This is a genomic window from Rhodococcus aetherivorans (genome assembly GCF_025722975.1).
GTDB classification, from domain to species: Bacteria; Actinomycetota; Actinomycetes; order Mycobacteriales; family Mycobacteriaceae; genus Rhodococcus; species Rhodococcus aetherivorans.
In genome coordinates, this window is sequence record NZ_CP106982.1 from 5779283 (window position 1) to 5836256 (window position 56974).

Consider the following 56974-nt stretch of genomic DNA (forward strand, 5'->3'; position numbering starts at 1 on the left):
GCGCCCTACATCGAACAGATGAAGCAGACCGGCGAGCTGCCCGCGGTCATCCGCCGCGAGGTCGGCATGGGCACCCCCGAGGACGTCGCGGGCCTGATCGCCTTCCTCGCCTCCGACGACGCCGCCGCCATCACCGGTCAGGCGTTCTCCGTCGGCGGGGATCGCCTCGCACTGTGGTCGCACCCGCAGCTGACCGCCACCGCCTTCCACGACGGCGGCTTCTCCGCCGACGACGTCGCCGCCCAGTGGCCCATCGTGTTCGCCGACCGCGTCGAGTCCGTCGGCGAGGAATTCCCCGAGGAGGTGCTCGCCAAGTGAGCCGTTACGAGTACGGCATCGACTTCGACAAGATCGACGCCCTCGATATCCACACCCACGTCGAGATCGACGGCTGCGGCCACCGGTCCATGGACGACGAACTGATGGCCGCGTCGGAGAAGTACTTCAAGTCCGGCGAGGAACGCACCCCGACCATCAAGTCCATCGCCGAGCACTACCGCGAGCGGAACATGGCCGCGGTCGTGTTCACCGTCGACGCGCAGTCGGCCACCGGGCACGCCCCGAACTCGGTCGAGGAGATCGCCGAGTTCGCCGCCGAGAACAACGATGTGCTCATCCCCTTCGGCTCCGTCGACCCCCTGCAGGGCAAGGCCGCCGTCCAGCGGTTGCGCCGCCTGGTCGACGAGTACGGCGTCAAGGGCTTCAAGTTCCACCCGAGCATGCAGGGCTTCGAGCCCAACGACCGGCGCTTCTACCCGCTGTACGAGGCCCTCGTCGAGGCACAGGTGCCGGCCCTGTTCCACACCGGGCAGACCGGCATCGGCGCGGGGCTGCCCGGCGGGCACGGCATCAAGCTGCGCTACTCCGACCCGATGCTGCTCGACGACGTCGCCGCCGACTTCCCCGATCTGACCATCGTCATGGCCCACCCCGCTGTACCGTGGGTCGACGCGCAGATCTCCATCGCCACCCACAAGGCGAACGTCTACCTCGACCTGTCCGGCTGGTCGCCGAAGTACTTTCCGCCGCAACTGGTCAAGGCCGCGAACACGATGCTGCGCCGCAAGGTGCTGTTCGGATCCGACTTCCCGGTCATCCAAGTGGATCGATGGCGCAACGATTTCGCCACTCTCGACATCAAACCCGACGTAGCCCCGATGATCTTCAAGCAGAACGCGCTGCGCGTTCTCGGCATCGAGCGCTGACGTCGGTACCTGCGAACCGAGGAGTTCCCATGACCATTCCCGCCACCGCCACCACCCACGTCGCCACCCTGGACGATCTCGAGGCACTCGTCGGGCAACCGCTCGGTGTCAGCTCGTGGCTGCCCGTCGAGCAGGACCGCATCCAGACCTTCGCCGACGCCACCGACGACCACCAGTGGATCCACCTCGACGTCGAACGGGCGAAGAAGGAAAGCCCCTTCGGCGGCCCCATCGCCCACGGCTACCTCACGCTCTCGCTGATCATCCCGATGTGGAGCGAGGTGCTGAAGGTCGACAGCGTGACCATGGCCGTCAACTACGGCCTGAACAAGGTCCGCTTCACCAACCCCGTTCCGGCCGGCGGCAAGGTCCGCCTCAACGCCACGCTGAAGTCGCTCGAGAAGCTGCCGAAGGGCGGCGTGCAGATCACGATCGACGGCATGATCGAGCTCGAGGGCAGCGAGCGGCCCGCCGTCGTCGTCGAGGCGGTCTACCGCATGTTCGATTAGCGGCCGCCGCCTGCAGCCGAGCGAATGTACCCTTCCGTCGATCTACAAGGGGGAAGGGTACATTCGCTCGTTCCAGGACGGCTCACGGTTGCACGAACGCGGGCAGCAGCGTCTGCGCGACCCGTTCGTTCCAGTTGGCGTCGATGTCACCGCTCCGGGCCCGTTCCGCGAAGTAGGCACCGACGATGCAGTCCAGAAATGTTTCGACGTCGAGGTCGGCTCGCACCAGTCCCCGCGAGATGTGGTGTCGCACGACCTCGGTCAAGGTGCTGCGGTGGCGCACGAGCACCGAGCGGATGAGACCGGTGAACGCGGGATCCGCATCGGTCACCAGCGCAGCAAGGCCGCCGAATCCGACGCCCCCGTCGACCGAACGGAGGGACTGCTCGGCCAGCCACGTCAGCACCTGGTGCGCGGTGGCATCCGGCGCGGGAGGCGCGGGCTGCGCGATCGGCTCCATCACCGCGGTGAGCATCTCGTCCCGGTCGCGGTAGCGGCGGTAGATGGTGGTGCGGGCCATGCCCGTGTGTGCGGCCACGGCCTCGATCGTCACCGCCTTGGGCCCCTTGCGACGCAGCAGCTCGAGCACGGCGTCGGCGATGCGTTCCTCCGGCGTGGCAGTCCCCTCACCTTGCCGCATGCGCCCCCTCCTGTCCGCTGTCTCGACTTACGACAATCCTACAATAGCGCTACACTATATGTAGCTACGCAACATGTAGCGATTCGAAGAGAGGGACGCACATGAAGATCTCGAACTCGTCGGCCGGAGCGATCGCCCTGATCCTGGGCATCGTCACCATGACCGCATCGGTATGGTTCGACACCACCCCCGTCGGCTCCGGGGTCACTCTCGGACTGGGCGCCATCGCCGCGATCTACGCCCTGTGGTCGCTGATCGCCCGGGATCCGACCAAGGACCACTGGTCCCTGTCCGTCGTCGGCCTGATCTTGTTCATCTCGCCGTGGATCGGGCAGTTCGCCGGCGACGGCGCGGCCTGGACCGCGTGGATCGCGGGCGCGCTCATCATGCTCGTCGGCAGCAGCGCCTACCTCGCCGACGAGTTCGCCGACGTCACGGCGTCGACCCAGGGACGGTCCCCGATCACGAAAACTGTGGTCCTCGAACAGAAGTAATGGCCAAGCACGCGGATGTGTCGACTCGACCGGTGACCGCCCCGATCAGCGCGGACACATCCTCGGGAATGCTGTTTCCGCGCCACGCCACGTGACCGTCCGGCCGCACGAGTACGAGATCGGCCTCGTAGACGGCGCGCACCGTGGCGTCGTCCACCGCGAGCACTCGAATGGGCATGTTCGCGGCGGCTGCAGCATCGACCAGTTCCGTCGCGGCGTCCTTGCCGACGAAGCTGACGATCGTGAACGTGTCGCGGTAGGCGTCGAGCATGGACCGGCCGTCCGGCAGCCGCACGTGCGGTGCGCGTGCGCCGGGAAGAGTGGTGGGGATGTAGGTCGAACCGTCGTTGTCGGGGACAGGACTGTCGTCCCGGACGATCACCGGCGAGGCGTACACATACCCCATTTCCACGCCGAAGCTCTCGTGCTCACCGGTGTGGGAAGCGAAGTACTCCTCCAGGGCGTGCCGGTGCTCGTCTGCTTCGGCGGTGTCGGCTTCGACGAGTTCGCGGTCGACGAGCTGCTGGGCTTCGACGTGGACGCCGAGATGGCGGAACGACCAGTCCCGGGCCATGACCGCGACCGGACGACGCTCGGTTTCGTAGCTGTCGAGAAGATCGTTGCCGCCGTATCCCTGGATGACTGCGGCGAGCTTCCATCCGAGGTTGACGGCATCGGCGATGCCGGTGTTCAGTCCGTATCCGCCGGTCGGGATGACCTCGTGGGCGGCGTCGCCTGCGACGAACAGCCGACCGAGGCGGTACCGGTCGGCGACGAGTACGTTCGCGTGCCACACACTGCTCTGCAGGACCTCGTCGACGTCGAGGTGCCGGCCGCAGACCGCGTCCAGCAGTTCCTGCTTGTCGATGTCTTCGGTCCGCACACCGTCGGTGATGGCGCTGGTCTGCAGCGTCCACGTGTCGCGTTCGTCCTGGGCGATGATCGCGCCGACGCCGCCGCCGACGAAGAAGGTGTGCCAGAACTGGCCGTGCGCGTGCAGGGTCTCGAGATCCCGGGACTTGAAATGCACCTGGCAGAACGTGATGACGCCACGCTCGCCCTCCATGGTCAGCCCCATGGCGCGGCGCACGACCGAGGCGGCGCCGTCACATCCGACGACGTAGTCCGCCGCGAGTGTGTGGACGGTGCCGTCGACCGGGGAGGTGATCTCGATCCGGACGCCGCTGTCGTCCTGGGTGACGGCGGTGACGCGCCAGGGCCGGAGAACCTCGATGTTCTCGTCTGCGAGACAGCGGCGCATGAGCAGCTTTTCGACCTCGATCTGGGTGACCCGCTGCCAGGCGTGCGCCGGCGTGGTGCCGTCGTTCCTGGACGCGATCCACTCGGACATCTCGTCGACGCTGGGGTACTTCCAGCGGCCTACCTGCCGGCCTGCCATCGAGGTGCAGAAGACGACATCGTGCGAGTGCTCCGGGGCGACGCCGACCGACCGGATGTCGTCGACGAGACCGAGCCGGTCGAGAAGCTCCATGCTGCGCGCATTCGTCAGATCCATCTTCGGAAAGCGGGTCGTCTGCGGAGCCTGTTCGACGAGGGTGCTGCGGATCCCGTGCAGGCTGAGTTCGAGCGCGAGAATCATCCCTACCGGGCCCGCGCCGGAAATCACCACCGGTCGCCGCGACGACACATCGATCGCCGTGGCGGCGTTCGTCGACGACGGCCCGGGGCCGACCGAGTCCTGTTCCGGCTCCCGACTGGTGGGATGGTTCATGGTGGTTCCTTTCGAGGTGTTCCACCCCGTACGCGATCGTGGAGTGCGACGGGGCGTGGGGGATGCGCAGGTGGGCGGAGGGTGGGCGAGGTGGCGTCACCGAGTCGGGCGGCTGCCACCGGTAGGTCTGCGGCGGCAGCCGCCTCTCGGTGTCAGCGCGCGGCGACGACCGGGCTGGGATCCATGAAGATCAGATACTCGGTCACTTTCCCGTCCTCGATGCGGGTGCGGGTGACCGCGGGAAGGGTGAACGTGGTGCCGTCGTTCATCGTGTACGTGACGTTCACATGCAAGGCGGTGACGTTCCCGTCGGACCATTCTTCGAGGATGACGTGCCGCATTCCGGCGACCGATCCCAGGTAGGACGCCACCCACTCCTGGATCGCCTCGCTTCCTTCGACCGTGTCGTTGTTCCCCATGCGGAAGATGCAGTCCGGAGAGAAATACCCGAAGAATCGGGCGATATCGGTGTCCGCGGCATAAAGAAGGCTACGAGTGATCTCGAGGGCGGTGACATCGGGTGAGGTCGGGTTAGAGGTCATGGCGTTCACTTCCGTTGCGGTGAAGGTGCTCGTACGTCGCGCACCTGGAGGGCGTGTCAGTGGACCGATTCGGGGTGTGTCAGAGCAGCGGGTCGGCGACGGGGAGGTCGAGGGTGAAGCGACCCATCGTTTCCGATGCGGTGTCGATGTCGAGGAAGGCGTGTACCGCCAGGACATTGAGGTCGCGATGGAAGCGCTGGATCGGCGAGGCGGTGCGGAATCCGTCGCCGCCGATGCCGCGCACCATGTCGTTGAGTGCATTGCGGCACAGGTCGGTCATGTACGCCGCCTTCAGTTTCATTTCGGCCCGATCCTGCGGATCCGACTGCTCGGGACGCTGTGCGGTGAGGCGTTCGAAGAAGGCGTGCAGGAGAGTCTCTGCGGCGTCCGCCGCGGCAAGGGCACGGCCGAGCCGCATCTGGGCGGCCTGCTTGCCGGCGGCCTTCTCCTGGCTCAAGGTTCCCTGCCGTTGACGGGTGCGGTCGACGAAGGCGTTCGTCGCCCCCCGCATGGCGCCGACGACGACGGGGGTCACCTCCGCCATCGCGAAGGGCAGGAACGGCAGGTGGTACATCGGGTTCTCGTGGATCAGCATGCCGGGGGCCGTGCCGGCGAGGGCGAGGTCGAACGGGCCGGTCCGGTAGTCGGGGACGAACACGTCCTCGACGGAGACGTCGTTGCTGGCGGTCCCGGCCATGCCGGAGATGTACCAGGTGTCGTGGATCTTGACCTCACTGCGAGGAACGAGGAACCACAAAGGCGCCGGCGGGCGCCCCTCCTCGATGGAAACTCCTGCGAAGGTGAACCATTCGGCGTGGGCGGAACCGGAGTTCCAGGCGGTCTGGCCGGTGATCCGGTAGCCGCCCTCGACCTTCTGCACTCCGCGCAGCGGGGCGGCAGTGCCGGCGGTGAGGGTGTAGGGCTTGTCCGCGAACATCTCCCGCTGTGCCTGCTCGGGGAAGATGTTCACGCGCCATGCCGCGCCGATGTAGAAGGAGGTGACCCACCCCGTCGACGGGCACACCGCGCTGATGGCGCGAACGATGTCGGCTGCGACGTCGAGACCGAGTTCGAGCCCGCCGTACGCTTTCGGTGTCAGCGTCGCCAGGATCCCCGAGTCGATCAGGTCGGTGATCGTTTCGTCGAGCGGCGCTCGGTTCTCCTCGGTTTTCTGGGCGCGTTCGGCCAAGGCCGGCACCAGGTCGTTGACGCGGCTCATCAGTTGATCGGCGGTGATGTCCATGGTTTCCTCGCTTCGGGATGGGGGGGTCGAACTGATCGCAGAGAGCTGACCCACGCCGGCACCGCACACCTCGGGTGCGCGACATCGGCTGGATCGGAAGAGATTCGGAAAAGGGTGGCGGTCAGCGGGAGCGTTCGTGATGCTCGTCGGGTGCTACGAGGGTGAGGTCGTAGCTGTCGGCCAGTGCCTCGGCGTCGTGGGGGCCGGCGGTGTTCACCGGGTCGCTGATGCCGTCGAGTTCGGCGAAGACCGCACCGGAGTATTCCGGCCGTGCCAGATCGGTCAGCGCGAGCGCGCAGGCGGCGACTGTCTGTCGTTCGCACAGGACTCGCGGATCGACCCGCACGGGGACGAGGTGCCCGGGCCTGCTGAGGTCGTCGACGCTCGAGCGGGGATCCGCGAGCACCCGGGCGGTGAGAGCCCGATCTGCCCCGGAGATACCGGTGGTGACTCCGGCCGAAGCGTCGACGGCAACACATTGGCCGTATGCGCATACCGACGGTGCACGCGAACTCGGAGTGGCTTCGGGCAGACCGAGCCGGTCGCAGTCCCGCTCGTGGAGGGCCACTTGGACGAATCCCGTGCTGTGTCGAATGACGAAGGCCATCTGCTCGGTGGTCACGGTGCCTGCACATCCGACGAGCACGAGACGAGCACCGTGCCGCAGGATGATCAGTTCGCCTCGTGCCAGGGCGCGCATGCCCTCGGCTGCAGTCGACCACGGTGTCCGCGGGAGAGCGGCATATGCAACGGAGGTGGTCATGACTTTCCTCTCTTCGAGGGTGTTCGGCGCTGGGGAACAGGGGCAGAAGCGACAGACGCTGCCGACCGGCACTGTCCGGTTACACCATTTCCAGCGCGCAGTGGGTGCCGAAGGTGCGGCGGTGATAGGTGAGGGGGTCACTGTCGCGCTGCTCGGCGGCGACGACAGTGCCCAGCACGATCATGTGGTCGCCGCCTTCGAGGATCCGTTCGACGGTGCACGCTACCCATCCGGCCGCACCGGTGATCCGGGGCAGGTCGTGGTCGATGTCCCAGCGGACCCCGTGGAACTTGCCGAGGCCGTTCTTGGTGGCGAATTTCAGGGCGGCGCTGTGTTGGTCACTGGACAGGATGTTCAGGCCGAACTTGCGCGACTCGGTGACGAGTTCGAGGGTTTCGGACCCCCTGTCGAGGGAGACGAGGACCATCGGAGGGTTCATCGACAGCGAGAGGAAGGCGCTGACGGTGGTGCCGACAGGCAGCCCGCCGTCCATGGAGGTTGCGACGGCGACGGGGGTGGCTACGTGCGCCATCACGTTCTTGAATGTTTCCTGGAGCGAGGTCAACGGACGTGTCCTTCGATCGACCGCGGGACATGCCGCGGGTCTGGAGGATGGGGCGCCGGGACCCGCTTCGACTGCTCTCACCGCGGTGGCCGGCTGTGTTCTAGGACACAAGTAGACCGCACGGGTTGCGCCTTGCGCATTGGTGCGCAGCCTAAGGTTGCGCACCAACCTTGGTTTCCAGACCAACCTGCGGACGCAGGATGCCGGTACCGCCGAGCGCTATTCTCGGGCGAGCGGATCTCCGCGAAGCCACTCGTGAATGCGGAGCGCGGCACGCAGGTCGGTGGTCGTCTCCCCCGAATGACCACACAGATTCAACGCCTTGTGCACGCGATAGGTCACCGTGTTCTTCGAGATATGCTCTGCCGCAGCCACCTTGGACAGACTGTGATCCATGTCGAGATAGCGGCGCAGCGTCGACCGAAGCTCTGCCATGCGAGGTTCGCGCTGCGCGAGTGGGCCCAGCAGCCGCGATGCGAACTGTTCTGCCGCGTCCGGATCCGACAGGAGCAACACCTCGAGTGCGACGTGTTCGTGGGCCACGGTGCAGGGACCCTGACCCGGGCGAAGGCGGATCAGCCGTTCGACCGCCTTGGCTTCGGCATGGCTTCGACGGAAGCCCTCCACCCCGACGCCCGTCTCCCCTACCACGACGAACGCGTCGTCGAACGTGGGTAGCGCATACCGGTGCGGCGAACTCCCGGAGGTCATGGTTCCCCATGCCCATACCGTCTGGAGCCCGACCGGTAGTACCAACGAGGCCGACGGGACGCCTCGCTGCCGCAGGACGGTGTCGACGACGGCACGCAGATCCCGGGTGGAGTGCGGTCCGCTCCACGCGACGAGTGCAATGTGGGGGCCGGCGAGCGCATAGCCGAGAACCTTCTCGGCGTGGACCCGATCGACGTCCTCGGCGCCCAGGATCTGGTTCACCAGATCGAATCGGGCTGCAGACACCCCCGCGGCCCAGACACTCTGCTCCTCGATGAAAGCCGAGGCAGCCACGGCCGTGAAGTCGTCGTGCACTTCGAAGAGCAACACCGAGATCCGCCGAAGTTCGGCACTGCTCTCCGTGGGCGGGAGCACAAGGCGCGCCGCGTCGAGCAGGGCCGCGGCCAGCACGGCGTACCCCACGCGAATGGCACGCAGCAGATCGTCGAGGGCCATACCTCGACGAGCGAAGTCCCGGGCGATCTCGCCCACCTCGGCACTGGCCAGCGTGGTGTCGGGCTCGCCGAGACCGGCCACCAACATCAGTGCGCGCAGCGTGGTGGAGGTGGTGGCACGACGCACCGCCTCCCTGGCAGCCGCCTCGTCCGCCAGGGCCGGTATCTTCTGGGCAATCCTGGCGGCGATGTCCTGACCGACCTCGACCGCCCAGGTCACCGCCCCGCCCCCGAGAGCCTCCCTGACGCGCTCGGCATCCGGGCTCAGCCACTCGTCCTCGGCCTGGGGTGCACGTGCTCCCGAGAGCTCATATGTCCAATGCGGCACTGCGGTGTCCTTCCGATTCGCCCCCGGGCACGGTGAGTAGACGACTCTATTGGGCTCCAGACCAACTCTGTCCGGATTTCTTGGCTTCCAGCCCGTAGCCGCACAAGGCGACATCGGATGGAATTGTGCAACAGATCACGTGACAGAGACCACATCAAGAATCCGTCCCGGCAGCGCCGTCGCTTCCACAGACAGCAGCGTTCCCGTCCTGAGCACGCTGTTGCCCGAGCGGCCCACGTGGAGGTCCGCCCGGATTCGCTCGAGGTCTCGCACCGACGACCACGTTCAGCTCCGAAGGAGACACCGATGACCTCCACCCCCAAGTTCGCTCACGTTGTGCTGCAGACCAGTCGTTTCGACGAGATGCGGGACTGGTACTGCACCGTCCTCGACGCTCACGTGGTCTACGAGGGCCACGGCCTGTGCTTCATCACCTTCGACGAGGAGCATCACCGCGTTGCTCTGCTCGGCGCCCCCGTCGAACTGGCGCCGCGCAACCCCGGAGCCGCCGGCATGCACCACACCGCCTACACCTTCGACACCCTGCAGGATCTGCTCGACCGGTACGACAGGCTCAAGGACAAGGGCATCGAACCGAAGGTGCCGATCCAGCACGGGGTGACCACGTCGCTGTACTACCAGGACCCGGACGGGAATTTCGTCGAACTGCAGATCGACAACTTCGCCACACCGGAGGAGGCGACCGAGTACATGCACGGGCCGGAATACGGCAACAACCCCGTCGGTGTGTCGTTCGTCCCCGAGTTGATGCGCGAGGCGCTCGCGATGGGCACCCCGGTCTCGGAGATCACCACCCATGCCTGGGCTCTCGAGACCAGCCCCCATCTGCCCGATCCGATGGTCGCGCTCACCAGCTGACCCGACGGCCTCTACCGATACCGACACTCGATCGTCTCTCGAAGGACTCGTTCTCATGCGTGTGGCAAATCAATCCGGCCGGCTCGTCCTCGTCGCGGACGGACGCGGCGTCGACGTCGAAACCGTCAGCGCCGGGCGCTTCCCTGCGGATCCCCAGCAGATTTTCGAGCGCTGGGACGAGTTCGTCTCGTGGGCCCGGACAGTGGACTTCTCCAATGCTGCTTCGGTGATCGAATCGGAGCTGCACGCTCCGGTTCCCCGGCCGGGCCAGATCTTCGCCGTCGGCGTGAACTACGCCGATCACGTCGAAGAATCCGGTCTCGAATTGCCCGATGCGCCCTTCGTGTTCACGAAGTTCCCCGCCGCGATTGCCGGACCGTACGACACCATCGAACACCCCGGCGGCTCGGTGGACTTCGAGGTCGAACTCGTCGCGGTCATCGGCAAACACGCCCGCCACGTCCCCGTCTCGCAAGGCTGGGACCACGTCGCCGGCCTCACCCTCGGTCAGGACCTCTCCGAACGCGAGCTGCAGCTGTCCGGACCACCGCCGCAGCAGTTCGCCCTCGGCAAGTCCTTCACCGGCTTCGCGCCGATCGGACCCGTGCTGGTCACCCCCGACGAGTTCGCCGATCGTGACGACGTCGAGGTGAGCACTGTGCTCTCGGGTGAACTCATGCAGAAATCCCGCACCCGGCATCTGATCTTCCCGATCCCCGTGCTGGTGTCCTACCTGTCGTCGATCGTGCCGCTGCGTCCCGGCGATCTGATCTTCACCGGCACCCCCGCGGGCATCGGCTTCACCCGCGAGCCCAAACGCCTCATCGGCACCGACGACGAACTCGTGAGCCGGGCCGAGGGCATCGGCGAGATGCGCCACCGCTTCGTCGCCACCGGCCGCCCCCACCCCCTCACCACCGTTTCCAGGAGCACGCACCATGTCTGACATCACCGTTCCCGTACTCGTCGTCGGCGGCGGCGGCTGCGGCCTGACCACCTCGATCCTGCTCTCCGAGCACGGCATCGACCACCATCTCGTCGAGCGGCACACCGGCACCTCGCCGCTGCCGAAGGCCCACTACCTCAACCAGCGCACCATGGAGGTGCTCCGGCAGTACGGTGTCGCGGACTCGATCTACGAGGTCGGCACGCCGCCGAAGAACATGGGCAAGACCCGCTGGGTGACCTCCCTGGGCGGCGACGGCGAACTCGACGGCCGCACCCTGTTCACCCTCGACTCCTTCGGAGGCGGCGGCCTCGAGAACAAGTACGCCGACGACAGCCCGTGTCTGTCGAGCAACTACCCGCAGGTGCGGCTCGAGCCGCTGCTGCGCGCGCACGCCGAGCAGCGCGCACCGGGCTCGATCCACTTCCACCGGGAACTGGTCTCGTTCACCCAGGACGACGACGGCGTCGATGCGGTCATCCTCGACCGGGACACGCAGCAGACCTACACCGTCCACGCCCAGTACCTGGTCGCCGCCGACGGCGGCAAGACCGTGGGCCCCGAACTGGGGGTGACGCTGGAGGGCCCGACCGGGATCCTGGACATGGTCAGCACCCATTTCACCGCGGATCTGTCGCAGTACTGGGAAGACGACGTGCTGATCACCTGGCTGGTCAACCCGGAAGGGGCCGGCTCGTGGCACAGCGGCGCCATGGCCGCGATGGGACCGACCTGGGGCAAGCATTCGGAAGAGTTCGTCATCCACTTCACCTTCCGCCCGGACGACCCCAACCGCTTCGACGAAGAGGCCATCGTTCCCCGGCTGCGGGAACTGCTCAAGCTGCCCGACCTCGAACCGAAGGTGCACAAGGTCAGCCACTGGATCCTCGAAGGGGTGCTCGCCGACAAGTACCAGGTCGGGCGGATCTTCCTCGCCGGGGACGCCGCCCACCGGCACCCCCCGACCACCGGTCTCGGGCTCAACACCGCGATCCAGGACGCCCACAACCTGGTGTGGAAACTCGCCGCGGTCCTGCGGGGGGACGCCTCGCCCGCCCTCCTCGACAGCTACGAGCCGGAACGGCGCCTGGTGGGCATGCGCAACGTCGACTGGGCCATGTTCACCTTCCTCAACCACATGGTCATCGACGCCGGCCTCGGGCTGAGCCCCGATCAGCCTCTCGAGCTTCGCACCCAGGTGTTCCGCGACTTCTTCTCCGACACCCCGATGGGCGAAACCCGCCGGGCGCGGGCGTTCGAGGTCGCCAACACCCAGCGCACCGAGTTCCAGGCGCACGACCTCGAGATCGGCTTCGCCTACCAGGACGGCGCCCTGGTGCCCGACGGCAGCGACGCTCCGCCGCGGGACCCGATGGGCAGCGTGTACTTCCCCACCACCCGTCCCGGACACCGCCTTCCCCACGCCTGGATCGAGCACCACGGCCGCCGGGTCTCCACCCACGATCTCACCGGCACCGATACCGCCTTCGTGCTCGTCACCGGCGCCGAGAGCGAGGCCTGGGTGAGCGCGGCCGACACGGTCGAGAAGAAGTTCGGGATCCGCATCAAGGTCGTCACGATCGCCGACGGCGCCGACTACACCGATCCCACCGGCCGCTGGAACGAACTGCGCGAGATCGCAGAAGACGGGGCGATCCTGGTCCGCCCCGACAACCACGTCGCCTGGCGCAGCGCCGAACGCGCCACCGCTCCGGCCGACGAGCTCGCACGCACCGTCGGCACCCTCCTGTCCCGCTGAGCCGACGCCGCACTCGCCGTCCCGGCGACCGACTCCCCGCGCACGCACCAGCGCATACCTCGGTCGGTCGCCGGGGTGGCATACCAGTCGAAAGGAAACCCCCCACCGATGTCCGGTCCCGAGCCCGAACTGTTGTGGTCTCCCGCTGCCGAGCGGGTCGCCTCCTGCCGGATGTCGCAGTACCAGCGCTGGCTCGCCACCGAAAAGAACGTGAGCACCACCGATTACCGGTCGCTGTGGCAATGGTCGGTGACCGATCCGGAGGGATTCTGGTCCTCGATCTGGGAGTACTTCGACGTCCTCGCCTCGGTTCCCGCTTCCACCGCGCTGGCCGCAGACAAGATGCCCGGGGCGCAGTGGTTCCCCGGGGCGCGGCTGAACTGGGCGGAGAACCTGCTACGGCACATCGACGCCGACGGCCCGGCAATCATTTCGCTCGACGAGGACGGCCACCGATCCGAGATCGGGCGGGCGCAGCTGGTGTCCCAGGTCGCCACTCTCGCCGCACAGTTCCGCGCCATGGGGGTGCGCCCCGGCGACCGGATCGCGGCGGTGCTGCCGAACATCGCGCCGACGGTGGTCGCGGTGCTCGCCGCGGCCAGCGTCGGCGCGGTGTGGTCCTGCTGCGCACCGGACTTCGGTCTCAAGGGACTGCTGGACCGGTTCACCCAGATCGAACCGACCGTGCTCATCGGCGTCGACGGCTACCGGTTCAACCACAAGACCGTCGACCGCCGCGCCCTGCTCGCCGAGCTGCAGGCCCACCTGCCCACCGTCGAAAACACCATCATGGTCCGCCACCTCGACAGCACGGCACCGCTTCCCGACGGTGTCCTCGATTTCGCCGAGCTGATCACCGGTGACGCCGAACCTCGGTACGAGCAGGTGCCGTTCGAGCATCCCCTGTGGATCCTCTACAGCTCCGGCACCACCGGGCTGCCCAAGGGCATCGTGCACTCGCACGGCGGCATCCTGCTCGAATCCCTCAAGGCCAACGCCCTGCACTACGACCTCGGCCCCACCGATCGGGTGTTCATCGCCGCCAGCACCGCGTGGGTGGTGTGGAACATGCTCGTCGACGCCATGGTCACCGGCGCGACCATCGTCACCTACGACGGCAGCCCCACCGCCGACGGCCCCGACACCCTGTTCCGTATCTGCGGTAAGGAACGCGTCACCCGTTTCGGCACCGGAGCCGCCTACCTGACCCTGTGCGAAAAGGCCGGCGCCACACCGGGTGAGCACTTCGACCTCGGCTCCCTGCGGTCGATCATGAGCACCGGCTCGCCGCTGCCCGACTCCACCTGGGCCTGGGTCTATCAGGCAGTCAAGACCGATGTGCACCTCGGTTCCGACAGCGGAGGGACGGATGTGGCCACCGCGTTCGTCGGGGCCAATCCCCTCCAGCCGGTGTACACGGGCGAGCTGCAGGGACCGTGCCTCGGCGTCGCCGTCGAGGCCTGGGATACCGAGGGACACCCGCTGATCGACGAGGTCGGGGAGATGGTGATCACCGCGCCGATGCCGTCGATGCCGATCTACTTCTGGAACGACCCCGACGGTCACCGCTACCACGACGCGTACTTCGACACCTTTCCCGGAGTGTGGCGGCACGGCGACTGGATCACCGTCACCGGCCGCGGCAGCTGCCTGATCCACGGCCGCTCCGATTCGACCATCAACCGCGGCGGTGTGCGGATGGGCTCGGCCGACATCTACCAGGCCGTCGAAGCCCTCCCCGAGATCGCCGACGCCCTGGTCATCGGCGCCGAACTCCCCGACGGCGGCTACCACATGCCCCTGTTCGTGGTACTCCACCCCGGATACGACCTCGACGACGCTCTCGTCGACAAGATCCGCACCACCATCCGCACCGAGGTCTCCCCCCGCCACGTGCCCGACGAGATCGTCGACGTCCCGGCCGTACCCACCACCCGCACCGGCAAGCGCCTCGAGGTGCCGATCAAGAAGCTCATCCAAGGGGCCCCGCCGGAGACTGCACTGAACCGGTCCACCGTCGCCGATACCGACGCTCTGGACTGGTACATCGACTATGCCAACGCCTTTCACCGCTCTCGCCAGACACAGGATCAGTGAGGACTGCCGTGACCGACACCGTCGAGAACCCTGCACCCCACCGGCTCGAGCCTGTCGAAGACCGGGCGCTCGAGGCGTTGTTCACCGCGGCGCGGACCGCGAACACCTTCGCACCCATCCCGGTGTCCGACGAACACCTCACCGAGATCTGGGAGCTGGCACGCTGGGCACCGACCGGGGCCAATACTCAGCCGCTGCGAGTGGTGTTCGTACGCACCGAGTCCGGGCGTCATCGTCTGGTCGCCCACATGAACGACGGCAACAAGGCCAAGACCGCTTCGGCTCCGGCCGCGGCGATCCTGGCCGTCGACACCCGGTTCCACGACCATATGGGCACGCTGCTGCCGTTCAAGCCCGAACTCGGGCCGCTCTACGAATCGAACGAGGCAGTCCGGTCGGCCACCGCCCAGCTGAACGCGGCGCTGCAGGCCGGCTACTTCATCCTCGCCGTCCGGGCCCGCGGTCTGGCGGCCGGGCCGATGAGCGGCTTCGACGCCGCCGCACTCGATGCCGACTTCTTCCCCGACGGGCAGTGGCGGTCGCTGCTGGTCGTCAACATCGGCTACCCGGGGCAGAATCCGTGGTTCGAGCGGCTTCCGCGCCTCGAGCACACCGAGTGCCTCCGCTGGGAGTGATCGTGGGTTACTTACTCCGCGAGCGTGTCGAGCAGTGGTCGGACCCGGTAGTCCACCATTTCGCGCATCACCAAGGCCGTCGTGGTGCGTTTGACGCCCTTGATGTTCAGGATGTCCCCGGCGACGCGATACAGATCGTCCGCGTCCCGGGCTGCGACGTGGACGAGCAGATCGGCGACGCCGCTGAGGCCGTGCACTTCCAGAACTTCGGGTATCGCGTCGAGTGCGGCCCCGACCCGGTCGAGTTTGCGCTGGGTGACGTTGGTGAGCACATACGCCTGCAGCGGATACCCGAGGATTGCCGGGTCGATGCGGCGTTCGAACGAGCGCAGCGCCCCCGCCTCGTCGAGCTTGCTCAAACGTGCTTGAACGGTGTTGCGGGACAGACCTGTTCGCTCGGCCACCGCCAGGACGGTGGCGCGGGGGTCGTCGGACAGGGCGGTCAGGATTCGCGCGTCGATCCGGTCGGCTCGGTGTGTGCTTGGCACAGTGCCCACCTCCCTTTCGTCCACACCCGCCAGCGGGGTGCATAATGCTCAATTTTCGGTTCCAGTATTGCGCAAACAGACACCCGCTGGTGGACTGTTGTAACACCCCGCAGGTCGGGCAGCCTCCCAGACACAATCCGGTTGGCATCCCCATTCCTTCGCCGCTCGGCCGCGTCTCATCCGTCGCCGGCCGAGCCGGCTCCCCTCGGCACCTGATGCAGTAGTCCTGCCCGGTTCCGCGTTGTTGTCTTCAAGGAGAATTCCGATGTCCCTGCCCGTGTCCCTCGACTCCGTGACCCCGCACCCCACCGACCACACCGGTGCGTCCGAGGACCTTGCCGCCCTCGAGGCGATCCGGCAGCGGGTGTTGTGGCTGTCGACCTCGATGATCCACCACGCGAACCGGGTCCGCCCCAACCCCACCGGCCTGAAAGTCGGTGGCCATCAGGCGTCCTGCGCGTCGATGGTCTCGATCATGACCACCCTGTGGTTCGAGCACCTGCAGCCCGGGGACCGGGTCTCGGTCAAACCCCACGCCTCCCCGGTGCTGCACAGCATCAACTATCTGCTCGGCGAACTGGACGAGAAGTACCTGACCACCCTGCGCGAGTTCGGGGGCCTGCAGTCGTATCCGAGCCGGTCGAAGGACCCGGACACGGTCGACTACTCCACCGGGTCGGTCGGGATCGGCGCCACCGCCCCGATCTGGGGTGCGATGTCCCGCCGCTACGTCGACACCCACCTCGGCGACACCGGCCGGGGCCGGCAGTACTCACTGGTCGGCGACGCCGAACTCGACGAGGGCGCGGTCTGGGAGGCCATCCTCGATCCCGGTATCACCGACCTCGGTGAGGTGGTGTGGATCGTCGATCTGAACCGCCAGTCCCTGGACCGGGTGGTGCCCCACATCGCCGCCCGCCGCCTGGAGAAGATGTTCGACGCCGCCGGCTGGCAGGTCGTCACCGTCAAATTCGGCACGCTGCTCGAAGAACTGTTCGCCCGACCCGGCGGGGATGCGCTGCGCACCCGCATCCTGGACATGCCGAATCCGGAATACCAGCGGCTGCTGCGCTGCACCCCGGCCGAGGTCCGCGACCGGCTGCCCGGCGACGGCCCCGGCAGCACGCAGATCGCCGAGCTGATCGCCACCCTCGACGATGCGACACTCACCGCCGCGGTCCGCAACCTCGGCGGACACGATCTTCGAGCCCTCTCGGAGGCGTACCGGCAGATCGACGACACCCGCCCCACGGTGATCATCGCCTACACCATCAAGGGCTACGGCCTGCCCACCGAAGGCCACCCGCAGAACCACTCCGCGCTGCTGACCGTCGACGAATACACGCAACTGGCCTCGGCCTTGGGAATGGACCCGCAGCACCCGTGGGGCCGGTTCGCGGCCGACACCTCAGCGGGACAGCTGTGCCAGAGCACCGCCGATCGGCTGCGGCGCGACGCGACCCCGGCGCTGCCGAACCTGACGATTCCCACCGATATCGGCCGCACCCCCAAGGGCACCGCCACCACCCAAGCCGCCCTCGGCCGGGTACTGCTGGACCTGACCCGCGAAGCCCCCGAGGCCGCCGGGCGGGTGGTCACCGTCAGCCCCGACGTCAGCTCCACCACCAACCTCGGCGGCTGGGTGAACAAGGTCGGCGTGTGGTCGGCGGCCGAGCGGCACAACTGGTTCGCCGACGACGCCGAAACGATCATGCACTGGAACGAACGCCCCACCGGCCAGCACATGGAACTCGGCATCGCCGAAACCAACCTGGTCGGACTGATCGGCGAACTCGGCGCCACCTGGAGCCGCTGGGGCCAGCCGCTGCTGCCCATCGGGGTGCTCTACGACCCGTTCGTCGAACGCGCCCTCGAGCCCTGGTCGTACGGCATCTACGCCGGCGGACAGTCCATCCTCGTCGGCACCCCCTCCGGGGTCACCCTCGCCGCCGAAGGCGGTGCGCACCAGTCGATCAAGACCCCCTCGATCGGTCTCGAACAACCCGGCTGCATCAGCTACGAACCGGCCTTCGCGATCGACGTCGAATGGACCCTGCTCGCCTCCCTCGCCCGGCTCGGCCGCCCCGACGGCACCTCCGCGTACCTGCGGCTGTCCACCCGCCCGGTCGATCAGACCCTTGCCGCCGTGCCCACCGACCCGGCCGCGCGCGAACGCCGCCGCCGCCAGGTCGTCGCCGGTGGCTACCCGATCCGGCGCCGCGACGACGCGCAGGTCACGATCGTGGCGATGGGCGCGATGATCACCGAGGCGCTCGCCGCCGCCGACCGGCTCGAGGCCTCCGGTGCGCCGGCCGACGTGCTGTGCATCACCAGCCCCGGACTGCTGTTCGAGGCCTGGCAGGCCCGCCAGGGCCGAGCCTCGGGTCAGAGCTGGATCCTCGATCAGCTCTTCCCCGCCGACCGCGCCACCCCGATGGTCACCGTCCTCGACGGCCACCCCCACACCCTCGCCTTCCTCGCCGGCATCAACCGGGTGCGCAGCACCTGCCTCGGCGTCAGCAAGTTCGGGCAGGTCGGCGGGCTCGACGACGTCTACCGCTACCACGGCATCGACACCGACAGCATCGTCGCCGCCGCCCTCGACCTCCTCCCCTGACCTGGCACCGTTCACGCATCACCGGAAACAGAAGAGACCCCATGACCACCGGACAACTCACCGGCACCACCGTGCGCATGCCGGCCCTCGGCGAGAGCGTCGACGAGGGCACCGTCACCCGCTGGCTCAAACGACCCGGCGACCACGTCACCGCCGAAGAACCGTTGCTCGAGGTCGCCACCGACAAGGTCGACACCGAGATCCCCTCCCCCGTCACCGGTGTCCTGCAACGCATCCTCGCCGAGGAGAACGACGTCGTCGCCGTCGGCGCCGACCTGGCCGTCATCGCCGAACCGGACACCGGATCGGTGGATACACCCTCTGAGCCACCCATCCCGGCGCCTGCTGCGAATCCGGCACCCCCGGCCGCGGCGGCGCCGGTGGCGCCGGTGGCTGCGGCTCCTCCCCTGCGGCCGTCGCCCCCGGCACCGCCCCCCACACCGAAAGACGCTGCCCCACAACCGAAGGACCCCGGGACCGGCGACACCACGGTGGAAAAGCTGCCCCGCATCCGCCGCACCATCGCCCGGCGAATGGTCGAGTCGCTGCAAACCGCCGCCCAGCTGACTACGGTGTTCGAGGTGGACGTCACCGCCATCGCCCGGTTGCGCACCACCCACAAGGACGAGTTCTACGACCGCACCGGGATCAAGCTCTCGTTCCTGCCGTTCTTCGCCAAGGCCGCCGTCGACGCGCTCGCGCAGCACCGGATTCTGAACGCTTCGCTGAACAGCGAGGTCACCCAGGTGACCTATTTCGACCATTGCCACCTGGGCATCGCCGTCGACAGCGACAAAGGGCTGATGGTGCCGGTCATCCGCGATGCCCAGAATCTCGGGATCGAAGGGCTCGCCCGGGCCATCGCCGGCAAGGCCGAACGCGTCCGCACCGGCACCATCTCCCCGGACGAACTGACCGGCGGCACCTTCACCCTCACCAACACAGGAAGCCGCGGCGCCCTGTTCGACACCCCGATCCTCAACCAGCCCCAGACCGGCATCCTCGGCGTCGGTGCCGTGGTCGAACGACTGATCCCCATCCGAGCCGACGGTGAACTCCGCATCGACGTGCGCTCGATGGCCTACCTGTCGATCACCTACGACCACCGCATCGTCGACGGCGCCGACGCCGCCCGCTTCCTCACCACAGTCAAGAACACCCTCGAATGCGGCTTCACCACAACCGACCTGACCTGACCGCCCACCACACCCGGAAGGAGCAAGCGTGAGCCCGGACGATCGCACCCTGCTGGCATTGGCCGTCAAATGGTCCCCCTTCGGCGGAGGAGACGAGTACATCCTTCCCGAATTCGGCCTCACCCCCGCGGTGTTCTACCAACGCCTTCTGGCGATGGTGACCACCACTCCGATCGATGAAGTGGATTTCGCGACCCGTACGTTCCTACGACAGTTCTGCGTCTCGAAGCTGTCCCGAACGTCCTGCTCACCGACCCGGCCGAGATCCCCCGAGCCCTCGCCGACGCCTTCCACATCGCCTCCAGCGGCCGACCCGGCGTGGTGCTCGTCGACATTCCCAAGGACGTCCTGCAAGCCCGCACCACCTGCACCTGGCCCCCGGAACGACAGCTACCGGGGTACCACGTCATCACGCAACCCCACGACAAGCACCTCCGGGCCGCAGCCGACCTGATCGCCACAGCGGAACGCCCGGTGCTCTACGTCCGCGGCGGAGTGATCAAAGCCGACGCCTCGAACGAACTGCGTGAACTCGCCGAGCTGACCGGCATCCCCGTCGTGACCACCCACATGGCCCGCGGCGCGATCCCCGACAGTCACCGACTGCACTACGGCATGCCCTGCATGCACGGCACCGTCGCCGCCCTGCAACGCAGGAACCGGCTGATCGCACTCGGCGCACGGTTCGACGACCGGGTCACCGGCGACCCCGCCTCGTTCGCCCCGCACGCCCGGGTCATCCACGTCGATATCGACCCGGCCGAGATCGGCAAGAACCGCTTCGCCGACGTACCGATCGTCGGCGACTGCAAGACAACGATCAGCTCCCTGATACGCCACATCCGCGCCCGCCCAGCCTGCCCTCCCGCACCCGATCCGACCGGCTGGTACGCCGATCTGGACCGATTACGCGACACCTTCCCCCTCGGCTACACCCGCCCGCCCACCGGCGCTCTGGCGCCCGAACGCGTCATCGATGCGATCGGACGCGCGGCGGGCCCGGACGCGATCTACGTCTCCGGAGTCGGACAGCACCAGATGTGGGCCGCACACTTCATCACCTACGACAAGCCCCGCACCTGGCTCAACTCCGGCGGCTTCGGCACCATGGGCTACGCCGTTCCCGCCGCACTCGGCGCCAGACTCGGCACCCCGGATCGCAAGGTCTGGGCGATCGACGGTGACGGATGTCTCCAGATGACCAACCAGGAACTGGCCACCGACGCCGTCGAAGGCATCCCCGTCAAGGTCGCGATCATCAACAACGGCAACCTCGGCATGGTCCGGCAACTCCAGCAAATCCACTACCAGGGCCGCTATTCGAGCGTCGACCTCGCCACCCATTCGCGGCGCATCCCGGACTGGCCCTCCTCGCCGAAGCGCTCGGCTGCGTTGCGAACACGAGGCGGATCTCGAGGACACCATCGCGCACGCGCCATCGAAGACCGTCCCGTCGTCGTCGACCTCATCGTCGACGACACAGCCCTGGTCTGGCCGATGATCGCAGCGGGCGCCAGCAACGACCACCTCATGCTCGCTCAGGGGAACCGGCCGTCGTTCGACGAATCCGATCATCCGGTCTCGTCAGAGGACACACACGCGTCCTGATCGTCTCTGCCGGCGAAATCGGCACGAGGAACGCCGCGCCCATGCGTCGACGCCCCACCGAGAACGACGAGGGGGAGGTTGCCGGCGACGTGTCGCGGCAACCTCCCCCTCGGGAGCGAAGAACCTACACCAGCAGCTCGGCGATCTGAATGGTGTTGAGGGCGGCGCCCTTCCGGAGGTTGTCCCCCGAGACGAACAGCGCGAGACCGCGGCCCTCCGGCACACCCGGATCCTGACGGACCCGGCCCACCAGCGACGGATCCTGGCCCGCGGCCTGCAGCGGCGTCGGAACGTCCACGAGCCGCACGCCGGGGGCGTTCGCGAGCAGTTCCTTCGCGCGCTCCACCGACAGCGGGCGTTCGAACTCGGCGTTGATCGACAGCGAGTGGCCGGTGATCACCGGCACGCGCACGCAGGTACCCGACACCAGCAGGTCCGGCAGTCCGAGGATCTTGCGGGACTCGTTGCGCAGCTTCTGGTCCTCGTCGGTCTCGCCGCTGCCGTCGTCGACGAGGGAGCCGGCCAGCGGCAGCACGTTGAACGCGATGGGCGCGACGTACTTGTCCGGGGCCGGGAAGTCGACGGCGCTGCCGTCGTGCACCAGCTTCTCGGCGTCGCCGATGACGGCGCGCGCCTGGCCGAGCAGTTCGTCGACGCCGGCGATGCCGCTGCCGGAGACGGCCTGGTAGCTCGAGACGATCAGCCGCTGCAGTCCGGCCTCGTCGTGCAGGACCTTGAGCACCGGCATCGCGGCCATGGTGGTGCAGTTCGGGTTGGCGATGATGCCCTTGGGCGGGTTCTTCGCCTCCTGCGGGTTCACCTCGCTCACGACCAGGGGAACCTCGGGATCCTTGCGCCAGGCCGAGGAGTTGTCGACGACGGTCGCGCCGGCGGCGGCGAACCGCGGCGCCTGCGCGCGCGAGAGGGTCGCTCCGGCCGAGAACAGGGCGATGTCGATGCCCTTCAGATCCTCGTCGGAGGTCGCCGCTGCGTCCTCCACGACGATCTCCTCACCGCGGAACGGCAGCTTCTTGCCGGCCGAGCGGGCCGAGGCGAAGAACCGCACCCGGTCGGCGGGGAAGTTGCGCTCTTCGAGCAGGGTGCGCATGACGATGCCGACCTGTCCGGTGGCACCGACGACAGCGAGAGTGGTCACAGCGATTACCGTCCCGTTCCGGCGTGGACGACGGCTTCTTCCTCGCCGCCGAGTTCGAACGCGGCGTGCAGGGCGCGCACCGCGTCGTCGAGTTCCGTGTCGTCGACGAGGACCGAGATACGGATCTCCGACGTGGAGATGAGGTCGATGTTGATGCCCGCACCCGCGAGGGCCTCGCAGAACTTCGCCGTGACACCCGGGTGGCTCTTCATGCCGGCGCCGACGAGCGAGACCTTGCCGATGTGGTCGTCGAACAGCACCTGGGTGAAGCCGATCTCCTCCTGCTGCTTGCTCAGCAGCTCCACGGCGCGCGGGCCGTCGCCCTTGGGCAGGGTGAAGGTGATGTCGGTCTTGCCCGTCTCCACCTTGGAGATGTTCTGCAACACCATGTCGATGTTGATCTCGGCGTCGGCGACGGCGCGGAACACCTTCGCGGCGTAACCGGGGGTATCGGGCAGGCCGACGACGGTGACCTTGGCCTCGCCGCGATCGTGCGCGACGCCGGTGATCAGAGCCTCTTCCACGGGGATGTCCTCCATCGATCCGGACACGATGGTGCCGGGCTTGGTGGTGTACGACGAACGAACGTGCACGGGCACGTTGTAGCGGCGGGCGTACTCGACGCAGCGCAGCATGAGCACCTTCGCGCCGCACGCCGCGAGCTCGAGCATCTCCTCGAAGGAGACCTTCTCGAGCCGCTGCGCGTCCTTGACGATGCGCGGGTCGGCGGTGAAGACGCCGTCGACGTCGGTGTAGATCTCGCAGACATCGGCGTTCAGCGCCGCGGCCAGGGCGACGGCGGTCGTGTCGGAGCCGCCGCGGCCGAGGGTGGTGATGTCCTTGCTGTCCTGGCTCACGCCCTGGAAGCCGGCGACGAGGACGATGCTGCCCTCGTCCAGCGCGGCCCGGACGCGGCCGGGGGTGACGTCGATGATCTTCGCGTTGCCGTGGCTGCTCGTGGTGATCACGCCGGCCTGCGAGCCGGTGAACGACCGCGCCTCGGCGCCGAGCGAGTGGATCGCCATCGCGACCAGGGCGTTGGAGATCCGCTCACCGGAGGTGAGGAGCATGTCCATCTCCCGCGCCGGCGGCGCCGGGCACACCTGCTGGGCGAGGTCGAGCAGCTCGTCGGTGGTGTCGCCCATCGCCGAGACCACGACGACGACGTCGTTGCCCGCCTTCTTGGTCTCGACGATCCGTTCAGCGACGCGCCGGATCCGCTCGGCCGTCGCGACCGAGGATCCTCCGTACTTCTGGACGACGAGTGCCACGCTGGCGAACCTCCGGGGTCTTGGGTGCAAGTCCAGGGGATCAGCTTACCGATGCGGCCTGGAGGGACGGGGCTCGACCTGCCCCGGCACCCGGCAGCCGTCCGCTCCCGGCCCGCGGCGAGGGCCGGAACCGTCGGGCGTGACAGCGGTCTCGGGTGGTGACAGCATCTCCGGCGTGAGCATCGGCAGACGCCTGCAGGTCCGAGCGTTGGACGAACGTTCCTCCGCCTCCCCCATCGAGTTGTTCTTCGATCTCGTGTTCGTCTTCGCCCTGACCCGGGTCACCGACCTCATGGCGGTGGACACCAGCGGCGTCGACGTGCTGCGCGCCGCCCTCGTCATGGCGGTGCTGTGGTGGGTGTGGGTCGGCTACTCGTGGCTGGGCAATCTCGCCCGCGCCGACGAGGGCCTCATGCGAGTGGTGATGTTCGCCGCGATGGGGGCCGTGTTCGTCGTCGCCCTGACGATTCCCGAGGCGTTCGACGACATGCCGGGTGGCCTCGACGGACCGGTGATCTTCGCGGTCGGCTACTTCACCGTGCGCCTGATCCACCTGTCGACGTTCCTCGTCCTGAGCCGGGACGATCCGCAGCTGCGGCGGCAGGTGCTCCGATTCCTTCCGAGCATGCTGGCGGGAACGGCGTTCCTGCTGATCGCCTCGCAGCTGTCCGGACCCGCGCAGACGGTGCTGTGGATCCTCGCCCTGGCGGGCGACTACCTCGGCACCCTGGCCGGGGGCACCGGGTGGCGGCTCCGCTCGGTGAGCCACTTCGCGGAGCGGCACGGACTCATGGTGATCGTCGCCCTCGGTGAGTCGATCGTCTCGATCGGGATCGGCGTCGCGGCGCTGCCGATCTCCTGGGCGATCATCGTCGCGTCACTGCTGGGTCTGTCCGTCTCGGCGCTGCTGTGGTGGGCGTATTTCGACGTCACGTCCCTGGCCGTCGAGAAGGTCTTCGACGCGGCGACCGGGACCCGGCTGATCCGGATCGCCCAGCGTTGCTACAGCTACGCCCACCTGCCGATGGTGATCGGAATCGTCATGCTCTCGCTGGGCCTGAAGAAGATCCTCGCCTACGTCGGGGACGGGAACCATCATCGGCTCACCGATCCCCTCCAGGGCTGGCCGCTGGCCGGCCTGTACGGCGGGGCCGCGCTCTATCTCCTCGCCCTGGTGTTCTTCCGCGCCTACGCGACCGGTCGCGTCGAGGTTCCCCGGGCGACGACGGCGGTCGTCCTGCTCGCACTCCTTCCCGTGGTGGGGCACGTCCCGGCGCTGGCGACCCTCGGCATCCTGGTGGCGGTGCTGCTCGTCCTCATCGGGTACGAGACCGTCCGTTACGCCGAGCCGCGCGAGACGATCCGTCACGGGGGCTGAGCCCGGACGGGCGGCTCATCCCGCGACGGTCGTGCGCAGCAGCATGACGTTGTAGTCGCTCCAGCGTGACGCGACGAAGTACAGGTCGTCGCCGCTGGACCACGGGTGGATGTACGGCGCGTACAGGCCGCCGATCTGGGCGCTGGTGACGACCGCCCGCGGCGCGCTCCACGGGCCCTCCGGCCGCGCGCTCGTGCGCATCTCGATCTGCCCGCGTTCCTCGTTGCCGTAGAGGAGGACGAAGGTGCTGCCGGTCCAGTGCACCGACATCTCGCCGACCGGGGCGTCGACGACGGGGACCGCCGCATCGATCCCGCCGAGGACCCAGTGGGTGCCGGTCCAGAACTCGTAGGCGGTGAGGTCGCGGATCTGCGCCTCGGGCACGCGCGAGACGTAGGCCGGGCCGAAGCGGCCGTTGGGGGTGCCGAAGTCGTAGACGTAGCCCTCGTGCTTCACGTACGCGTGCTGTTGGAAGTTGCCGTTGCCCGTCGCCAGCTGCTGGACGCCGGGGACCTCGACGGGGGTGTTCACTCGCGCGGTGGCCGGGTCGACGGTCCATGTCTCACCGTTGTCGGTCGAGTACGCGACGGCCGAGGCGTTGGTCCACCACTCGCCCGGATCGCCCCAGGCGCGCACCGACATGAAGTTGATGTACTGCGTGCCGCCGACCGAGATGCCGGCGGTGGGCACGACGGTGGTCTCGACCCCGTCGATGCCGACGCTGCCGAGGACCTCGCGGGCGAAGTTCGGGTCGGAGGAGAGCACCGGCGCCCCGGAGTAGCGATCCCCGGGTCGGGGGTCGGGCACGGCGATGCCGTCCGACAGCTCGGTGTCGCCGCTGCGCATGAGGATGTTGCGGCGCCATTCGTCGCCCTCGACCGAGCAGTCGCCGAAGGTGTCTCCGAAGGCCGCGAGCACCTGCCGGCCGGGGCCGGTCCCGCCGTTGTCCCACATGATTCCCAGGTCGGTGCCCGAGACGGAGAAGCGGGTGTCGGTCCGGTTCGGGCTGCGCGGTCCCGTGACCCAGGCGACGGTGCGGGTGGGCCCGGAGGTGATCGTCGGCAGCGGTCCCTGCGGCGTCCCGGCACCGGGGTTGCTGCTGCCGAAGCCGCTGCTTCCGGACCCGGAGCCCCCGCACGGTTCCGCTTGAGCAGTAGCGGCAAACGGCACCGCGCAGCCGAGCGCGAGCAGCAGCGCCGAGGAGAACGTCGTCGCCGACCGGACCGCCCTCATGAGCCCTCCTCCCGGCCGGGTGACCGAAACGCGTCTTCCCTGATACTCCTGTGACCAATGGTGTCCGTGTGACGAATGAGGTCAACGTATTGGATCGGCGGGGCTCGCGACAGCGCCCTCCGTATCGATCGGGTCACGTTCGTACGGCCTGCTCCGCCCGGCCCCGGCAGCGAAATCCTCGCATCCCGGGTGGGCTCCGGCGGGGGCGAGCGAGTACACTGCCTGGCATGCAGCGCGCGCTTCTCCTCGGCCGCCGCGGCGGGATCTGACCAGACCGGCTTCCCGTCGCGGGGTGTGGTCGCGCCGGTCGTATCCTCATCCGGGCTCACCGGTCCCCTTTTTTTGGAGTTACGTCATGTCACCCGCCGACGCATTCACCTCCGGCTCGCGCACTATCACGCCGCCGAGCAAGCCCGCCCCCGCCGATCAGCCGGCGTGGAACACGCAGAAGAACTCCTCGATGCCGACCTACCGGTACCGGCCGTTCGCCGAGGAGGTCGAGCCGGTCACGCTGCCGGACCGCACCTGGCCGGACAAGGTCATCGACCGGGCCCCCGCCTGGTGCGCCGTGGACCTGCGTGACGGCAACCAGGCGCTCATCGACCCCATGAGCCCCGCCCGCAAGCGGCGCATGTTCGACCTGCTGGTACGCATGGGCTACAAGGAGATCGAGGTCGGCTTCCCGTCGGCGAGCCAGACCGATTTCGACTTCGTCCGAGAGATCATCGAGGACAACGCGATTCCCGACGACGTCACCATCCAGGTGCTGACGCAGGCCCGCCCCGAGCTGATCAAGCGCACCTTCGAGGCGTGCGCCGGGGCCCACACGGCCATCGTCCACTTCTACAACTCGACGTCGATCCTGCAGCGCCGCGTGGTGTTCAAGGCGGACAAGGACACGGTCAAGAAGATCGCCACCGACGCGGCCGAACTGGTACTCGAGGAGGCGAAGAACCACCCCGACACGAACTGGCGGTGGGAGTACTCCCCCGAGTCGTACACCGGCACGGAACTGTCGTACGCCAAGGAGGTGTGCGACGCGGTCGTCGACACCCTGGGCGCGACCCCCGAGAACCCCGTGATCATCAACCTGCCGGCGACGGTCGAGATGGCCACGCCGAACGTGTACGCCGACTCGATCGAGTGGATGCACCGCAACCTGGCCAAGCGCGACTCGATCATCCTGTCGCTGCACCCGCACAACGACCGCGGCACCGGCGTCGCGGCGGCCGAACTGGGCTACCAGGCCGGCGCCGACCGCATCGAGGGCTGCCTGTTCGGCAACGGCGAGCGCACCGGCAACGTGTGCCTGGTCACCCTCGGCCTGAACATGTTCAGCCGCGGCGTGGACCCGCAGATCGACTTCTCCAACATCGACGAGATCCGCCGCACCGTCGAGTACTGCAACCAGCTGCCCGTGCCCGAGCGGCACCCCTACGGCGGCGACCTGGTGTACACGGCCTTCTCGGGCAGCCACCAGGACGCCATCAACAAGGGCATGGACATGATGAAGGCCGACGCCGACGCGGCGGGCACCGACGTCGACGACCTGACCTGGGCGGTTCCGTACCTGCCGATCGACCCGAAGGACGTCGGCCGCAGCTACGAGGCCGTGATCCGGGTGAACTCGCAGTCCGGCAAGGGCGGCGTGGCGTACATCATGAAGCACGACCACGGCCTGAACCTGCCGCGGCGGCTGCAGATCGAGTTCTCGCAGGCGGTGCAGCGCGTCACCGACGGTGAGGGCGGCGAGGTCAGCCCCAAGGAGATGTGGGACATCTTCCACGAGGAGTACCTGACCCCGATCACCCCGCTCGAGCGGATCCGGCAGAAGGTCGCCGCGGCCGAGACCGACGACGGCACCGACACCGTCACCGCGGTCGTGAAGTATCACGGCAAGGAACAGGAGATCACCGGGTCCGGCAACGGCCCGCTCGCCGCCTTCGTCGACGCCCTGGAGACCCTGGGCTACCAGGTGGCGGTCCGCGGCTACGCCGAGCACGCCATGTCGGCCGGTGACGACGCCCTCGCGGCCGCGTACGTCGAGGCGGACGTGACCCGGCCCGACGGGGTCTCGGCCCTGGTCTGGGGTGTCGGAATCGCGCCGTCCATCACGACGGCGTCGCTGCGCGCGGTGGTCTCGGCGGTGAACCGGGCCCACTGAGCCCTCCGGTCCCGCGAACACCGCGGCAAACGGCGCGAATTCGGACGAACGCGGCGGTACTCTTTCGCAGGAGTGCCGCCGCGTGTCCGTTTGTCGGCCGGGCGAATCTCGGTTCGGATCCGTCTCCGCACGTGCCCCACGAAAGGGAGCGTCACATGGATTTCTGGGACATCATCTGGTTCATCATCGTCAGCTTCGCGTTCATCGCGTACCTGATGGTGCTCTTCTCCATCATCGGGGACCTGTTCCGCAACCACCAGCAGTCCGGCTGGATCAAGGCGATCTGGATCGTCTTCCTGATCTTCCTGCCGTTCCTGACCGCCCTGATCTATCTGATCGTCAACGGCAAGGGCATGGCCGAGCGCTCCGCGCGGGAGTACGCCCAGGTCAAGCAGGCCCAGGACAGTTACATCCGCGAGGTCGCCGGCAAGTCCCCCGCCGAGCACATCGCCGACGCCAAGGCCCTGCTCGACGCGGGCACCATCACCGAGGCCGAATACCAGGCCCTCAAGGCCAAGGCGCTGGCCTGACGCCGCCCCCGGGGGGATCACGACGATGACGTCCGATCCGGTTCGGGTCCGCCGCGACGGGCCCGTCACCACCATCGGGATCAACCGTCCCGAGGTCCGCAACGCGGTCGACCGGGAGACGGCGCAGGCGCTCGCCGACGCCTTCCGCGCCTTCGACGCCGACGACGAGGCGGCGGTCGCCGTCCTGCACGGCGAGGGAGGCACCTTCTGCTCCGGCGCCGACCTGAAGGCGATCAGTGAGGGACGCGCGAACCGGGTCGCCCCGGACGGTGACGGGCCGATGGGCGTGTCGCGGATGCGGCTGTCCAAGCCCGTCATCGCCGCGATCTCGGGCCACGCCGTCGCGGGCGGGCTCGAGCTGGCGCTGTGGGCCGATCTGCGCGTCGCCGAGGAGGGGGCGGTGCTGGGCGTGTTCTGCCGCCGCTGGGGCGTGCCGCTGATCGACGGCGGCACGGTGCGGTTGCCGCGGCTCATCGGCGAGAGCCGCGCGATGGATCTCGTCCTGACCGGCCGTCCCGTCGAAGCCGACGAGGCGCTGCGCATCGGGCTGGTCAACCGGCTCGTGCCCGCCGGGCAGGCGCTCGCCGCGGCCCGCACGCTCGCCGCCGAGATCGCCGCCTTCCCCCAGACCTGCCTGCGCCGGGATCGTCTCTCCCTGCTCGAACAGCACGGTCTCGACGAGGACCAGGCGTTGCTCAACGAGTTCCGGCACGGCACGGTCTCCCTCGCCCACGACACGCTCGACGGCGCCTCCCGGTTCGCCGCCGGCGCCGGGCGGCACGGCAGCTTCGGCGAATCCGGCAGCTAGCCGGAGCCGTCCCACACCACATGGCCGTCGGCCCGCACGCGGGCTCCGGGGGCCGCCTCGTGCGCGACGAGGCGGCCGTCGTGCATGAGGTGTTCGACGTCGCGGCCGAAACGCAACACGACGATGTCCGCGACGAGGCGGCGGTGGCAGCGCCACCACACGCTCTCGCTGCACATCATCGCGGTCCGGCGCCGCGCGGACTCCACGAGCAGGCCGTCGAGCGCGTCGGCGAACTCCTCGGTGCGCGTGTGGGCGGCGTAGGCAGCGAACTGCTCGACCCGCCACCACGAATCCTCGGGCGCCGTCCCGGCGGGTAGCCGTCGCCGGCCCCCGAGCCGCCGCTCGAGCCGATAGCCGATGCCGGCATCGGTCAGCCATTCCGTCATCGCGTCGCCGGCGAGGTCCGGGTTGCGCCGGCTGCCCGGGAAGCGCCGGACGTCGACGAGCGACTCCACGCCGGCGGATCGCAGCAGCTCGGTCAGCTGCGCCCGGTCCAGCCGTCCGTGACCCACGGAGAGCAACACCTCGATGATCCTTCCCTCAGATCGGTTCTCTCCGGCATACCACCGACGGCTACCGCAGGCTCGTCCCCACGCCTGCAGCCGACGTGTGCCGGCATCCACCCGGCGACGCGATCGGCAGCTCCTCGAACCGGCCGTCCGGGAAGCGCAGGTGTACGTGCACCGCACCGGCGACCACCCCCAGCGGCTCGCGACCCAGCAGGCGCGCGAGCACGTACGTCGCGCTCAGGCTGGTCACGTCGCGGATCACGCCCAGCGGCAGCAGCGAGCCCGTCTCGGCGAGCACCTCGCGCTCGCCCGCGCGCAACACCAGCCGCAGGCCCGGCGCGACGCCCTGGACGGCGAGCGAGACCGCGACGTTGTCCCGGTCGTCGGAGCCGACCGCGGCGAGCGCCGCCGCGCGATGCACCCCGACGCGTTCGAGCAGCCGCCGGTCGCCGCCGTCGCCGACCACGGCGGGGATGTTCAGGTCGCGCACGAGCCGCAGGTTGCGGGCATTGGTGTCCCGCTCGACGCCCACCACCGGGATGCCGAGGTCCCGCAGCTCCCGGCACAGCCGCAGGCCCACCTGCCCGAGGCCCACCACGATCACGTGCCCGGAGCGGGGCAGCGACCGGGGGCCGAGCAGCGCGGTCAGGCGGGGGCCCAGCAGCCGGTCCACCACCCCGGCGGTGAACATGGCGGTGAACACGATCGTCGCCAGCATCGCGGTCGACGCGATCGCGGCGTACGCCTCGTTGCCGTGCGGATCGGCCGCCGGGCCCACCGTCGTAACCACGCGGACCGCCTCGTGGAACGCGTCGATCGCCCCCTTGCCCTCCCCGAAGGTCAGCCAGGCCCAGTCGCCGAACAGCACCGCCGCCAGGCCGAGCAGCCCGGCCAGCAGGATGCGGGTGCCGGTCTCGTGGGTGCGCAGCACCGCGGTGAGCTGCCCGGCCCACCGCTGCCACACCATCCGTCGCGGTACCGCGACGGGCACCTCGTCGAGCACGTCGCCGGCCACGCGGATGCCGCGCGGTTCGCGGGTGGAGGTCACGGCCAGCAGGCCGGGTGCCACGCACGGCCCGGCCAGGGAGGCCACGGCGAGATCCGCCGGCGACGTCACGTCGCACTGCGGCAGGAACCGTGCGAGCTGATCGCCGATCGTGCGGTCGAAGATCGTCGCGACCATCGGTGCGTCCGGCTGCAGGTGCGCCGCGGCGAGCGCATACCGCAGCGCGACCACGTCGTCCTGCAGGAGCACCGCGATCCCGGCGACCGGCGGCCGGTCCAGGAGGGCCCGCAGCTCCTCGTCGTCGGGCCGGGGCGCGTGCCGCACCGCGCAGCCGAGGTCGACGAGCGAGGCGCAGACCCGGCGCGCGACGGTGGTGTCGCCCACCACGACGTACGTCCCGGTGTTCCCGCCGGTTGTATCCGCCTCCGCCACGGCGACCACCTCCCCGCCTCAGGGGACCACGCAACCTGCGGCGGCGCATCCGGCGGCGCGGTCGCTGTGAGCGATTCCCGCAGCGTAGCGGCGTGTGACCGTGCGGACACGGCCGCGCCGCGGCGGTGGACACGGCCGCGCCGCGGCGGTGGACACGGCCGCGCCGCGGCGGTGGAGGCGCCGCTGTGGAAAACTCGCGACGTGGGTACAAGCACTCGAATCACCGGGCGCGGGCGGCTGGCGCTGCGCGCGGCGAAGGCCGCCTCGTGGGCGTCGCAGAAGGCGGGGCGCGGCAAGGGGTCGATGATCGGCGGCCTCGTCGCGCTGAAGATCGATCCGCGCCTGATGGAACAGCTCGGCCGCGGCCGTCGCACCGTCCTGGTCACCGGCACCAACGGCAAGTCCACCACCACCCGGATGACGGCGGCGGCCCTGGAGACGATGGACGCCGTCGCCACGCAGGCCGACGGGGCGAACATGGACGCCGGCATCGTCGCCGCGCTGGTCGCCCACCAGGAGGCGCCGCTCGCCGCGATCGAGGTCGACGAGCTGCACACCCCGCACGTCGCGGACGCCCTCGACCCCGAAGCGATCGTGCTGCTCAACCTCAGCCGCGATCAGCTCGACCGCGTGGGCGAGATCAACATGATCGAACGCAAGCTGCGTGCGGGCCTCGAACGCCACCCGGACGCGGTGGTCGTCGCCAACTGCGACGACGTGCTCGTCACCTCCGTCGCCTACGACCACCCGAACGTGGTCTGGGTGGCGGCCGGTGCCGGCTGGTCGGGCGACTCGGTCAGCTGCCCCCGCACCGGTGAGCCGATCCTCTGGGAAGACGGGCGCTGGCACAGTACGGGCTCGGATTTCGCACGGCCCGAACCGGATTGGTGGGTCGACGACGAGAATCTCTACGGGCCGGACGGTCTGGTGCTGCCGATGACGCTGACCCTGCCCGGGCGCGCCAACCGCGGTAACGCCGCTCAGGCGGTGGCCGCGGCGGTCGCCCTCGGCGCCGATCCGGCCGCGGCCGTCGCGGCCGCGGGTGTCGTCGAGGAGGTCGCCGGCCGGTACAAGACCGTGCAGGTGGGTCCGCATTCGGTGCACATGCTGCTCGCGAAGAACCCGGCCGGGTGGCAGGAGGCCCTGTCGATGATCGACCCGACGGTCGACGGTCTCGTCATCGCGGTCAACGGGCAGGTGCCGGACGGGGAGGACCTGTCGTGGCTGTGGGACGTGCGGTTCGAGCACTTCGAGGGCGTGCACGTCGTGGCGTCCGGCGAGCGCGGCACCGACCTGGCCGTACGGCTGACCTACGCCGGGGTCGAGCACACGCTGGTGGCGGATCCGATCCGGGCCATCGCGTCGTGCCCGCCGGGACGGGTCGAGGTCCTGGCCAACTACACCGCGTTCCGGGATCTGAACACCGCCCTGGCGAAGGGAGCCGCGCATGTCTGAGTCCACCGTGCGGATCGGGCTCGTGCTGCCCGACGTGATGGGCACCTACGGCGACGGCGGCAACGCGCTGGTCCTGCGGCAGCGCCTGCGGATGCGCGGGCAGGACGCCGAGGTCGTGTCGATCAACCTGACGGACCCGGTGCCCGAGTCCCTGGACCTGTACACCCTCGGCGGGGCCGAGGACTCGGCGCAGCGCCTCGCCACTCGGCACCTGCAGCGCCATCCGGGCCTGCAACGGGCGGTCGAACGCGGGGCGCCGGTGCTGGCGATCTGCGCGGCGATCCAGGTGCTCGGCAACTGGTACCAGACGTCGGCGGGCGAGCGCGTCGACGGCGTCGGCCTGCTCGACGTGACCACCGCTCCGCAGCAGACCCGGGCCATCGGCGAGGTGGTCACCACTCCCCTCGTCGAGGGCCTGCGCCTGCCGCTGACCGGATTCGAGAACCACCGCGGCGGAACGACTCTCGGCCCCGCCGCCCGCGCACTGGGCCGGGTCACCCGGGGCGTCGGCAACGGCGTTGGCGACGGCGTCGAAGGGGTCGTCCAGGGCTCGGTGGTCGGCACGTACATGCACGGCCCGGTGCTGGCCCGCAATCCCGAGCTGGCGGACCTGCTGCTGACCCGCGCGCTCGGTGTGGACTCGCTGCCGCCGCTGGACCTGCCGGAGGTCGAGCAGCTGCGCCGCGAGCGGCTCGCCTGACCCGCCGCTCGGACGAGACCACCCCCGGACAGGGGTTCGGCCCGGGAATCGCTTTCGCAACCTCCGGGCCGGATCTCTGCTTCACGAGCCTCTGTCGTCCTCGGACGTCTGCTCGATTCGCACTACTGATGTTACCTGCATCACACCCCGATGGCAAGGGGTGGGATCCGGGGTTCAGCTACTCCCCTTGATCTCGCGGCGATGCTGGTCGACGACGGTGCGGGCCAGCTCCGCAACCTTGACGTTGACCTGCTGCGACGTCCGGCGGAGGAGATCGAAAGCCTCGTCGTCGGAGATCTTGTTCAGCGCCATGAGGAGCCCGATCGCCTTACCGATCTCCCGATTGCTCTCGATGCCGTTGCGGAGCGAGGCGACGTCCTCGCCGCGGGAGACGGCGGCGACGCAGACGGCCGCGAAGGCGGCCAGGACGGTGCCGTTCGCGGCGGCCGCGAGGTCGAAGGCCCCAGGCGTGTCGGAGAACAGGTTCAGCGACCCGACCTTGCGGTCGTCGACCCGCAACCGGAATCCCATCGCCCCCCGCACGGGCGTCTGCTTCACGACGCCGGGAGCCAGGTGCGGCCACTGCTCGGAGACGCTCAGGTCCGGCTCGATCTGGGCGGCCTCCTCCTCGATCGCATCCAGGCACGGCCCCTCGCCGGTGGCGCGCTCGAGGTCGTCGACGTGCCGCGCGACGGCGTCGGAGGCGCCGACGGTGACGTACGCCCTGCCTTCCCGCAGCATGAGGCTCGCATGGTCGCAGCCGGGAACCAGCATCGTGGCGGCCACGCAGATCGCCGCGTACGCCTCCGAGGGCTCGGCGCCGCCATAGACGATCTCGGCCAGTGCGGCGAACACCGTCGCCGGATCAGCCGCGGACTGTCCGTTCTGCATGAGCGCTCCTCGACCTCTTCGCCGCGCCCTTCCGTGCGGGGCGTCGGATCGCCATTCAACCAGAGACGCCGGAACACCCCCCTATTCGCCCGGACGGCGAATTCGCTTCCTACATGCGAATTCGGGGCGGTCCGGCGGTGCCGCGGCACGAGTTGGACATCCGTTCGAGTGGCGCCGGTCGCTGTGATGCGGTACAACACATCGGCATTGGTTTTGTGAACCAAGTCACGATTTGTTTGCAGGGGGATAAACCGAATATGACAGGCACGGCAACGCGCCGCCACACAGCACACGACGAGGACGCCCGGAGCACCCCGTTGGTGCTCACGTCCACCACCGGCGCATCGACGTCGGGGTGGCGCTCCGCCCTCGGGCACGCACTCGGCACCGCCGTCTCCGTCAGCGCCGCGGCCCTCATGGTCACCGGCCTGACGGCGATCGGCACCACCACCACCGTCACGGGTCTCGTGTCCTTCCTCCGGACGAACTGATCGTCCCGGTCGACCGAGCCCCGTCCATTCCGACACCACAGACAGGAACAACACCACAGATGCACACCTCCGCTGTCGCCGCGGCCCGTCGCTCCATGAGCACCGAGGAGATCAAGGCCCGCATCGAGGCCATGTTCGCGGAACACGACCAGCAGGAGCACCCGACGGCCGACTGACCCTCGGCAACTCGGGCCACACGTCGAGAGGAGAACCGAAATGAACGTGAACGTGGTCCAGCTACTGCTACTGCTCGGTGCCGCACTGGGCGGCACCGCGGCCTTCAAGGCCTACCTGGTGCGATCGGATTCCGAGCATCCGCACCTGTCCGACGACCTGGGCCCCCGGCCCCGGTACTGACGAGACGGCACCCGCCCGGGAGACTCCTCTCCCGGGCGGGACTTCTCAGCCCGGGCCCGGACGGCCCAGCCCTCGGAGCACCGTGCGGGCCAGTCCCGACACGTCGCGCCACGGTCCGTGCAGGACCGGCAGTATCTCCGCCGGCAACCGGGTCAGCTGCCGGCGGGTCGCCGACACCGGGGTGAGCAGCCAATCGGCGGTGTCCACGATCCGTTCGATCTTCCGGAGAGTGAGGTCCACCCGGTCGATCGACGCGCCGAGCCGGTCCACCGCCACGGCGAAGTCCCCGAGCTGCTCGTCGAACCGCCCCAGCACCCGGTCGAAGTTCGCGAGCGAGACGCCGATCCCGTCGGCCACGCCCTCGATCCGGGCGATCGTCACGTCCGCGTTGAGCGCGGCCTGTGTCAGCCTCCTGATCCGTCCCGACGTACCGTCGCCGGGTCCGGTCAGGTCCGCCATGTCACCGCGCCGCGCCATGTCACCGCGCCGCGCCATGTCACCGCCCCGCGGCATGTCACCGCCCCGCGGCATGTCACCGCCCCGCGGCATGTCACCGCCCCGCACGCCGTCATTTCGCATCCGCTCCCTGCAGCAGCCACCGGTCGTCCACCCGAGCGAGGGTGATCAGGAACCGCGTCGCGTCGACCCGCCCGTCCGGCACCGCGACGTTCTTCACGTCCTGGTCGAGGAACACGAGCACCGTCGCGCGATCCGCGTCCAGTGTCTCGACCGCGGCGTGCGACACGGTCGCGACGGACACACCGTGCCCGTTCTCGACGAGCCCGCGCAGGTCCCCCGCCACCGAGCGGTACTTCTCGGCGAACTCCCCGGTGGAGACGTCGGTGACCGCGGCCAGCGCATCGTCGAAATGCTGGTAGTCGTAGGTGCCGAGGGCGATCGCGTACTCCCGCGCCCGGTCCAGCGCGTCGGCGCGCAGGCCCTCGGCCTGCTCGGCCTGCCACCACCGGAATCCACAGAAGCCGGCGGCCGCGGCGAGCAGCACGATCAGTGCGGGCGTCAGCCATCGCCGCACCCGGGAGCGCGGGGCCGGCGGATGCGGCGGCGCGGTCGCGGGGGTGTCGTCGACAGTATGGTCCGTGGTCGGCATCAGTTTCCCAGTCCTTCCAACAGCTTCTGCCAGTACTGCAGCACCTCGACTCCGGTCGGGACGAGCAGCGGGTCCTGCGCCATGTCCGGCCCGGTCACCCTTCCCGGGGTGCTCTGGTGTTGCAGTCCGAGGTCGTCGGGCCGCGGCGCGACGCGGGCGCCGCGCTGGGCGAGGTCTTCGCCCGGCGGGCAGTAGAGCGACAGGTTCGGCGTGCGGGGGCTTTCGTCGCCGACCGTGCGGCGCTGTGTGTCGTAATAGCAGACCGGACCCTGCGTGGCGACGAGCGAGAAGTCGCCGCGGTCGCCCTTGACCACCGAGGTCAGATCGCCGAGTGCCGCAGGGATCGAGTCGAGGCCGGCCGCCAGCGCCGGGGTCCGCGAGGCGAGCACGTCGCCCACGGTCACCAGGTTCGTCAACAGCAGCCCGTAGTCGTCGCGGGTCTCGGCGAACAGCTCCTCCGTCTTCGCCAGCGTGTCCGGCGACCGGTCCAGCAGGTACACGAGCGCGTCCCGGCTGCCCACGAGCTGATCGGAGACGTCCCGGACGGCGCGCATCGCACCCGGGAAGGTGCCGGCGTCCTCGGCGAGCGTGTTCACCAGATCGACACCCTGTTCGAGGAGTGCCGCCAGGGCCGGCGCCCGTTCGGATGCCATCGTGGAGAGGGCGTCGGCGTTCTCGATCATCGACTGCAGGTCCGCTCCGGTCCCGGCGAGGGCGGTGCCCCACGTCTCGCCGAGCGTGGCGACGGACTGCGGATCGATGCTCTCGACCAGTGCGCTCATCCGCACGAGCATCTGATCGAGGCGCAGTCCCTGCTCGTCCGCCGGGACCTCGACGGTGTCGCCGTCCGTCAGGTAGGGGCCGTCGGCGGTCTGCGGTTCGATGTCGAGGGTGAGGATGCCGATCGCGGTCGCGGTGGCGATCCGTCCGGTGCTGCCCACCGGGATGCGGGTGTCCGGATCCAGCACGAGCACCGCCGTCGAGCCGCGACCGCCGTCGTCGATCGTCACCGATTCGATCTCCCCTACCGCGACCCCGCGGTAGGTCACCGTCGTTCCGGGGCCGATACCGCGGGCGTCGACCAGGTGCGCTCGCACCTCGATGCCGCCACCGAAGCTCTGCGGGCCGAGGACGTAACGGACGCCGAAGGCGGTGGCCAGCAGGCCTACCACAACGAACAGTGAAACCTGCACCAGCACCGGGCGTTTCATCGAACACCACCCCGAAGCAGGTCCGGCAGCCCCGCCGGGACGGTGACCGGCGGCGACTCGCCGAGCATCGTCACCGGAACGCCGCCGGTGAGCAGCATGTCGATCGCTCCCGGCACGTCCAGGGCGCCGTCGAACAACAGGTAGTCGCCGTGCACGGACCGCGCGAAGCCGTCCATGAAGGCGTTCATGTTGGTCAGCGCCGACCCCACGGTGTTGTTGAAGTCCCTTATCCCGGACAGTATTTCGTCCAGGTCGTCGACCGCTCCGCCGATCCGGCCGGAGTCCGCCAGCACCGTGTCCAGCGAGGTGAGCACCGACGAGGTGCTCGAGACCAGCGACCGGAGGTCCTGCTCCTGAGCGGCGAGCAGGTCCACGACCTCCGCGCTGCTCGCCAGACCGTCGTCGATCAGCTGTTGCTGCTGCGCCAGCCGCGCGGCCACCGCGTCGGTGGCCCGCAGCGCCCGCGAGATGTCGTCGCCGTTCTCGGCGGCCAGCGCCATCGTCCGGTCCGTCCGCTCGAGCAATTCCCGAACGGTCTGCCCCCGGCCGCCGAAGGCGGCGTTCAGCTCGGTGGTGATCGTGTGCAGCTGGTCCAGACCGCTGCCGTTGATCACCTGTCCGAGCATCGCGAACGTGGCCTCGAGTTCCGGCCCCATCTCCGTCCGGTCGATGACGTCGCCGTCGGCGAGCAACTCCGGCGACGGCTGCTCCGGCAGATCGATCTGGACGAACGGGTTGCCCAGCGCGGACGGGAGCCGCACGGAGACACCGACGTTCGACGGAAGCGCGGCCCATTCACTCAAACTCAGTTCGAGGAAGGCCCGGTGCCCGTCCGTCGAGATCCCGTGGACCCGGCCGACCACAGCCTGACCTGCCCGCACCTCGGTGCCGGGATCGATCCGATCGGCTCCGTCGAACACGGCGATCACGCGGTAGGTCTCGCCGGCGCCGCTGCGTCCCGTCGGCAACTGATGCAGACCCAGTCCGCAGCCGGTCACCGAGACGGCCACCGCGGTCAGCGCAGCGACGAATCCTGTTCTCCGCCAACGGCTCACCGGACGCCTCCCTCGTTCAGCGCCCGGTCGAGCGACTCCGGCACGAGGTCCTGGAACGGATCGGACAGGTCGAAGGGAACGGTGATCGGGTTGGTGAAGCCGGCGCCCGTGCACAGGGGAAGGCGCTCGCGCTCGCAGAGTTCCCTCGCGCGGGGAAACTGGCCGACCTGGGTGGAGATGTTCAGGCGGATACGCGCGGTGGTGTCGGCGCCGATCGTGTTGTCGATGTTCTGCATCGCCAGCGGCAGCACGTCCATGAACTCGGCGAAGTCGACCTCGTGCTGTGCGAGCTGCCCGGTGAGGACCTGGGCGTTCGAGACGACGGCGGCGATGTCCTCGCCGCGGGAGCCGAGCAGGACGTCGAGCCGATCGAGGATGGTCGTCAGCTGACCGATCGGCCCGGCGACGTCGAGGTTCTGTCGTTGCATCTCGGCGCCGAGTTCGGACAGCCCCCCGGCGAGCTCGGACAGGGAGCCCTGCCGGGCGTCGACGGCGGCAACCGCGACGCCGAGGTCGTCGACGAGGGCACCGATGTCCTCGGACCGGGCACCGAGCACCGAGCCGGCCGCCCCGAGCGCGCGCAACGCCCGGTTGATCTCCGGCCCGAGACCTGCGGTGGCGTCGGCGGCGAGGTCGAGGGTGGATCCGAGCGACCCGGATTCCGGTCCCAGCGCCGCGGCGATCGTATCGACGCTCTCGAGCAGTTCGTCCCAGTTGATCGGCGCGTGACTGCGTTCGGGCGGAATGACATCGTCGCCCTCGAACCGCGGTCCGGCGGTGTACACCGGGCTCAGTTCCACGAACCGGTCGCTGATGATCGACGGGTTCATCACGAACGCCGACACGTCGGCCGGCAGCGTGATGTCGTCGGGGATCCGCATCGTCACCTCGACCACCGTTCCGGCCGGTTCCACGGCTTCGACGGTGCCGACGGGCAGGCCGAGGACCGCGACCTTGCTCCCCGGGTAGATGCCTCCGACGGACGCGAACTCGGCGGTCACGGTGCGGGTGCGGTCGGTCCCGACGAACACGTACCAGGCAGCGGCAGCACACAGCGCCGCGACGACGACGATCCCGATACCGCGCAGCAGCCGGGTCTTCCGCGTGGTTCCGACGGTGGTCACCGGCAACCCTCCATCACTCCGAGGGCACACAGCAGGTTGTCCGGGATCGGCCCGGCCGGGGCGTGGACGTCGACCCAGTTGCCGTTGCCCGAGGCGTCGGCCGCGGCGCGCAGGGCGGGCGGAAGCCGGGTCATCAGCACGTCGATCTGCTCGGCGTTGCGGTTCAGCGTGTCGGTCACCGACCGCATGTTCCCCAGCAACGCGTCCATTTCGCCGGAGTTGTCGGTCAGGAACGTCGCGGTGTGCTCGGTGAGCAGCCGCAGATCCTCGACGAGTTGCACGAGGGATTCCTTACGGGCTTCGAGGATCGACACCACGGTCGTGGCGTTCTGCACGAGCAGCTCGACGTCCCGGCTCTGGCCCGCCACGATGGACGTGAGCGACTTCGACGCCTGCAGCAGGGAGTGGATGCGGGCGTCGTTGCGGGACAGCATCTCCGCTGCGGCGGTGGCTCCGGCGAGCGCATCGGCGATCCGGCCCGGGTCGGACGGCACGGCCTCGGCCAGGGTGTGCATCATCGCCTCGAGGGCGGGCACGTCGAGTTCCCGGGCCACGTGCTGCGCCTCGGACGCGAGGTCGTCGAGGCTGTACGGAACGGAGGTCCGCGCCAGGGGGATACGCCCGCCGGGCAGTTCTCCGGCACCGGCGGGCGTCACCGCCAGGTAGATCTTCCCGAGGATGGTCCTGAGCCGCACCTCGGCGGTCGTCCGGTCGCCGAGCGGCTGGCCGCCGTCGACGCGGAACGTCACGATCACCCGGTCCGCCGCGAGCTCGAGGCTCTCCACCCGTCCGGCGGGCACACCCGCCACGTACACCGGATCGTTGGGTTGCAGACCGGCGGCGTTGGCGAATTCCGCGGTGTAGCCGTTCGTCCGGAGCAGGTACGTGGCCCGGGGCGCGGCCAGGGCGACGGTCATCACCAGGGCGACGAGGACGATGCCCACGGCCCCGACGACGAGCGGGTTGCCGGCGCGGCCGCGGCGGCCCGCGAACACGGCCCGCAGCGCGTCGCGAATCTGCTGCGCGCGCCTCATCGGCACACCTCCGAGTACGTCGAACCGAAGATGTTGGTTTCGAAATCGCCTGCCTTGATGGTGAAGTTGCACATGTAGAGGTTCAGCCAGCCGCCGTAGTCGCTGATGCGGTTGAGGCTGTCGGCCAGTTCCGGCAGCCGGCGCACCGCCTGCTCGAAGTTCTCCGTCTGCGGGATCCAGGCGTCGGTCATCACCCGCAGATCGGTGACGGACCGGTCGAGGGGCGCCATCGCGCCGGCCATGAGCACCGCCGTCGAACGCACCGAGGTGCTGCCACGGTCGACGAGCGTGGCGAGTTGCTCACCGTCCCCGGCGAGTGCGTCACCGACGACGGCCAGCCCGGAGAGCAGCCGGCTGATGTCCTCGCTGCGCCGGTCCGCCACGGCGACGAGCGTCTCGAGATTGCCGACCAGACTGTCGAAGACCTGCTCGTGGTCGGCGATGTCGCTGCTGACCGCGGCGATGTGCAGCAGCAGGGAATCGAGGGTGCCGCCCTGCCCCTGGAACGCCTCGATCACCGCGGTGGCGAGCGCATTGATCTGCGCCGGATCGATCGACTCGAACAGCGGCTCGAATCCGTTGACGAGCGCGGTGAGATCCAGGGCGGGTGCGGTCTGCTCGATCGGGATCGTCGCGCCCTCCGGCAGTACCGTGCCGGTGCTGCGCTCCGGCAGTGTCAGCGCGACGTACCGGACGCCGATCATGTCGCCGTAGTTGATGTCGGCGGTGACATCGGTGGTGAGCTCGAATTCCGAGTCGATCTCGAAATCCACCACTGCCCGCGAGGTCCCGTCGTCCCGGGGGGCGAACCTCACGTCCGAGACGCGCCCGACGCGCACGCCGGCGAGCGTGACGTCGCTGCCGGGGCTCAGCCCCTCGACGTCGGTGAACTCGGCGGCGTAGTCGCGGGTGGGCCCGGTGACGGTCCTGTCGAGGGTGTTGCCGACGACGACCGCGGCGAGGACCCCCACCGTGCAGAACGCCGCCAGGCGCAGCGCCGGCCGGAGCAGCGTGTTCACGAGACCGCCACCTCCGTGCCGCGGACCAGGGGTGCCAGCAGAACCGAGGCCGCGGTGGACGGGTCCACCTCCGTCGCCTTCGGGTCGGACGGATCCACACCGCCCGCGATCTGCTCCAGGTAGCCGAGGGTGTCGCGTTCGGTTGCGGCCGAGAGGACCGGCCGGCCGTCGACCGGGTCACCGCAGTTCGCGCCGTCGAGGCCGGGATAGCGCGGGCAGTCCGCCGCGGTATACGGCATCGGATCGGAGAAATCCACGACCGCGGTGATGTCGAACCGACCGGTGGCGAAGACCCGCGCGCCGGCGTCGCCGAAGGTCGTGAGGTAGCGCAGGGTGTCGTCGAGGCCGGTGGTGTCCGCGGCGAACGTACCGAGCACCGGGCCGCCGTTGCGGACGACCGAGATGATCCGGTCGGTGTTCTCCGACATCAGCGCGGAGCCCTCGGCGGCCAGGCCGGCGCCGCCGCGCAGCAGCCGCGCGATGCCGTCCCGGCGCTCGAGGACGATCTCGGAGAGCGTGGCCGCGTTCTGCATCGTGCCGATCATGTCGTCCGTCGCTGCGGCCAGGGCCTCGGTCACCGCCGCCAGCTGCGGCGACGCCGCCAGGCCTGCGTCGATCCGGGGACCGAGCTGCTCGGTGAGCGCGGCGGTGCGGTCGAGGGTCCGGCCGAGGGTCTCACCGCGGCCGGCGAGCGCCTGGATCATCGCGTCGAGCGCGACCGCGAGCCGGTCCGGGCGCAGTTCCTGCAGCAGCTCCGTGGTGGTGTAGTACAGGCCGGCCAGTTGCACGGCCTCGGCCGAGGTGTCCGCGGTGACCTGCGCACCGTCGCGCAGGCGCGGCCCGGCGGCGGGGTCGTGGGGCGGCACCAGTTCGAGGAAGACGTCACCGAACAGGGTGCGCGGCACGATCCGCACCCGCACGGCTGCCGGGATGTTCCGGATCGCGTCCGGGTCGAGCTGCATCGTGATACGCGAGCCGGTGACGCCCGCGTCCAGGTGGGCGAGCCGGCCGACGTGCACGCCCTGGTACTGCACACCCGCGGCGCCGAAGATCACCCCGGCGCCGGCCGGGACGACGGCGGTGATCTCCGGATCCCTGGACAGCCCACCGGATCCGGAGACGACGAGCAGTCCGCCGGTGACGGTGAGCACCGCGACGGCGAGCGCACCGACGACGGCCAGCGTGCCGGTGCGCAGTCCGAGCCGGCGACTGCGGCGGGGCGCCGCGGACCGGGTCCGGCCGTTCGGCGGGATGCCCGTGCCGGACGGAGTCGTCCGGTCGCGTTGGGTCGTCACGCCAGCCCCACCCCCGGCACGGTGGGCACGAGACCCCACAACGCGAAGGTCAGGACCACGTCGGTGATGCCGATGGCCAGGATGCTGGTGCGCAGTGCGCGCCCGGCGGCCCGGCCGACGCCCTCCGGGCCGCCCGTGGCGTGGTAGCCGTACGAGCAGTGCACGATGCCGACGATCACCGCGAACACGACGGCCTTGGTCAGCGAGTACCACAGGTCGGCCGGGGAGAGCGCGAGGTGGAAGTAGTAGTCGTAGGTGCCGGCCGAGTTGCCCTGGAAGGTGACGACCACGAGGCGCGTCGCGACGAACGCGGACAGCAGGCCCACCATGTAGATCGGGACCACGCACACGGCCGTGGCGATGAGCCGGGTGCTGGCCAGGAAGGGCACCGACTTCACGGCCATGGCGTCGAGGGCGTCGATCTCGTCGGAGATCCGCATGGCGCCGAGCTGCGCGGTGAAGCCGGTACCCACCTTCGCGGCCAGGGCTATGGACGCGACCACCGGCGCCAGTTCGCGGGTGTTGGCCAGAGCGGAGAGCATGCCCGACAGCGAGGTCATCCCGATCAGTTCGAGACCCCGCTGGGTTTCGACTCCGACCATCATCGCGGCGACGGCGGACATCGCGAACACGATGCCGATGGTGCCGCCCCCGGCGAGCAGGGAGGCGTAGCCGAAGCTGACCTCCCCCACGTGGTACATCACGTGCTTGAAGTAGCGGCGCAGCGCCGTGGGGACACCGGCGATCGCCTCGACCGCGAACACCACGTGCCGGCCCACCGTGGCGAACGCGCCCACGACCCCGGTCAGCGACCGATGGACGGCCCGGGCCTGTGTCACCGCCGAACAGGAGAGCATCAGTACGTCCCCACGGCCGGCACCATCACGGTGTACATCTGGGACAGAACGGTGTTGACGACGAACACCATGACGAATGCCAGCACGACCGCCTCGTTGACGGCGTCGGCCACGCCGCTGGGACCGCCCTTGGCGTGCAGGCCCTTGAACGCGGCGATGAGGGCGGAGGTGATCCCGAAGAACGCCGACTTGACCATCGCCGTCGCGAAATCCGACAACCGGCCGTATTCGCCCAGGGTGCGGAGGAATCCGCCGCCGGAGGCATCGTTGAGGTAGATCTCGTACAGATAGCAGGCGCCCACCCCGACGAGCGTGACGAGCGCGCAGAGCATCACCGACACCAGGACCGCGGCGAGCAGCCGCGGCACGACGAGGCGCTCGATGACGTTCAGCCCCATCACCTCCATCGCCTCGATCTCCTCGCGGATGGTGCGTGCGCCGAGATCGGCGCAGATCGCGGAGCCGCCCACGCCGGCCAGCATGAGGGCGCACACGAGTGCGGCCGCCTGTCCGACCACGACGAAGGCGACGATCGCGCCGGAGTAGGCGCCGGCTCCGAGCTGGCCCGCCAGGGATCCGACGGAGACCGCGATGAGCACCCCCACGGGCAGCATCAGCAGCAGGGCCGGACCGCTGCACACCTTGGCGATGAACAGCGACTGCGTGATCGTCTCGCGGAGCGAGAGGCGACGGCCGACGACGACGCGCACGGTCGTGGCGAGGGTCTCCACCGAGAACCCCACCAGCGCACCCACCTGGATCGCCAGGTCGTGCACCGGCCCCCTCGCCTTGGGCAGCTCGAACGTCACTCCCACACTCCCGTACGCGTCATCGCGGCGTCCCCCGTCCCCCGATGGAACCCCTTCGGCCCCTGCGGTCTTCAGCCCTGCACGACCGCCGACAGGCCGCCGCGCAGCTGGTGCTTGACGACCTTGCCGCTGGCGTTGCGCGGCAGGGCCTCGACGATCACGACCTCCTTCGGATGCTTGTAGCGCGCGAGCTGCGCGTCGAAGAACGGCTGCAACTCGTCGAGCGTGAGATCGTCGTGGCCGGGCCGCAACGCGATCACCGCGACCGGCACCTCGCCCCACTTCGCGTCCGGACGCCCGATCACGGCCGCCTCGAGGATCTTCGGATGCGAGAACAGCACGTTCTCGACCTCGGCGCAGTAGATGTTCTCACCCCCGGAGATGATCATGTCCTTCTTGCGGTCGACGACGTAGACGAATCCCTCCGCGTCGACGCGCACGAGGTCGCCGGAGTGGAACCAGCCGCCGTGGAACGCATCCGCCGTCGCAGCCGGGTTGTTCCAGTACTCGCTCATCATGGTGGGCCCGCGGTAGACGATCTCGCCGACCTGACCGGGCGCCACGTCGTTCATCTCGTCGTCGACGACGCGCGCCTGGATCGTCGGGATGACGCGGCCGACGGAACCGAGCTTGCGCAGCGCGTCCGCGCCGTCCAGCACGCAGGTGATGGGCGACATCTCGGTCTGGCCGAACACCGCGACGTTCGACGCGTCGGGGAACGTCTCGGCCATGGCGCGCAGGATGGTGTCGGACGACGGCGCCGCGCCCCAGGAAATGTTGGTCAGGGCCAGCTTCCGCGGATTCGCCTGCTGGGCGGCGCACACCGCCTGCCACTGCACCGGCACGAGGAACAGGTTGGTGACCTGCTCGGCCTCGAGGACGTCGAGCAGGTCGTTCGGGTCGAACGCCCCGACCGGATGGATCACGGTGGTAACGCCCAGCATCAGGTTGGGCGCCATCGCGCCGAGCGCGGCGATGTGGAACATCGGGGAGGCGCAGAACCCGACGCCGGACTCGTCGAACAGGTGGAACGCGCGGATGCACGTGAGCGCCTGCGCGGACATGTTGCTGTGGGAGAGCACCGCGCCCTTGGGCCGGCCCGTGGTGCCGGAGGTATACATGATCAGGGCCGGGGTGTCGTCCGGGACGTCGACCGCCGGGTGGGGGTCGCCCGCCTCGGCGATCAGATCCTCGTAGGCGAGGCCGTCGCCCTCGGGGATGCCGCCGACGGTGACGGACAGTTCCAGGCCTTCGCTCTCCGCACGGGCCGCGGCGGCCAGCGGAGCGAGCGGCGCTTCCACGACGATCGCCTTGGATCCGCTGTCCCGCAGCAGGAATGCCACCTCGGGTGCGGTGAGGCGGAAGTTGACCGGGACGGCGATCGCACCGAGGGCGTTGGCGGCGAGCACGGTCTCGAGATACTCGGGGCGGTTGAGCATGAGGACGACGACCCGGTCGCCGAAACCGACGCCGCGCCGCGCGAGGGCGTCGGCGAGCCGCTCGACCCGCTCGTGCAACTCCGCCCACGTGATCGACCGGCCCTGGAACCGCAGCGCAGTGCGGTCCGGGATCATCAGAGCGTGCCGAGCGACGTGGTTGTTCCAGTTGTTGCGGCGCAGGCGCTGGGTCTCGGCGAGGGCTGACGGGGTGACCATGAGGGTTCCTCTCGGGGCGTGACGGGGGTGCCGACGGGACGCGATCCCGGTTCTCGATGTGAGGCACATTACAGGCATCGGCCACATTCGGCCACCACTTTGTTAATCGAAATTCTCATTCGATCTGACCGTCGATGCAGGGGCGGGTGCACGCAGCACGGGACCGCTCTCCGGCATGAATGTTACTGCTGCCCAGGGGTATAACAGAGATCATCGGTGCAGACCCGCCCCTCGGCGGCCCGGGCAGCCGGGCCTGGAAGTATGCGAGCGATCGTCAGGAGAATCGGGGTGGGCGCTTCTCGAGCATGGCCATGGCCGCCTCGGCGAAGTCCGCCGAGGCGAGCAGCTCCGTCTGGCCGCTCTTCTCCCGTGCCAGCGCGTCGTCGAGCCGGCCGAGCGTCGCGGCGGCGAGGGCCCGCTTGGTCAGCGCGACGGCGCGCCGCGGCGTGGTCGCCGTCCGGGCCGCCACGGCGTCGACGTGCGCGGCGAACTCCGCGTCGGGCAGCGTGCGCGCGACGAGGCCGAACCGGTCGGCGTCCGCGGCCGAGACCCGCTCGCCGAGCAACGCCATCTCCGCGGCCCGCGCACGTCCGACCGCGGCAGGAACGAGCAGGCTCGCGCCGCCGTCGGGCATCAGCCCCATGTTCACGAACGACAGCAGGAAGTAGGCGCTCTCCGTGGCGTAGGTGAGGTCCGCCGCGACAGCCATCGACACACCCACCCCCGCGGCCGGGCCGTTGACGGCGGCGATCACCGGCACCGGAACCGTCGCGATGGATCGGATCACCGCGTTCGCGGCGTCCATGACCTCGGACGGGTCGGCCGGGTTCGTCGCCGCCGCAGCGATATCGGCTCCGGTACAGAACGCGCTCCCCTCGCCGGTGAGGACGACGGTGCGAACCCGGGGATCGGCGCCGGCCTCGTCCAGCGCGGCGCCGAGCGCCCGCATGGTCGGCAGGTCCACGGCGTTCATCCGCTTCGGCCGGTCGATGGTCAGACGCAGGATGCCGTCGGCGAGTTCCGACCGCAGCCCCTCGACGGTCGGCGTACTCATGCCCGGACCCCCTGTCCGACGAATCCGCGGAGCCGGTCCTCGATGATCGACTCCGCCTCGGTCACCATGCGGTCGACGAGTTCGGCCACGGTCGGGATGTCGTCGATCAGGCCCTGGCTCTGCCCGGCCGTCCAGATGCCCGCCTCGAGATCGCCGTCCTCGAACACCTTTCGGCCACGCGCCCCGGCGACGAGGTGCGCAATGTCGCCGAACTCGGCTCCGCGCGATTCGATCTCGACGACCTCCGCGCTGATCGAGTTCGCCGCCACGCGGGCGGTGTTGTGGAGGGTGCGGAAGATGAGCCTGGTGTCGCGTTCGGTGTTGGCGACGATCTGTTCCTTGACCGCGTGTGCGACGGGCGACTCGACGGTGCACATGAACCGGGTCCCCATGTTGATCCCGTCCGCGCCCAGGGCGAGCGCCGCGACGAGACCGCGCGCGTCGGCGATGCCGCCCGAGGCGATCACCGGGATCTGCAGTTGCCGGGTGGCCGCGGGGATCAGGACGAGGCCGGGCACGTCGTCCTCGCCGGGATGACCGGCGCACTCGAACCCGTCGATGCTGACGGCGTCGACGCCGACCCGCTCCGCCTTGAGCGCGTGCCGCACGCTCGTGCACTTGTGGACGACCTTGACGCCGGCGTCCTTCAGGTGGGGCAGATGGTCGACCGGGTTGGAGCCGGCGGTCTCGACGATCTTGATGCCCGACTCGATGATGGCCTGCCGGTACTCGGCGTACGGCGGCGGGGTGATCGACGGCAGGATCGTCAGATTGACGCCGAAGGGCTTGTCGGTGAGCTCGCGGGTCCGGGCGATCTCCTTCACGAGGTCCTCGGGCGTCGGCTGGGTGAGCGCGGTCAGGAATCCCAGGGCGCCGGATTCGGCCACGGCGGCGACGAGCTCGGCGCGACCGACCCACATCATCCCGCCCTGGACGATGGGGTGCTCGACCCCGAATGCCTCGGTGAATCGGGTTCTCACTGGACCTCCTCGGATCCTGGACCTGCGCCGCGAGCGCAGGGGACGGACACGTCCGGCGCAGCGCCGGTACCGCGATGACTTCAAGAATTCCCGTTAACTTTCGCGGTGTGCGGCCTTGTTTGTCAAGGGCTCTCCGCAGGCCTTTCCACGGAGCGGCCCGAGGGAATTCACCGCCGCAGATATGGTGCTGGGCGCTAACGTTTGCGATAGGCTGCCGGGACCACGCCCGGCATGGATGGAGGTACGGTGGCGGAGCAGACCCGGACCGGTTCGCGGGGGACGCGGACACGGTCGACCGCCGGCACGTCGACCGAGGCGGCACCGGCTCCGCGACGGCGGCCGAAGAACCGCAAGGCACAGATCGCCGCGGTCGCGGCGGAAGCGTTCAGCGAACGCGGTTACCACGGCGTCGGGATCGACGAGATCGCCGCCGCGGTCGGCATTTCCGGCCCCGCCCTCTATCGGCACTTCCCCAACAAGTACGCGCTGTTCCGGGACGCCGCGCTGAGCCTGGGCACGACGCTCGGCACGGCCGTCGCCGAGGCGGACGAGGACGCGGTGGACGACCCCGCCGAGTGGCTCGACCGGCTGCTGCTCGCCGCGATCCGCACCACCGTCGAGTGCCGTCGCACCGCCGGGCTCTACCGGTGGGAGAACCGCTACCTGACGGCCGAGGACCGCAGCGAGGTCCGCAGCGTGATCTGGGGCGTCAACCGCCGTGTCGGCGCCGCCCTGGCCGCCCTGCGCCCGGACCTGCCGGAGCCGGACAACGTGTTGCTCAGCGCCGCCATGCTCAGCGTCGTCGGCAGCATCACCGCCCATCGGGCGCCGCTGTCCAACCGCCGGATCGAGCGGTTGCTGCTGGACGCGTGCCGGTCGGTGGCCGCGGTCCGGCTCGAGGCGGCCGGCCCGTCGCGCGCCGCGGCCGTCCGGACCCCCGGCCTCGCCGTCGCCAACAAACGCGAGGTGCTGCTGCACGAGGCGATCCTGCTGTTCCACGCCCGCGGGTACCACGACGTGAGCATCGAGGAGATCGGCGCCGCGGCCGGCATCAACGCCTCCGGGGTCTACCGGCACTTCGCGAGCAAGTCCGACCTGCTCGCCGCGGCCTTCCACCGCGCCGCGGACCGGCTCTCCGTCGCCGTGAACACCGCGCTGGCCGACTCCACGTCTCCGGCCGAGGCGCTGCGCGCCCTCACCGACGTGTACGTCCGGTTGTCCTTCGCCCAGAGCGAGCTGATGTCGGTGTACTTCACGGAGATCGGCAGCCTGCCCGCCGCCCACCGCACCGACCTGCGCAACATCCAGCGGCTCAACGTCGAGGAATGGGCCCGTCTGCTCGCCGACGTCCGGCCGGGCCTGTCCGCGGTCGAGTGTCGATTCCTGGTCCATGCCGCGCTGAACCTCGTGCTCGACATAGGCCGGCTGATGCACTTCGAACCCACCCCGTCCAACGAGAGCCGGGTGCAGCAACTGATGCTGGTCACCCTCCTCGGCAACAGCGCCCCGCGGGAGACGAACTCGTGATGCACACGGCCACCGCGGCGGTACTGCGCGACTACGGGACGACGCCGCGGGCGGAGCCGATCGAGTTGCCGCCGCTGCGGCCCGACGAGGTCCTCGTCCGGATCGGTGGCGTCGGCATCTGCCACACCGATCTCACCGCCGCCGCCGGCGGGGTCCCGATCCCGCTGCCGGCCGTCCTCGGACACGAGGGTGCGGGCACCGTCGTCGAGATCGGCCCCGACGTCACCGATCTCGACGTCGGCGACCCGGTGGTGCTCGGATTCGACTCGTGCCGCACGTGCCGCAACTGCGCGCGCGGCCGGCCGGCCTACTGCACCCGCTTCGCCCCGCTCAACTACGGCGGCCGTCGCGCGGACGGCTCGACCACCCTGCGCGACGCGTCGGGGGCGCCCCTGCACGGGAACTGGTTCGGACAGTCGTCGTTCGCATCCCTCGCGATTGCCACCGAACGCAACGCCGTGCGCCTGCCGGACGACGTTCCGCTCGTCCCGGCCGGACCGCTGGGCTGCGGGTTGCAGACCGGCGCCGGAGCGGTGCTGCGGGTCCTGCGGCCCGAACCCGGCTCGTCGATCGCCGTGTTCGGTCTCGGCGCGGTCGGCATGGCCGCCGTCATGGCCGCCCGGATCGCCGGGTGCGGCACCGTCGTCGGCGTCGACCCGAACCCGCGGCGGCACGCGCTCGCCCGCGAACTCGGTGCGACGGAGACACTGAACCCCGACGAGCACACCGACCCCGGCCGGCGGATCCGCGAGATCACCGGTGGGGGCGTCGATCACGCCGTCGAAGCCGTCGGTACCGAAGCGGTGATCCGGCAGGCACTGGCCTCGCTCACGATCCCCGGCACCTGTGCCACGCTGGGACTGCGCGCCGGCCGGAATCCGGTCACCGTCGACCAGACGCATCTGCTCAACGGGCGCACTCTCACCGGGGTGATCGAGGGGGACGCCGACCCGCACGTGTTCCTCCCCGAACTCGTCCGCCTGTGGCAGCAGGGCTCGTTCCCGGTGGAGAAACTGATCCGCACCTTCCCGTTCGAACGATTCGACGAGGCGCTCGCCGCCGTCCGGGCGGGCGACGTCGTCAAGGCAGTACTCACCTTCGACCCTCAGGAGTGACCATGACCGTGGCCGACGAGCTGGCCGCACTGCGCAGCCGGACCGACGTGATCTCCCCGCGCGAACTCGATGTCCTGTGGGCGCGTCTGGAGCCCGCCCGCCTCGGCGATCTCATCGGATATCGCTGGCGCGGATTCAGTTTCGACACCGGCCACCGGACCCACACCCTCCTCGGCCGGGCCCGGTGGTACGGCAAGCAGTTCGCCGCTGCCGACGACGTGCAGCCGCTGCTGTGCTACGACGCGAACGGGGAACTCTTCTCCGACGTCGACACCGGGCGCGGCGAGGCGAGCCTGTGGGAGATCCGGTTCCGCGGCGAGGTCACCGCCACGATGGTCTACGACGGCATGCCCGTGTTCGACCACTTCAAGAAGGCCGACGACGACACGCTCGTCGGGGTCATGAACGGCAAGGGCAACCTCGTCTTCGACGCGGGCGAACACTACTGGTTCGGCCTCGAACGCGACGTCGCGCTGTAGCGCCCAATCCTGTTGGCAGTGGCCGAATGTCACATCACTTCGGTCTGATCGAAGGAATGTGACATTCGGCCCTCACCACCACCGCAACCACCGCCACCCGGGTGCGGGTCAGCTGCGAGGTGCGATCCGGTCCAGGTGGGCCAGCAACCGGGCCACCGCGTCGTCGAACTGCACCTCGGTCTGCGCGATCACCTCGGCGCGGTCCCCCCTGCGGAACGCGTCGATCAGCCGGGCGTGCGACGCGACAGCGAGCCGGCCCCAACCCGGATCCGCCGCGTAGAGCCGGTACGGGGTGTAGCGCGCCGCACAGTAGAGAAACCAGGCGAGCTTCGGACTGGCCGCGATCCGGTTCAGGTCCCGGTGGAACTCGAACTCCGCGTCGGCGATCCGCTGTGCCTCTCCGGACTCGACGGCCAGGCACAGCGCATCGTTCAGGGCGCTCAACCGCTCGAGGTCCGCGGGTTCCGCGGAGCGCAGCGCGCGCAGAGCCAGTTCCACTGCGATCTGCTTCTGCAGCCAGAAGATGTCGGCCACGTCGCCCCGGTCGAGCGGCGAGACGACGTAGCCGCGGTTGGGTACCGACTGCACCAAGCCCTCGCCGCGCAGCGTCAGCAGCGCCTCCCGGACCGGGGTGACGCTGACCCCGAGTTCGGCGGCGGTCTCGTCGAGCCGCACGAAGTCGCCGGGCCGCAGCGCACCGGAGATGATGAGTCCGCGCAGGTGGGTCGCGACCTCCTCGGAGAGCTGGGGCCGTCGTCGTAGTCCGCGCGACGCTCGGGCCGGTGCCGTCATCGGTCTACAGCCCGTAGCTCTTGCCGATGATGTCGCGCTGGATCTCGTTGGTGCCGCCGAAGATCGTCGACACGATCGTCCTGCGCACGTGGTGTTCCATGTCGAATTCGGTGGCGTACCCGTAGCCACCCATCATCTGCATGCCTTCGAGGGCGGTCTTCTTCGCCACCTCGGTGGCCTTGAGCTTGACCATGGACGCCTCGCGCGGAAACAGCGTGCCCGGGTTGGCATCGACGAGGCGCGCGACGCGGTACACCAGCAGCCGGGTCGCCTCGATCTCGGTGGCCAGGTCCGCGACCCGGTGACGGATCGCCTGGAACGTGCCGACCGGGCGGCCGAACTGCTTGCGTTCGGTGACGAACTGCAGGGCGTCGTCGAAGGCGCGCTGCGCGGTGCCGAGCATCATCGCGGCCAGGATGAGCCGCTCGGTGTTCAGCCCGGCCATCAGCTGGGTCCAGCCGTTGCCGACCTCGCCGACGACGGCGTCCTCCGGCAGGCGCACGTCGGTGAGGTAGAGGTCGTTGACCTCCTTGCCGCCCATGGTGTCGATGCCGCTGATCTTCAGGCCCGGCGTGCCGGCCGGCAGATGGAACATGGTCAGGCCCTGGTGCTTGGCGCCGCTGCGGTCGGTGCGGGCGACGAGCAGGATGTTGTCGGCGAAGTGCGCGTTGGAGCACCAGGTCTTCTGGCCGTTGATCAGCCAACCGTCGTCGACCTTCTCGGCGCGGCAGGTCAGGGAGCCGACGTCGGAACCGGCCTCGGGCTCGGACATGGAGATGGACTGGGACCGGCCCTCGACGATGCCCCCGAGCACGGTCTCCTTCTGCGCTTGCGTGCCGAACTTCTCGTAGGCGGCGCCGGTGATGAGGGTGGGGCCGATGCCGCCGATGGGGGCCATGCCGCGCGTGCTCTGCTCGAGCAGGATGCACAGGTCGACCGTGCTGCCGGCGGACCCGCCGAACTCCTCGGGGACGGTCACGCCGAGCCAGCCGAGGTCGGCCATCTTCCGGTACAGCTCCTGGCTGTGGCTGTGCGTGCCGTGGTCGGTGAGGGCGTCGCGCTGGGCGCGGGTGCCCACCTCACGGCGGCAGAAGTCGGCGACGGCCGCCGCGAAGTCCTGCTGCTCCGGAGTGAACTCGGTGAGGTTGGTGTGCATGGGATCGGCCTCCTGGCCTGGACAAGTAGTGGGGGGTTGTCGACGCCGGGCGCGCCGCCTAGTGTGAGATCCACGACAGTGAATCACATCAAATATATTTGATGCGACCCAGTGAAGGAAGCGTCACTCCATGACCCAGGACCTCAGCACCCCCGGCACGCCGTCGCCCGCTCCCCCGTCCGCCACGTTCACCAGCCTCGACCCGCGCGACGGTTCCGTCCTCGCGGAGTACCCGATCGCCGACGCCACCGACGTGGCCGCCGCCGTCGACCGCGCCCGGTCGGCCGCCCGCTGGTGGGCCGCCCAGGGCTTCCGCGGCCGCCGGGACTGGCTGCTCGAGTTCAAGAAGGCCGTCGCCGCCGACGCCGAGGCCCTCGCGGCCGTCGTCTCCGCCGAGACCGGCAAGCCGCGCGGCGACGCCTTCCTCGAGGTGATGCTCGCGATCGAGCACCTCGACTGGGCCGCCCGCAACGCCAAGAAGGTGCTGCGCCCCCGCAGGGTGCCGTCCGGCCTCGCCAGCGCCAACCAGCACGCCACCCTCGAGTACCAGCCGCTCGGCGTGATCGGCGTCATCGGGCCGTGGAACTACCCGGTCTACACCCCGATGGGCTCGATCTCCTACGCCCTCGCCGCCGGCAACGCCGTCGTGTTCAAGCCGTCCGAACTGACCCCGGGCGTGGGCAGGTGGCTCGAGCAGAAGTGGAACGCGCTCGCTCCCACGCAGCCGGTGTTCCAGGTGGTCACCGGCCTCGGCGAGACCGGCGCGGCACTCGCCCGCTCCGGTGTCGACAAGATCGCCTTCACCGGCTCCGGCGCCACCGCCCGCAAGGTCATGGCCGTGTGCGCCGAGACCCTCACCCCGCTCGTCGCCGAGTGCGGCGGCAAGGACGCGATGATCGTCGCCGAGGACGCCGACCTCGACAAGGCCGTGGAGATGGCCGCGTTCGGCGCGTTCGGGAATGCGGGCCAGACCTGCGCCGGCGTCGAACGCATCTACGTCGTCGAGCCGGTCTACCGGCAGTTCCTCGACAAGCTCACCGCCACCATCGAGCGGGTGCGCCCCGGCGGCACCGACGACGCCAGCTACGGCCCGATGACGCTGCCCCGGCAGATCGACATCGTGCGCGGCCAGATCGACGACGCCCTCGATCACGGCGCCGAGGCCGTCGTCGGCGGTCGCGAGTCGGTGCACGACCGCTACGTCGACCCGGTGATCCTCACCGACGTGCCGGAGCGGTCCTCCGCCGTGTGCGAGGAGACCTTCGGCCCGACGGTGGTGGTCAACAAGGTGCGCGATCTCGACGAGGCCGTCGAGCGCGCCAACGCCACCGACTACGGCCTCGGCGCGTCGGTGTTCACCAAGGACCGCTCCCGCGGCCGCAAGATCGCCGACCGATTGCGCACCGGCATGGTGTCGGTGAACTCGGTGCTCGGCTTCGCGGGCATTCCGTCGCTGCCGTTCGGCGGCATCGGCGAATCCGGGTTCGGCCGCATCCACGGCGCCGACGGCCTGCGCGAATTCAGCCGGCCCAAGTCGGTGACCGTCGAGAGGTTCCGGGCCCCGCTGAACCTGCTCACGCTCGAGCGCACCGCGCGGGACATGAAGATCGCCGCGTGGATGCTCAAGACCCGGCACGGGCGGTGACACCGATGACGTCGACCTCCCCCGACCGCACCCAGGAACGCACGCGCGGCGCGTCCGTCGCCGCCCGCCCCGACGCCCGGACGGAGAAGGCCACCACCTTCCCGGCGCCGAACCGGGACCCGCACGCCGGGCTCGGCCGGTTCGGCTGGCTGAAGGTGATCGAGGGCCTGGACCCGGTGACCCACCATCAGGACATCCTGCGGATCACCGCGGGCTACGAGTTCCCGTGGGACTACCAGCGGTCGCTCGAGTTCGCGCTGTTCCGTACCTACTGCGTGCCGAGCATCTCCGCGCTGCTGGCCCGCACCGGCGAGTTCGAGCACCGCCCGCAGAAGCGCTACGACGACACCGCGATCCTGATGTCCGAGCTCGTCGAGCACGGCTACGACTCCGATCGGGGCCGCGAGTCGCTGCGCAACGTCAACCGGATGCACGGCAGGTACTCGATCGACAACGACGACATGCTCTACGTGCTCTCGACGTTCGTCTACGACCCGATCGACTGGATCGACCGCTACGGCTGGCGGCGGCTGCACCCGCACGAGCGCCTCGCCTCGTTCCATTTCTACCGGCAGGTGGGAATCCGGATGGGCATCAAGGACATTCCGGAGTCCTACCAGGAGTTCCAGCGGTTCAAGCTGGACTACGAGGACGAGCACTTCACCTACAGCGACGACAACCACCGCATCGGCACCTACACCCTGCGGCTGTTCCAGTCGTGGTATCCGAAGGCGCTCGCACCCGCCGTCGCCACCGCGGTGTACGCGCTGATCGACGAGCGGATGGCCGCGGCGTTCGGGTTCCCGCAGGGCTCTGCGCGGGTCCGGGCGGTCGCGGAGGCCGCGCTGCGCGCCCGGTCCGCGGTGGTGCGCCGGCTGCCCAAGCGACGGCTCTCGCGGGCGGCGAGCAACCCCAACAACCGCACCTATCCGGGGTATCCGGAGGGCTACCGCCCCCGGGATCTCGGCGTGGGGTACTGATCCGGGGGGAGGGGAGGGCGCCGGCCTGCCCGCCCGGGAGGGGCGGCGGGCCGGCGTGCGTCACCCGGCGGGCACCTCGGCGACGTGCTCGGCGGGACGCCGGTTCGCCGCCGGCAGGGCGAGCGCGGCGACGAACACCACCACCGCGCACGTCGCGCACACCAGGTAGGCGATCGAGAATCCCGCCGTGGTGATGCCCCCGTTCGACAGATGCGCCGCGAGAACGGTCGCGACCACCGCGCTGCACACGGTGCTGCCCGTGGTGCGCAGCAGCACGTTGACACCG

At 69.5% G+C, this 56974-nt stretch carries 54 protein-coding genes and 1 pseudogene (2 of these 55 cut by a window edge); 25 read left to right on the forward strand and 30 right to left on the reverse strand.

Features of this window, described 5'->3' with window-relative positions:
• The 3 genes in view from couN to couM are tightly spaced (at most 29 nt apart) and all read left to right on the forward strand, a layout consistent with a single transcriptional unit that may run on beyond the window.
• On the forward strand, nt 1-318 hold the final stretch of the coding sequence (couN, locus tag OCS65_RS26510; protein ID WP_029547165.1) for a 4-hydroxyphenyl-beta-hydroxyacyl-CoA dehydrogenase. Its footprint begins 594 nt before the window's first position; the window shows 318 of its 912 coding nt (coding positions 595-912); its start codon lies beyond the left edge, outside the window; its stop codon occupies nt 316-318.
• On the forward strand, nt 315-1205 hold the full coding sequence (gene couO, locus OCS65_RS26515; protein ID WP_006932660.1) for a 4-hydroxyphenyl-beta-ketoacyl-CoA hydrolase: 891 nt from the start codon (nt 315-317) through the stop codon (nt 1203-1205). The genes couN and couO overlap by 4 nt, the downstream gene beginning before the upstream one ends.
• Before the next feature lie 29 nt (nt 1206-1234).
• Nucleotides 1235-1714 carry a p-hydroxycinnamoyl-CoA hydratase gene (couM, locus tag OCS65_RS26520; RefSeq protein ID WP_006932658.1) on the forward strand — a complete coding sequence of 160 codons (480 nt, stop codon included), beginning with the start codon at nt 1235-1237 and terminating at the stop codon, nt 1712-1714.
• A gap of 82 nt (nt 1715-1796) precedes the next feature.
• Here couM and OCS65_RS26525 read toward each other — a convergent pair whose 3' ends face one another.
• Nucleotides 1797-2354, reverse strand: a complete 558-nt coding sequence (locus OCS65_RS26525) for a TetR/AcrR family transcriptional regulator (protein WP_006932656.1) — start codon at nt 2352-2354, stop codon at nt 1797-1799.
• A 101-nt stretch (nt 2355-2455) separates the two neighbouring features.
• Here OCS65_RS26525 and OCS65_RS26530 point away from each other — a divergent pair, with 101 nt between their 5' ends.
• A complete protein-coding gene (locus OCS65_RS26530) occupies nt 2456-2848 on the forward strand; it encodes an SPW repeat domain-containing protein (protein ID WP_006932652.1) in 393 nt (130 codons plus the stop codon).
• Here OCS65_RS26530 and OCS65_RS26535 read toward each other — a convergent pair.
• From OCS65_RS26535 to OCS65_RS26560, 6 genes are all read right to left on the reverse strand, one after another.
• Nucleotides 2817-4580 (reverse strand): FAD-dependent monooxygenase, encoded by a 1764-nt coding sequence (locus OCS65_RS26535; protein WP_263508156.1) that lies wholly within the window; start codon nt 4578-4580, stop codon nt 2817-2819. The genes OCS65_RS26530 and OCS65_RS26535 overlap by 32 nt on opposite strands.
• A gap of 152 nt (nt 4581-4732) precedes the next feature.
• Nucleotides 4733-5122, reverse strand: a complete 390-nt coding sequence (locus tag OCS65_RS26540; RefSeq protein WP_263510385.1) for a nuclear transport factor 2 family protein — start codon at nt 5120-5122, stop codon at nt 4733-4735.
• 79 nt (nt 5123-5201) lie between these two features.
• On the reverse strand, nt 5202-6365 hold the full coding sequence (locus OCS65_RS26545; RefSeq protein WP_006932646.1) for an acyl-CoA dehydrogenase family protein: 1164 nt from the start codon (nt 6363-6365) through the stop codon (nt 5202-5204).
• A 121-nt stretch (nt 6366-6486) separates the two neighbouring features.
• On the reverse strand, nt 6487-7128 hold the full coding sequence (locus OCS65_RS26550) for a 3,4-dihydroxy-2-butanone-4-phosphate synthase (RefSeq protein ID WP_006932643.1): 642 nt from the start codon (nt 7126-7128) through the stop codon (nt 6487-6489).
• A gap of 79 nt (nt 7129-7207) precedes the next feature.
• Nucleotides 7208-7660, reverse strand: a complete 453-nt coding sequence (locus OCS65_RS26555; RefSeq protein ID WP_044475691.1) for a flavin reductase family protein — start codon at nt 7658-7660, stop codon at nt 7208-7210.
• Nucleotides 7661-7912: 252 nt separating this feature from the next.
• Nucleotides 7913-9187, reverse strand: a complete 1275-nt coding sequence (locus OCS65_RS26560; RefSeq protein ID WP_006932637.1) for a PucR family transcriptional regulator — start codon at nt 9185-9187, stop codon at nt 7913-7915.
• Between the two features lie 306 nt (nt 9188-9493).
• On the opposite strand from OCS65_RS26560, the gene OCS65_RS26565 reads away from it, so the two are divergent.
• The 5 genes from OCS65_RS26565 to OCS65_RS26585 all read left to right on the forward strand — a co-directional run bounded on the left by OCS65_RS26565 (nt 9494) and on the right by OCS65_RS26585 (nt 15503).
• Nucleotides 9494-10066, forward strand: a complete 573-nt coding sequence (locus tag OCS65_RS26565) for a VOC family protein (RefSeq protein ID WP_029547159.1) — start codon at nt 9494-9496, stop codon at nt 10064-10066.
• Between the two features lie 55 nt (nt 10067-10121).
• Nucleotides 10122-11012, forward strand: coding sequence for a fumarylacetoacetate hydrolase family protein (locus tag OCS65_RS26570; RefSeq protein WP_263508159.1), 891 nt, complete (start codon nt 10122-10124; stop codon nt 11010-11012).
• Nucleotides 11005-12771, forward strand: coding sequence for an FAD-dependent oxidoreductase (locus OCS65_RS26575; RefSeq protein ID WP_263508161.1), 1767 nt, complete (start codon nt 11005-11007; stop codon nt 12769-12771). Before OCS65_RS26570 ends, OCS65_RS26575 begins: the two co-directional genes overlap by 8 nt.
• A 108-nt stretch (nt 12772-12879) precedes the next feature.
• Complete coding sequence (locus OCS65_RS26580; RefSeq protein WP_263508162.1) at nt 12880-14868, forward strand: acetoacetate--CoA ligase; 1989 nt, start codon at nt 12880-12882, stop codon at nt 14866-14868.
• Between the two features lie 8 nt (nt 14869-14876).
• Nucleotides 14877-15503, forward strand: coding sequence for a malonic semialdehyde reductase (locus OCS65_RS26585; protein ID WP_006932624.1), 627 nt, complete (start codon nt 14877-14879; stop codon nt 15501-15503).
• A gap of 11 nt (nt 15504-15514) precedes the next feature.
• On the opposite strand, the gene OCS65_RS26590 is transcribed toward OCS65_RS26585, so the two are convergent.
• Nucleotides 15515-15991, reverse strand: coding sequence for an Lrp/AsnC family transcriptional regulator (locus OCS65_RS26590; protein ID WP_006932622.1), 477 nt, complete (start codon nt 15989-15991; stop codon nt 15515-15517).
• Nucleotides 15992-16256: 265 nt separating this feature from the next.
• Between OCS65_RS26590 and OCS65_RS26595 the strand changes: the two genes are divergently transcribed.
• The 3 genes and pseudogenes from OCS65_RS26595 to OCS65_RS26605 form a co-directional block, all read left to right on the forward strand.
• Nucleotides 16257-18608, forward strand: coding sequence for a transketolase-like TK C-terminal-containing protein (locus tag OCS65_RS26595; RefSeq protein WP_263508164.1), 2352 nt, complete (start codon nt 16257-16259; stop codon nt 18606-18608).
• 41 nt (nt 18609-18649) lie between these two features.
• Nucleotides 18650-19804, forward strand: a complete 1155-nt coding sequence (locus tag OCS65_RS26600) for a 2-oxo acid dehydrogenase subunit E2 (protein ID WP_263508166.1) — start codon at nt 18650-18652, stop codon at nt 19802-19804.
• 237 nt (nt 19805-20041) lie between these two features.
• A pseudogene (locus OCS65_RS26605) lies at nt 20042-21412 on the forward strand (thiamine pyrophosphate-dependent enzyme); the annotation flags it as partial.
• Between the two features lie 124 nt (nt 21413-21536).
• Here the strand turns inward: OCS65_RS26605 and OCS65_RS26610 are convergent.
• Both OCS65_RS26610 and OCS65_RS26615 read right to left on the reverse strand, forming a co-directional pair.
• A complete protein-coding gene (locus OCS65_RS26610; protein WP_072634118.1) occupies nt 21537-22568 on the reverse strand; it encodes an aspartate-semialdehyde dehydrogenase in 1032 nt (343 codons plus the stop codon).
• A 5-nt stretch (nt 22569-22573) separates the two neighbouring features.
• Nucleotides 22574-23839 carry an aspartate kinase gene (locus tag OCS65_RS26615; protein WP_006932606.1) on the reverse strand — a complete coding sequence of 422 codons (1266 nt, stop codon included), beginning with the start codon at nt 23837-23839 and terminating at the stop codon, nt 22574-22576.
• A gap of 175 nt (nt 23840-24014) precedes the next feature.
• Between OCS65_RS26615 and OCS65_RS26620 the strand changes: the two genes are divergently transcribed.
• A complete protein-coding gene (locus OCS65_RS26620; RefSeq protein WP_029547152.1) occupies nt 24015-25217 on the forward strand; it encodes a low temperature requirement protein A in 1203 nt (400 codons plus the stop codon).
• A 15-nt stretch (nt 25218-25232) separates the two neighbouring features.
• On the opposite strand, the gene OCS65_RS26625 is transcribed toward OCS65_RS26620, so the two are convergent.
• Nucleotides 25233-26450 carry a DUF4185 domain-containing protein gene (locus tag OCS65_RS26625; RefSeq protein WP_263508169.1) on the reverse strand — a complete coding sequence of 406 codons (1218 nt, stop codon included), beginning with the start codon at nt 26448-26450 and terminating at the stop codon, nt 25233-25235.
• A 355-nt stretch (nt 26451-26805) separates the two neighbouring features.
• Between OCS65_RS26625 and leuA the strand changes: the two genes are divergently transcribed.
• The 3 genes from leuA (at nt 26806) to OCS65_RS26640 (ending at nt 29952) form a co-directional block, all read left to right on the forward strand.
• Complete coding sequence (gene leuA, locus OCS65_RS26630) at nt 26806-28614, forward strand: 2-isopropylmalate synthase (protein ID WP_050034480.1); 1809 nt, start codon at nt 26806-26808, stop codon at nt 28612-28614.
• A gap of 155 nt (nt 28615-28769) precedes the next feature.
• Nucleotides 28770-29144, forward strand: a complete 375-nt coding sequence (locus OCS65_RS26635; RefSeq protein ID WP_006932600.1) for an SHOCT domain-containing protein — start codon at nt 28770-28772, stop codon at nt 29142-29144.
• A gap of 25 nt (nt 29145-29169) precedes the next feature.
• Nucleotides 29170-29952 (forward strand): crotonase/enoyl-CoA hydratase family protein, encoded by a 783-nt coding sequence (locus OCS65_RS26640; protein WP_006932599.1) that lies wholly within the window; start codon nt 29170-29172, stop codon nt 29950-29952.
• Here OCS65_RS26640 and OCS65_RS26645 read toward each other — a convergent pair.
• Nucleotides 29949-30476, reverse strand: coding sequence for a DUF488 domain-containing protein (locus tag OCS65_RS26645; RefSeq protein ID WP_006932598.1), 528 nt, complete (start codon nt 30474-30476; stop codon nt 29949-29951). The two genes, OCS65_RS26640 and OCS65_RS26645, sit on opposite strands and share 4 nt — an antisense overlap.
• Nucleotides 30477-30525: 49 nt before the next feature.
• Nucleotides 30526-31899, reverse strand: coding sequence for a potassium channel family protein (locus OCS65_RS26650; protein ID WP_006932597.1), 1374 nt, complete (start codon nt 31897-31899; stop codon nt 30526-30528).
• A 201-nt stretch (nt 31900-32100) separates the two neighbouring features.
• Here OCS65_RS26650 and OCS65_RS26655 point away from each other — a divergent pair, with 201 nt between their 5' ends.
• A complete protein-coding gene (locus OCS65_RS26655; RefSeq protein ID WP_006934534.1) occupies nt 32101-33354 on the forward strand; it encodes a Mur ligase family protein in 1254 nt (417 codons plus the stop codon).
• A complete protein-coding gene (locus tag OCS65_RS26660) occupies nt 33347-34054 on the forward strand; it encodes a type 1 glutamine amidotransferase (RefSeq protein ID WP_006934533.1) in 708 nt (235 codons plus the stop codon). The genes OCS65_RS26655 and OCS65_RS26660 overlap by 8 nt, the downstream gene beginning before the upstream one ends.
• A 174-nt stretch (nt 34055-34228) precedes the next feature.
• On the opposite strand, the gene OCS65_RS26665 is transcribed toward OCS65_RS26660, so the two are convergent.
• The gene (locus OCS65_RS26665; protein ID WP_050034479.1) at nt 34229-34945 is read right to left on the reverse strand and encodes a GAF and ANTAR domain-containing protein; all 717 of its coding nucleotides are present in this window, start codon (nt 34943-34945) and stop codon (nt 34229-34231) included.
• Between the two features lie 257 nt (nt 34946-35202).
• Between OCS65_RS26665 and OCS65_RS26670 the strand changes: the two genes are divergently transcribed.
• Both OCS65_RS26670 and OCS65_RS26675 read left to right on the forward strand, forming a co-directional pair.
• Nucleotides 35203-35436, forward strand: coding sequence for a hypothetical protein (locus OCS65_RS26670; protein WP_029547149.1), 234 nt, complete (start codon nt 35203-35205; stop codon nt 35434-35436).
• A gap of 216 nt (nt 35437-35652) precedes the next feature.
• The gene (locus OCS65_RS26675) at nt 35653-35793 is read left to right on the forward strand and encodes a hypothetical protein (protein WP_263508175.1); all 141 of its coding nucleotides are present in this window, start codon (nt 35653-35655) and stop codon (nt 35791-35793) included.
• Between the two features lie 45 nt (nt 35794-35838).
• Here the strand turns inward: OCS65_RS26675 and OCS65_RS26680 are convergent, their stop codons facing one another.
• From OCS65_RS26680 to OCS65_RS26740, 13 genes are all read right to left on the reverse strand, one after another.
• Complete coding sequence (locus OCS65_RS26680) at nt 35839-36372, reverse strand: hypothetical protein (RefSeq protein WP_263508177.1); 534 nt, start codon at nt 36370-36372, stop codon at nt 35839-35841.
• Nucleotides 36362-36901 carry a hypothetical protein gene (locus OCS65_RS26685; protein ID WP_263508179.1) on the reverse strand — a complete coding sequence of 180 codons (540 nt, stop codon included), beginning with the start codon at nt 36899-36901 and terminating at the stop codon, nt 36362-36364. The genes OCS65_RS26680 and OCS65_RS26685 overlap by 11 nt, the downstream gene beginning before the upstream one ends.
• Complete coding sequence (locus OCS65_RS26690; RefSeq protein ID WP_263508181.1) at nt 36901-38112, reverse strand: MlaD family protein; 1212 nt, start codon at nt 38110-38112, stop codon at nt 36901-36903. Before OCS65_RS26690 ends, OCS65_RS26685 begins: the two co-directional genes overlap by 1 nt.
• Nucleotides 38109-39167, reverse strand: a complete 1059-nt coding sequence (locus OCS65_RS26695) for an MCE family protein (RefSeq protein WP_263508183.1) — start codon at nt 39165-39167, stop codon at nt 38109-38111. The genes OCS65_RS26690 and OCS65_RS26695 overlap by 4 nt, the downstream gene beginning before the upstream one ends.
• Nucleotides 39164-40291 (reverse strand): MCE family protein, encoded by a 1128-nt coding sequence (locus OCS65_RS26700; protein WP_235431149.1) that lies wholly within the window; start codon nt 40289-40291, stop codon nt 39164-39166. The genes OCS65_RS26695 and OCS65_RS26700 overlap by 4 nt, the downstream gene beginning before the upstream one ends.
• A complete protein-coding gene (locus tag OCS65_RS26705; RefSeq protein ID WP_006947493.1) occupies nt 40288-41325 on the reverse strand; it encodes an MCE family protein in 1038 nt (345 codons plus the stop codon). The genes OCS65_RS26700 and OCS65_RS26705 overlap by 4 nt, the downstream gene beginning before the upstream one ends.
• Nucleotides 41322-42344: an MCE family protein gene (locus OCS65_RS26710; protein WP_043801697.1), complete on the reverse strand. Its 1023-nt coding sequence runs from the start codon at nt 42342-42344 to the stop codon at nt 41322-41324. The genes OCS65_RS26705 and OCS65_RS26710 overlap by 4 nt, the downstream gene beginning before the upstream one ends.
• Nucleotides 42341-43639 (reverse strand): MCE family protein, encoded by a 1299-nt coding sequence (locus OCS65_RS26715; protein ID WP_174824740.1) that lies wholly within the window; start codon nt 43637-43639, stop codon nt 42341-42343. The genes OCS65_RS26710 and OCS65_RS26715 overlap by 4 nt, the downstream gene beginning before the upstream one ends.
• Complete coding sequence (locus OCS65_RS26720; RefSeq protein WP_006947487.1) at nt 43636-44496, reverse strand: MlaE family ABC transporter permease; 861 nt, start codon at nt 44494-44496, stop codon at nt 43636-43638. The genes OCS65_RS26715 and OCS65_RS26720 overlap by 4 nt, the downstream gene beginning before the upstream one ends.
• Nucleotides 44496-45305: an MlaE family ABC transporter permease gene (locus OCS65_RS26725; protein ID WP_029547144.1), complete on the reverse strand. Its 810-nt coding sequence runs from the start codon at nt 45303-45305 to the stop codon at nt 44496-44498. The genes OCS65_RS26720 and OCS65_RS26725 overlap by 1 nt, the downstream gene beginning before the upstream one ends.
• 71 nt (nt 45306-45376) lie before the next feature.
• Entirely contained in the window at nt 45377-46960 is a 1584-nt protein-coding gene (gene fadD5 / locus OCS65_RS26730) for a fatty-acid--CoA ligase FadD5 (RefSeq protein WP_006947483.1), read from the reverse strand.
• A 274-nt stretch (nt 46961-47234) separates the two neighbouring features.
• Nucleotides 47235-48014: an enoyl-CoA hydratase gene (locus OCS65_RS26735; RefSeq protein ID WP_006947482.1), complete on the reverse strand. Its 780-nt coding sequence runs from the start codon at nt 48012-48014 to the stop codon at nt 47235-47237.
• Nucleotides 48011-48994 carry an NAD(P)H-dependent flavin oxidoreductase gene (locus OCS65_RS26740; protein WP_006947481.1) on the reverse strand — a complete coding sequence of 328 codons (984 nt, stop codon included), beginning with the start codon at nt 48992-48994 and terminating at the stop codon, nt 48011-48013. The genes OCS65_RS26735 and OCS65_RS26740 overlap by 4 nt, the downstream gene beginning before the upstream one ends.
• 246 nt (nt 48995-49240) lie before the next feature.
• On the opposite strand from OCS65_RS26740, the gene OCS65_RS26745 reads away from it, so the two are divergent.
• From OCS65_RS26745 to OCS65_RS26755, 3 genes are read left to right on the forward strand one after another with little or no spacing between them, the layout of a single operon-like run.
• Nucleotides 49241-50521 (forward strand): TetR/AcrR family transcriptional regulator, encoded by a 1281-nt coding sequence (locus OCS65_RS26745; protein WP_029547143.1) that lies wholly within the window; start codon nt 49241-49243, stop codon nt 50519-50521.
• A complete protein-coding gene (locus OCS65_RS26750; protein ID WP_043801702.1) occupies nt 50521-51636 on the forward strand; it encodes an NAD(P)-dependent alcohol dehydrogenase in 1116 nt (371 codons plus the stop codon). The genes OCS65_RS26745 and OCS65_RS26750 overlap by 1 nt, the downstream gene beginning before the upstream one ends.
• A 2-nt stretch (nt 51637-51638) precedes the next feature.
• A complete protein-coding gene (locus OCS65_RS26755; protein WP_263508191.1) occupies nt 51639-52115 on the forward strand; it encodes a DUF4334 domain-containing protein in 477 nt (158 codons plus the stop codon).
• A gap of 108 nt (nt 52116-52223) precedes the next feature.
• On the opposite strand, the gene OCS65_RS26760 is transcribed toward OCS65_RS26755, so the two are convergent.
• Nucleotides 52224-52907: a GntR family transcriptional regulator gene (locus OCS65_RS26760; protein ID WP_006947472.1), complete on the reverse strand. Its 684-nt coding sequence runs from the start codon at nt 52905-52907 to the stop codon at nt 52224-52226.
• A gap of 4 nt (nt 52908-52911) precedes the next feature.
• Entirely contained in the window at nt 52912-54063 is a 1152-nt protein-coding gene (locus OCS65_RS26765) for an acyl-CoA dehydrogenase family protein (protein WP_006947471.1), read from the reverse strand.
• Between the two features lie 130 nt (nt 54064-54193).
• Here OCS65_RS26765 and OCS65_RS26770 point away from each other — a divergent pair, with 130 nt between their 5' ends.
• Nucleotides 54194-55708, forward strand: coding sequence for an aldehyde dehydrogenase family protein (locus OCS65_RS26770; RefSeq protein ID WP_006947468.1), 1515 nt, complete (start codon nt 54194-54196; stop codon nt 55706-55708).
• Nucleotides 55678-56688, forward strand: a complete 1011-nt coding sequence (locus OCS65_RS26775; RefSeq protein WP_006947466.1) for an oxygenase MpaB family protein — start codon at nt 55678-55680, stop codon at nt 56686-56688. The genes OCS65_RS26770 and OCS65_RS26775 overlap by 31 nt, the downstream gene beginning before the upstream one ends.
• A gap of 60 nt (nt 56689-56748) precedes the next feature.
• Here the strand turns inward: OCS65_RS26775 and OCS65_RS26780 are convergent, their stop codons facing one another.
• Nucleotides 56749-56974, reverse strand: the 3' end of a protein-coding gene (locus OCS65_RS26780; protein WP_029547136.1) for an MFS transporter. The gene runs 1271 nt beyond the window's last position; 226 of the gene's 1497 nt are visible here — the last part of the coding sequence; its start codon lies beyond the right edge, outside the window; its stop codon occupies nt 56749-56751.

Bases quoted from the DNA above. Each gene is read 5' to 3' on its own strand.
- OCS65_RS26565 (WP_029547159.1), top strand. From the start codon at position 9,494: ATGACCTCCACCCCCAAGTTCGCTCACGTTGTGCTGCAGACCAGTCGT.
- OCS65_RS26680 (WP_263508177.1), bottom strand. From the start codon at position 36,372: ATGCGAAATGACGGCGTGCGGGGCGGTGACATGCCGCGGGGCGGTGAC.
- OCS65_RS26765 (WP_006947471.1), bottom strand. From the start codon at position 54,063: ATGCACACCAACCTCACCGAGTTCACTCCGGAGCAGCAGGACTTCGCG.
- OCS65_RS26675 (WP_263508175.1), top strand. From the start codon at position 35,653: ATGAACGTGAACGTGGTCCAGCTACTGCTACTGCTCGGTGCCGCACTG.
- OCS65_RS26595 (WP_263508164.1), top strand. From the start codon at position 16,257: ATGTCCCTGCCCGTGTCCCTCGACTCCGTGACCCCGCACCCCACCGAC.
- OCS65_RS26665 (WP_050034479.1), bottom strand. From the start codon at position 34,945: ATGCAGAACGGACAGTCCGCGGCTGATCCGGCGACGGTGTTCGCCGCA.
- OCS65_RS26570 (WP_263508159.1), top strand. From the start codon at position 10,122: ATGCGTGTGGCAAATCAATCCGGCCGGCTCGTCCTCGTCGCGGACGGA.
- OCS65_RS26525 (WP_006932656.1), bottom strand. From the start codon at position 2,354: ATGCGGCAAGGTGAGGGGACTGCCACGCCGGAGGAACGCATCGCCGAC.
- OCS65_RS26635 (WP_006932600.1), top strand. From the start codon at position 28,770: ATGGATTTCTGGGACATCATCTGGTTCATCATCGTCAGCTTCGCGTTC.
- OCS65_RS26750 (WP_043801702.1), top strand. From the start codon at position 50,521: ATGCACACGGCCACCGCGGCGGTACTGCGCGACTACGGGACGACGCCG.
- leuA (WP_050034480.1), top strand. From the start codon at position 26,806: ATGTCACCCGCCGACGCATTCACCTCCGGCTCGCGCACTATCACGCCG.
- OCS65_RS26660 (WP_006934533.1), top strand. From the start codon at position 33,347: ATGTCTGAGTCCACCGTGCGGATCGGGCTCGTGCTGCCCGACGTGATG.
- OCS65_RS26720 (WP_006947487.1), bottom strand. From the start codon at position 44,496: ATGCTCTCCTGTTCGGCGGTGACACAGGCCCGGGCCGTCCATCGGTCG.
- fadD5 (WP_006947483.1), bottom strand. From the start codon at position 46,960: ATGGTCACCCCGTCAGCCCTCGCCGAGACCCAGCGCCTGCGCCGCAAC.
- OCS65_RS26690 (WP_263508181.1), bottom strand. From the start codon at position 38,112: ATGAAACGCCCGGTGCTGGTGCAGGTTTCACTGTTCGTTGTGGTAGGC.
- OCS65_RS26545 (WP_006932646.1), bottom strand. From the start codon at position 6,365: ATGGACATCACCGCCGATCAACTGATGAGCCGCGTCAACGACCTGGTG.
- OCS65_RS26535 (WP_263508156.1), bottom strand. From the start codon at position 4,580: ATGAACCATCCCACCAGTCGGGAGCCGGAACAGGACTCGGTCGGCCCC.
- OCS65_RS26640 (WP_006932599.1), top strand. From the start codon at position 29,170: ATGACGTCCGATCCGGTTCGGGTCCGCCGCGACGGGCCCGTCACCACC.
- OCS65_RS26530 (WP_006932652.1), top strand. From the start codon at position 2,456: ATGAAGATCTCGAACTCGTCGGCCGGAGCGATCGCCCTGATCCTGGGC.
- couM (WP_006932658.1), top strand. From the start codon at position 1,235: ATGACCATTCCCGCCACCGCCACCACCCACGTCGCCACCCTGGACGAT.
- OCS65_RS26735 (WP_006947482.1), bottom strand. From the start codon at position 48,014: ATGAGTACGCCGACCGTCGAGGGGCTGCGGTCGGAACTCGCCGACGGC.
- OCS65_RS26580 (WP_263508162.1), top strand. From the start codon at position 12,880: ATGTCCGGTCCCGAGCCCGAACTGTTGTGGTCTCCCGCTGCCGAGCGG.
- OCS65_RS26755 (WP_263508191.1), top strand. From the start codon at position 51,639: ATGACCGTGGCCGACGAGCTGGCCGCACTGCGCAGCCGGACCGACGTG.
- OCS65_RS26555 (WP_044475691.1), bottom strand. From the start codon at position 7,660: ATGGCGCACGTAGCCACCCCCGTCGCCGTCGCAACCTCCATGGACGGC.
- OCS65_RS26600 (WP_263508166.1), top strand. From the start codon at position 18,650: ATGACCACCGGACAACTCACCGGCACCACCGTGCGCATGCCGGCCCTC.
- OCS65_RS26770 (WP_006947468.1), top strand. From the start codon at position 54,194: ATGACCCAGGACCTCAGCACCCCCGGCACGCCGTCGCCCGCTCCCCCG.
- OCS65_RS26575 (WP_263508161.1), top strand. From the start codon at position 11,005: ATGTCTGACATCACCGTTCCCGTACTCGTCGTCGGCGGCGGCGGCTGC.
- OCS65_RS26550 (WP_006932643.1), bottom strand. From the start codon at position 7,128: ATGACCACCTCCGTTGCATATGCCGCTCTCCCGCGGACACCGTGGTCG.
- OCS65_RS26685 (WP_263508179.1), bottom strand. From the start codon at position 36,901: ATGCCGACCACGGACCATACTGTCGACGACACCCCCGCGACCGCGCCG.
- OCS65_RS26670 (WP_029547149.1), top strand. From the start codon at position 35,203: ATGACAGGCACGGCAACGCGCCGCCACACAGCACACGACGAGGACGCC.
- OCS65_RS26540 (WP_263510385.1), bottom strand. From the start codon at position 5,122: ATGACCTCTAACCCGACCTCACCCGATGTCACCGCCCTCGAGATCACT.
- OCS65_RS26705 (WP_006947493.1), bottom strand. From the start codon at position 41,325: ATGAGGCGCGCGCAGCAGATTCGCGACGCGCTGCGGGCCGTGTTCGCG.
- OCS65_RS26625 (WP_263508169.1), bottom strand. From the start codon at position 26,450: ATGAGGGCGGTCCGGTCGGCGACGACGTTCTCCTCGGCGCTGCTGCTC.
- OCS65_RS26760 (WP_006947472.1), bottom strand. From the start codon at position 52,907: ATGACGGCACCGGCCCGAGCGTCGCGCGGACTACGACGACGGCCCCAG.